The following is a 57671-nucleotide window of genomic DNA, read 5'->3' on the forward strand; positions in this document are numbered from 1 at the left end:
ACGTCCGCGACCCGCGGCACCCGAAGGTGAACCCGCAGCCGATCGAGCTGGCCCGCAACGACGGCAAGACCGACTACGTGCACGACGTCCAGGTGGACGGCGACGGCGTGGCCTGGGTGTCCGGGCGCGGCGGCGTGCGCGGCTACTGGACGAACGGCGTGCACCGCGACCCGCTGACGAACAAGGTCCGGCGCGCGACGGCGCACGAGCCGATCCCGTACGCCGGCGGCGGCATCGCCGAGACCGCGGCGCCGTCGCGGTTCATGCACAACAGCTTCCACCCGGCCGGCCACCGCATCGGTGACGGCGCCTGGCGCGGCCAGGACCTGATCTACGCGACGGAGGAGAACTTCGTCGACGGCTGCGCGGGTGACGGCGTCCTGACGATCTCGTCGCTGAAGGGCTCCTACCACGGCGAAGGCTGGCGTTCGACGCCCGAGCAGCCGTTCCGCCTGCAGAGCGTCGGCACCTGGGGCGTCAACGGCCAGGAGGGCAGCGACCCGGCGTCGGACGACTGCTCCGCGCACTACTTCGACGTCCGCGGCAAGGTCCTGGTGCAGTCGTTCTACGCGCAGGGCACGCGGTTCCTCGACGTCAGCGACCCGACGAACCCGCGTCAGATCGCCTACTACCGCCCGGGCGACGCGAGCGCGTGGGCGCCGTACTGGCACGGCAAGTACGTCTACGTGGCCGACAACGCCCGCGGCATCGACATCCTGCAGCTGACGAAGTAGCAAGTCCGTGAATGGCTCATTGACGGACTTGAAGTCCGTCAATGAGCCATTCACGGCTTTCAGGACCGGAGCCAGACCGCGGTGTCCGTGGGCAGGGAACCGGTCACCGGGCCGCTCGCCAGCAGGATCTCCGAGTGCGGCGGCAAGGGCACCGGGGACGCCGAGAAGTTCAGCGCGAACGTGAACTCCGGCCCGAGCCGGAACGCGAGCAGGCCGTCGTCCAGCGAGAGCCACTCGAGGGCCTCGGCCGGAAGCTCACGCCGGATCCGCAGGCCGTCGCGGTACAGCGACAGCATCGACGCCGGGTCCGCCGCCTCCGCTTCCGCCGTGTAGGCCTTCCATTCCGCCGGCTGCGGCAGCCAGGCGTCCCCCGAACCGAAGCCGAACGGCGGCTCGTCGCCCGACCACGGGATCGGGACGCGGCAGCCGTCGCGGCCCGGGTCGGCGCCGTTCGTGCGGGCCCACACCGGGTCCTGGCGCAGCTCGTCCGCGATGTCCAGGACCTCCCACAGCCCCAGCTCTTCGCCCTGGTAGACGTACAGGCCGCCGGGCAGCGCGAGCGTCAGCAGCGCCGCCGCCCGCGCCCGGCGCGTGCCCAGCTCCAGGTCCACCGGCAGCTCGTGCAGCCGGTTCGCGAAGCTGAACCCGGTGTCGCCCTGCCGGCCGTAGCGCGTGACGTGCCGCGTGACGTCGTGGTTCGACAGCACCCACGCGGCCGGCGCGCCGACCTCGTCGTGCGCCCGCAACGTCCGGGTGATGACGTCCCGGAAGCGCGACGCGTCCCACGGGCAGACCAGGAAGTCGAAGTTGAACGCCGAGTGCAGCTCGTCGCGGCGCAGGTAGCGCGCCGCGCGGGACATGTCCGGCAGCCACATCTCGCCGACCAGCACGCGCTCGCCGCCGTAGCTGTCGGCGATCTTGCGCCACGACCGGTAGATCTCGTGCAGGCCCTCCATGTCGGAGAACGGCGTCTCGTCACCCTCGTCGACGTCGGGCAGCCGCGGGTCCTTGACGAGCCCGTCGGCGACGTCGATGCGGAAGCCGTCGACCCCGCGGTCGAACCAGAACCGCAGGACGTCCTCGAACTCCTGGCGGATGTCCGGGTTCTCCCAGTTGAAGTCCGGCTGGCGCGAGCTGTAGAGGTGCAGGAACCACTCGCCGTCCGGCACGCGCGTCCACGCGGACCCGCCGAAGCGGGACTTCCAGTTGTTCGGCGGCTCGGCGCCGTCCGGGCCGCGGCCGGGCCGGAACCAGAACCGCTGCCGCTCCGGCGAACCCGGGCCCGCCGCGAGGGCCGCCTGGAACCACCGGTGCTCGTCGGAGCAGTGGTTGGGCACGATGTCGATGATCACCCGGATGCCGCGGGCGTGCGCCTCGGCGATCAGCTCCTCCGCCTCGGCGAGCGTGCCGAACAGCGGCTCGATGTCGCGGAAGTCGGCGACGTCGTAGCCGCCGTCGTCCATCGGCGACGGGTACCACGGCGTGAACCAGATCGCGTCGATCCCCAGGTCGGCCAGGTGGTCCAGCCGGGCGCGGACGCCGGCGAGGTCGCCCACGCCGTCGCCGTTGCCGTCCGCGAAGCTGCGGATGTAGACCTGGTAGATCGCCGCGCTCCGCCACCAGCCGGTCTTGTCGGTCACGAAAGTGCCCTCCTAGTCGTCGTGAAAACCCGGCTCAGCCCTTGATGCTGCCGGCGGTCAGCCCGGCGAGGATCTGCCGCTGGAACGCCAGGAACAGCGCCACCATCGGCAGGCTGGCCAGCACCATCCCGGCGACGAGCACGTTGAGCGGCATGTCGATCGCCACCCGTTGCAGCATCACCGAGAGCGTCTGCTTTTCGGTGTCCGGGAACACCAGCAGCGGCCAGATGAAGTCCTTCCACGCGGTGACCACCGCGAGGATCGACACCACGGCCAGGATCGGCCGCGAGATCGGCAGGATGATCCGCCAGAGCGTGCGCACCGGCCCGGCGCCGTCGATGCGCGCCGCTTCGATCAGCTCGTCCGGGATCTGGTCGAAGAACCGCTTCAGCAGGTAGATGTTGAACGCGTTCGCCGCCGCCGGGAGCCACACCGCGGTCGGCGAGTTGATCAGGTTGAGGTGCAGCAGCGGCAGGTCCGTCACCGTCACGTACGTCGGGACGAGCAGGGCCGTGGCCGGCAGCATCAGCGTGGCCAGCATGAGGCCGAGCACGACGTTGCCGAACTTCGGCCGCAGCTTCGACAGCGCGAACGCGGCCGGGACGTCGATGGCCAGCTGCGCCAGCCACGCGCCGCCGGCGACGACGAGCGTGTTGAGGAAGTACTTGCCCAGGCTCAGCTGGTCCCAGGCGTCGGCGAAGGTCTCCGGGTGCCACTCGTGCGGGACGAGCGTCGCCGGCGTCTGCGCCAGCTCCTGCGGGGACTTCATCGCGCCGGTGATCACCCAGTACAGCGGGAACATGAACGCCAGCACGAACACCGCGAGCGTGCACGCGAAGACGACGCCGTAGACGACCTTGCCGCGCGGGCTGCGCAGCGCGCCGGGGGAGACGAGGGTTCTCATGTCTGGTCCGCCTTCCGCGTCAGCCGCACGTACCACGCCGAGAACACGCCGAGCGCCACGAACAGCAGCAGGCTCATCGCGCTCGCGGAGCCGAAGTCGTTGTAGACGAAGGCGTAGCGGTAGAGCAGCAGGAGCACGGTGACCGTCGAGTCGTCCGGGCCGCCGCCGGTCATCACGTACGGCTCGGTGAACACCTGCATCGTCGCGACGATCTGCAGCAGCAGGAGTACCAGCAACACGAACCGCGTCTGCGGGAACGTCACGTGCCGCAGCCGCTTCCACAGCCCGGCGCCGTCGAGCTCCGCCGCTTCGTACAGCTCGCCGGGGATCGTGCCGAGCGCGGCCAGGTAGATCAGCGTGGTGCTGCCCATGTTGGCCCACGTCGAGACGAACACCAGCGACAGCATCGCGGTGCTCGACGAGTCGAGCCACTGGCCGCCGGGCAGGCCCACCGCGCCGAGTGCGGAGTTGAACAGGCCGGGACCCGGGTCGTAGAACCACTTCCACATCAACGCCGTGACTACCGGCGGCAGCATCACCGGCAGGTAGACGGCGAGCCGGAAGAACGCCTTGGCGTGCCGGATCTCGTTCAGCAGCACCGCGGTCAGGAAGGGGACGGCGAACCCGAAGACCAGCGCCAGCCCGGTGAACAGCAGTGTGTTGCGCCAGGCGACGCCGAACAGCGGGTCCGCGAAGAGCCGCTCGAAGTTGTCGAACCCGACCCACGTCGGCGCGTTGACGAAGTCGACCTGCTGGAAGCTCAGCAGCACGCCGCGCACGATCGGGTACCAGGAGAAGAGCGCGAACACCACGAGCGCGGCGCAGAGCAGGCCGTACGCGGTGAGGTTCTCCTTGAGTTTGCGGCGGAACTTCGTCTTGCGGCGTTCCCCGGGGGACGCGACCGGGCGCCTGGCCCGCGACGAGGACGTCGCGGGCCAGGCGAGCAGGCTACTTGACCTGGGCGAGGACACTGTTGACCTTCGAGGACGCGGACGACAGCTGCTGGTCGATGTTCGCGTTCTGGTCGGTGAGGACCGCCTGCATGACGCTGTCGAGCGCGGCGTAGATCTGCTGCGCGTTCGGCGGCTCGATGCTGCCCTTGATCTTGCTGGTGGTGTCCACGTAGGACTGGTAGTTCTTCGCGGGGACGTTGGCGTACTTGGCCTTCAGGGCCAGCTGCTGGTCACGCACCGCGCCCTGCCAGACGTCCGGGGTCGGCTCGGCGGGCAGGCCGACCGGCTGCTTGCCGTCGACGTACTGCTGGATGTGCTTCTCGAAGCGGTCCGGGTTGAGGTACTTCCACTGGATCCACTCGAGGCCGGCCTTGACCTTGTCCGGGGAGGCCTTCGGGTTGATCATGTAGCCCTCGCCGCCGAGCAGCGTGCCCTGGCCGCCGGGCATGCCGGCGATGCCGTAGTCCTCGTACTTGCCGTTGAACTGCTTGACGAGCACCGGCACGTTGTCCGGGGCGGCCATGTACATGCCTAGCTGGCCGGCGCCCATCATGCGCTGGACGTCCGTGGCTTCGAGGAGCTGCTTGGCGCCCATCGAGTTGTCGGTCCAGCGCATGTCGTGCAGGTACTGCAGGGCCTGCTTGCCCTTTTCGTTGTCGAAGTCGGCGGCCCACTTGTCGCCGTCCTTGCGGGCGATGTCGCCGCCCATCGAGTACATCCAGCCGGTCATGTGCCAGCCGCCCTGGTTGTTCTTGCTGTAGTCGGCGTACCCGACGACGCCGTTGCCCAGCGCGGCGATCTTCTTGGCGTCCGCGCGGACTTCGTCCCAGGTCGCCGGCGGCTTGTCCGGGTCGAGCCCGGCCTTCTGGAACAGCGGGCGGCTGTAAAGCAGGCCCATCGTGTAGTTCATCGTCGGCAGGCCGTAGAGCTTGCCGTTCGCGTCGCGGAAGTTGTCCAGCAGTTCCGGCTTGATGTCGTTGACGTGCGGGACGCTCTTGGCGGCTTCCGTGATGTCGGCGGCTTGGTGGCGCGCGATGATCTGCGCCGGGTCGGTGAAGTAGACGTAGTAGACGTCCTCGAGCTGCCCGCCGGCGAGCTTCGCCGAGAACGTCTTCGGGTCCATGAACCCCTCGTGGGGCTCGATCTGGATGTTCGGGTGGGAAGCCTCGAACTCCTTGACGTCGGCGTCGAACACGCTGCGCTCGAACGGCTGACTGGTCGGCGGCTGGCCGGTGACCGTGATCTTCACCTTGCCGCCGGTCTGGGCGGCGTTGTCCCCGTCGCCGCAGGCGGCCAGGGAGAGCGCGAGACCGCCTGCGGCGATCAGGCACAACGTGCGGCGGGACACGGTCCGGGACCAGGGACTGCTCATCTCAAGCCTCTTCTCGGGGTCGCGACGGCTGTCACGTGATTGCGGTCACTCTAAAGTGTGAGAGCAGATCGACGCAATAAGGCGACGAGAAGTTGCAAGTTACGAACAGGCCGCGTCCGGCTGGTGCCCGGCAGGGCAGGAGGGTGGCGCCGGAGAGCGGAAGCGACGGACCTGGGCGGGCGACACGCGTGCGTGGGTGGACGACACGCGTGATCAGGGGGTCGACTCGCGTGATGGGGAGTCGACACGTGATCAGGAGGTCGGCTCGCGTGATGGGGGAGTCGACACGGCCGGCGCGTGTCGTGCATCGGTGTGCGTGTCGTCCGGCTGAGCGACGGGTTTCGAACCCGCCGCTCAGTCCGCCGCCCGCGGGCACGCGAAAGAGCGCGACGGCCGGTGGCCGTCGCGCTCTGCGGGGGTGGGGTCAGGCGGTGCGGCGCGCGGTGGAGCCGCGGACCACCAGTTCCGGTGCGAACAGCAGCTCTTCCGCCGCCACCTCGCCGCCGTTGATGCGCTTGACCAGCAGCTCCACCACCGCCCGGCCCATCGCCTCGATCGGCTGGCGGGTGGTCGTCAGGGGCGGGTCGGTGCAGTTCATCAGGGCCGAGTCGTCGTAGCCGACCACCGAGATGTCCTCCGGCACCGACAGTCCCTGGCGACGTGCCGCGCGGACCGCGCCCAGGGCCAGCAGGTCGCTCGCGCACAGCACCGCCGTCGCGCCGCGGGGGTACAGGCGGGCCGCCGCTGCGTGGCCGCCCTCGATCGAGAACATCCCGTGTTCCACCAGCTCGTCCAGCACCGGCAGCCCGAGCTTCGCCGCGTACGACTGGAACGCCGCGAGCTTGCGCTGGGACGGCACGTGGTCGGTCGGCCCGAGCACCAGCCCGATCTTCTCGTGCCCGAGCGAGCTCAGGTGCCCGACGACCTGCTCGACCGCCACCGCGTCATCGCACGACACCTGCGGCAGCCCGAGGTGGTCGACCGCCGCGTTGATCAGCACCGTCGGGAGCCGTCGCTCGACGAGGTGGTGGTAGTGCGAGTGGACCGCGTCGGCCTGCGCGTACAGCCCGCCGGCGAACACCACGCCCGACACCTGCTGCTGCAGGAGCAGCTCGACGTACTCCGCCTCGGACACCCCGCCCGCGGTCCGCGTGCACAGCACCGGCGTGAACCCCTGCTGGGCGAGGGCGTTGCCCATGATCTCGGCCAGCGCGGGGAAGATGGGGTTCTGCAGCTCCGGCAACACCAGCCCGACCAGGCGGGCCCGCTCGCCGCGCAGCTGGGTGGGGCGTTCGTAGCCCATCACGTCCAGCGCGGTGAGCACGGCGGCCCGGGTGCTGGCGGACACCCCGGACCGGCCGTTGAGCACCCGGCTGACCGTGGCTTCGCTGACCCCGACCTGGCGGGCGACTTCGGCAAGACGACGCGTCATGAGTGAAACTTTACAGCAACTGGGCGCAAAAGCGTGACAAGCCCGGACCAGTCCCAGGGACCGGTCCGGGCTTGCCGGACGACCGAGCTACGAAGCCGCCACTTCGAACTCGGACACCTGACCGGCCGGCCAGCCGGTGTTGCCGGTGAACGTCAGCCGCACGAAACGCTGGGACGTCGCCGTGAAAGAAGCCGACGCCGTGTTGCCGGATGCCGGGTCGAACGCGTAGCCGCGCGAACCCGCCAGCGTCGTGTACGAACCGCCGTCGGTGCTGCCGGAGATCGTCACCGTCTGGGTGCGCGCACCCCACGCCGACGACGGCGGCAGCTTGAGCGTCACCTTGGTGATCGACGCCGCCGCGCCCAGGTCCACCGTCAGCGTCTGCGGGAACGCGTTGTTCGCGCTCTCCCAGTACGAGTTGGCGTCCCCGTCCACGGCGTTCGACGGCGGGAAGCCACCGACGGACGCCGACGCGCTGACCGGCTTGCCCTTCGCGAGGTTCGTGCCCGGCTGCGGCGGCTGCGGCGGGCCCGAGTTCGGCGCGGGCCACGTCGAGCAGTCGCCCCACGTACCGGTCCAGCCGCTGTTGCCCGACCCGCTGAAGGTCATGCGCGGGATCGACGTCGGGTACGGGCAGTTGTACGTCCCGGTCACGCCGACGCCGGACGCGGTCAGGTTGCTGATCGACACCGCCCCCTGCGTCTGCGACTGAGCCACGAACGTGCCGACGCCCTGCACCGAGACACCGTCGATCGTGATGCCCTGGATCTGCTTGCCGGCGCCGTTGCCGTCGATGAACTGGATCGCCTCGTACGGGCTCTGGATCGCGGTGAACCCGGTGACCCGGATCGTGACGCCGGTGATCGCCTGGTCACGCGCGTCGAACCACAGCGCGCCCACGCCGAACTGCCAGTTCGGGTCGAGCGCCCCGGCCCGCAGCGCCGTGTTGTTCGACAGCGTCACCGTGCCGCTCAGCGGCACCGAGTTGAACCGGTTGGCCACCAGGTAGCCGCCGCCGAGGGCGTTCGTGTCCTGCACGAGGTTGCCGCTCACGGTGTTGTTCGACCCGCCGTACAGCGCGATGCCGTTGGCCAGGTTCGGCTGGACGATCGTGTTGTTGACCAGCGAGTTGCCCGAGTCGGCCTGCCCGTTGGACCACAGCGCGAGGCCGTCGTCGCCGTTGTTGCGCAGGTAGTTGTTGCGCAACGTCGAGTTCGTGACGGCGCCGTCGAAGTTCACGCCGTCGGCCTGGGTGTCGAGGATGCGGTTGTTCTCGATGGTGACGTTCGACGACGCGCCGTTCATCAGCCACAGCCCGCACTTCGTGTCCTGGATCCACAGACCGCTGACGACCGAGCCGTTCCCGAGGACGCCGTGGAACGCGTTGTCCGGGCTGCCGTCGTTGCGTTCGGTCACGTCGCCGAACACCGCGAAGTCGTACAGCTTGATGTTCCCGGACGCGCTGCCGTTGTTGAAGATGTTGTTGCCGTGCAGCACGGTGTACCACTGACCCGCGCCGCGCACGGTCGTCTGGTCGATCTGCAGCGCCGACCCGATCTCGAACCGGCCGGACGGCACCCAGACCTCGCGACCCTGCGAGCGCGCTGCCGAGAGCGCGGTGCGGAACGCCTGCGAGTCGTCCGACGAGTCGTTCGCCGTGGCACCGTAGTCGGTCACCGAAAGCGAGTTGGCCGGCTGCGAACCCGCGCCGCCGACCTGCTCGAAGTCGGCGAGGTCGATGGTCGCCTGGCCGACGTCACCGGAGTCCGCCTGCACCCGGACCTTCGCCCCCGCCGACGCGTTCTGGCCGAACAGCAGCCGGGCGTCGTCGAAGAAGTGGTGCGTCTTCGCGCCCGGGATCCAGCCGGTGTCCACATAGGAATAGCGGGACGTCACCGAAAGCCCGCTGCCGAGCTTGGCCCCGTTGACGTACACCGAAAGCCGGCCCGACGAGCCGTCGGGCAGGTTGTAGTGGACGTTGATCGAGTTGGCCGCCGCGGGCAGCGTGAACTCGACGTACTGGCCGGTCCCGATCCGCACAGCCTGCCGCCCGGAGGCTTCCGAGGCGATGCTGGCCTGCGTGTAGTCGGGGCCGACGGCCGAGCCGTTCGTCGTCGAGCACTCGGCCTCGACCGTCCGGAACGGCACGCTCGCGCCGCCGGACGCCGTCGTCGGGCAGGTCGCCGCCGCGGCCGGCGTGCTGCCGGAAAGCACGGTCAAACCGGACGCGGCGAGAGCAGCGGCAAGCAAAGCCGCGCCGCGGAGAATGCGGGACATCGTCGTCACCTTTCTGGTCAGGAGGAGTAGGCCTCGAGTTCGGACAGCTGACCCGCGGGCCAGCCGGTGTTGCCGGTGAAGGTCAGCTGCAGCGTGCGCGCCGACGTCGCCGGGAAGGTGATGGTTGCGGTGTTGCCGGTCGCGGGGTCGAACGTGTAGCCCGCGGCGGCCTTGACGCCGTCGACCGAGATCGTCTGCGTGCGGGTGCCCCACGCCGACGACGGCGGCAGCTTCAGCACCAGCCGCGAGACGCTGACCGTGGCCCCGAAGTCGACGGTCAGCGACTGCGGGAACGCGTTGTTCGCGCTCTCCCAGTAGGAGTTCGCGTCCCCGTCGACGGCGTTGCCCGGCGGGAAGCCACCCTGGGACGCCGACGCCGTGATGCTCTTGTGCAGCGCCAGGTTCCCGGTCGGCTGAGTCGTGGTCGTGGTGGTCGGCGGCGTGGTGGGCGTCGTCGTGGTCCCGCCGTTGTCGGAGCCGTAGACCGGCGTCGGCCACGAGCCGCAGAACGTCGTCGACCAGCCCGAGTTGCCACCCTGGTCGGCCAGGCCGGCCATCGCGTCCGGGCCCATGCAGTTGTAGACGCCGGCCCGGCCGATGCCGCTCGCGACGACGTTCTTGACCGAACCCGTCGGCTTCGCCTGGATCTGCCACGCGAAGGTGCCCGCCCCGGTGATCCGGACGTTGGTGAAGTGGACGTCCGTGGTGGCGCTGTCGATGAACTGGATGGCCTCGTAGTTGTTGTCCTGCAGGTCGAGGTCGGTGACGTCGACGCGGCCGGTGATCGCCGAGTCGCGGCCGTCGAACCACAGCGCGCCGACGCCGAACTGCCAGTTCGAGTCGAGGACGCCGGTGCGGATCGCGGTGGTGCGCGCGACGGTCGTGGTGCCCGAGAGCGGGACCGCGCTGAACCGGTTGGCGATGTGGATGCCGCCGCCCTGGTCCTGGTTGTCGGCCACGACGTTGTCGGACACGGTGTTGTCGTGCCCGCCGTAGATCGCGATGTTGTTCGCGAGGATCGGCAGCAGCACGGTGTTGAAGGAGAACGTGTTGTGGTGGTCGGCGTCGTGCTCGGACCACATCGCGAGGCCGTCGTCGCCGGTGTTGCGCAGGAAGTTGTTGGTCACCGTGACGTTGCTGATGCCCTGGTGCAGGTTCAGCCCGTCGGCGGTCTGGTCGAGGATCCGGTTGCCGGACACGGTGAGCCCGTCGAACGGCCCGTCGAGCCACAACCCGACCTTCGTGTGCTGCAGCCACAGGTTCTGCACGACCGACCCACCGCCCAGCGCACCGCCGATGGCGTTCGACTGGTCGCAGTCGACGCGGGCGTCGACCTGGCCGATGATCGCGAAGTCGTAGAGCTTCACCGCGCTGCTGGTGCCCGGGATCGCGGCGTTGCCGGGATACGTCGAGGTGCCGCAGCTGGCCGGTTCGCCCTTGCCGAAGATCCCGGCGCGCGGGCCGGTCAGCACGGAGTACCACGGGCCGGCGCCGCGGATCGTCACCTGGTCGACGGTGACGTGGTGGCCGAGGGTGAAGGTCCCGGACGGGATCCAGACTTCCTTGCCCTGGCTGCGAGCCGCGGCGACCGCCGAGTCGAACGCCGAAGCGTCGTCGCTCGTGTCTCCCGCGGTCGCACCGTAGTCGGTGACGGACACCGAGTTCGCCGGCCGCGTGGCCGCCGCGCCGACCTGCTCGAAGTCGGCGAGATCCACCGTCGCCGGGACGTCGCCCGCGTCGACCTGCAGCTTGATCTTGGTGCCGGCCGGGTATGACGTGCCGAGCAGCGCGCGGGTCTCGTCGTAGAAGTGGTGCGCGTGGCCGTCACCCGGGTTGTTGGTGAACGGGTACGAGCCGTAGTACCAGGCCCACTTCGACGTCAGCGCGATGTCGCGGTTGTGGGCACCGCCGACGTAGAGCGAGATCGTCCCGTTCACGGAGTCCGGGACGCTGTACCGGAAGTCGATCGAGTTCGCCGGCGCGGTGAGGGTGAACTCGACGTACTGGCCCTGGCCGGACAGCGTCACGGCTTTGCGGCCGGATGCTTCGCCGGCGAGCGTGCCCGCGGCGCGGTTCGGGCCGATGACCGAACCGTTCGTCGCGGCGGTTTCGGCTTCCTGTTCGACGAAGGGCACGCTCGCGCCGCGACCGGCCGCGAGCGCCGAACTTCCCGCCGGGGCGGCGGCGATCGTGAGTCCGACGGCAGCGACCACGGCGGCGGCTGATGCGCCGTAGCGGATTTTGGGCGCGCTGAAGACAGAGCTGGGAGACATGGGCGGCACTGGCCTTTCCGCAGCAGGTGGGGACCTCTGTGATCCGGATCATACGAATCGCGGACAGGAAATCGCAATACTTGGACGAACTTACGCAAGTTTGCGACAGGAATTGACGACTGCGCCGGATGCCCGACGCTCGCTTACGCCCGGTGGAGCAACGCCGGCGCCGTCGGGGAGCGCTGATAGTTTTCGGGCATGAGCCAGCGACGTGCGGACGGCAGCGCCGGGGACGCGGACTACGGCGCGATCGGCGGGGTCTACACCGACTACCGCAAGCCGGATCCGCGCATCGGCCAGTACATCCTCGACGCACTGGGGGACGCGCGGACCGTGCTCAACGTCGGCGCGGGCGCCGGTGCCTACGAGCCCGCCGACCGCGAGGTGACCGCGGTCGAGCCGTCCGCGTCGATGCGCGCGCAGCGCCCGGCCGGCCTGCCGCCGGCGATCGACGCCGTGGCCGAGAAGCTCCCGTTCCCGGACCGGGCGTTCGAGGGCGCGATGAGCACGTTCAGCGTCCACCAGTGGAACGACCTGTGGACCGGGCTGAAGGAGATGCGCCGGGTCACCCGCGGCCCGATCGCCATCCTGACCTGCGACCCGGCCCTGCTGCGGCGGTTCTGGCTGCTCGACTACGCGCCCGAGGTGATCGAGACCGAAGCGCGGCGCTACCCCTCGGTCGACGACATCGCCGACGGGCTCGGCGGCCACACCTCGATCGTCCCGGTGCCCATCCCGATCGACTGCACGGACGGCTTCAACGAGGCCTACTACGCGCGCCCGGAACGCCTGCTCGACCCGGGCGCGCGGCTGTCGTGCTCGGCGTGGAGCTTCGTCGACGACCGCGTGCACCACCGCTTCGCCGCCGAGCTGCAGCACGACCTCGACGACGGCACCTGGGAACGCCGCTACGGGCGCCTGCGCGAGCAGCCGACGTTCGAGGGCTCGCTGGTCCTCGTCGTCTCGGACCCCACGCAGTGACGCCACCGCCGTTCGACCCGGAGCTGGCGCCGGTCGTCGAAACCCTGCGTGCCCTCCGCCCGCCGCTGGCGACGCTCGCCGACATCCCCGGCCGCCGTGAGCTGAACGCCGCCGAGCACCGGACCGTCGAAGAGCTGGCCGCCGCGTACCCGGAACACAAGGTGACCGAGGAGTACGCGGGGGACGTCCCGCTGCTGGTGCTGACACCGGCGTCGAGCGCGGGTGTCCTGTACTACGTCCACGGCGGCGGCACGATCGTCGGCAGCCACCTCGGCCAGGACGTGCCGAACCTGCTGGACTGGGCGGGCGGGCTCGGCCTGACGATCGTCTCGCCGGGCTACCGGCTGGCGCCCGAGCACCCGTACCCGGTGCCGGTCGAGGACTGCTACGCCGGTCTCTTGTGGACGGTCGAGCACTGCGCCGGCGCGGTCGTGGTCGGCGGCATCAGCGCGGGCGGCGGGCTCGCGGCGGCCACGGCGCTGCTCGCCCGCGACCGCGGCGGGCCGTCGCTCGCCGGGCAGCTGCTGATCTGCCCGATGCTCGACGACCGCAACGACACGCCCTCGGCCGTCGACCTCGACGGCCGCGGCTTGTGGGACCGCACGGCGAACAACGTCGGCTGGACGGCCTACCTGGGCGACCGCCGCGGCACGGACGACGTCCCGGCCTACGCGGCCGCGGCCCGCGCTTCCGATCTCGCGGGGTTGCCGCCGGCGTTCCTCGACGTCGGCACGGCGGAGACGTTCCGCGACGAGGTCGTCGCCTACGCGAGCCGGATCTGGCGGGCGGGCGGCGAAGCCGAGCTGCACGTCTGGCCCGGCGGCTTCCACGGCTTCGACTCGCTGGCCCCGCAGGCGCAGGTCAGCCGGGCCGCGCGCGCGGCCCGGCTGACCTGGTTGCTCAAGCGCCTGCCAGCAGTTCCTGCAGCTCGCTGACGGCCTTCGTGAGCTCGTCGGCGAAGCGGTACATCTCGGCCGAGACGTGCTTCGGCGTGCTGAGGTAGATGTTCCAGCGGTCCGGCAGCAGCACGTACGCGATGCCGATGCACTGCGGGCTCGTCGAGCCGAACCCGAAGTACTGGATGTTGACCGACGGCGCCGAGCTGGTGCTCAGGTAGTCGTCACGCATCTTCAGCCAGCCCGGTGAGCTGTAGAGCGCCGGCACCGAAGTGTCGCCGCGACGCTTCCCGATCAGCTGCAGCTCCCACAGGTGCTGCTCCGGCGCGTCCCCGGCCTGGCACTCCTTCGCCCGCGAGACGTGCTTCACGGCCGCCGTGCGGAACGCTTCGCGTTTCTCGTCGGCCGAAGCGTTCTCGTCGGTCAGGACGTCGGCGAAGCGCACGACCTCGGGCGTGACGACGCGCATGGCCTCGGTGCGGCCGTTCCGGAACTGCCGCGTCGCGATCGACTCGTACGTCGCTCCGGTCAGGCCCTTCGCACGGCGGTGCGCCAGCTGGTACGCCATCTGCGCGAAGGCGTCCGGCGACATCTTGAGCTCCTTCGCGCGGTTGGCGCCGAAGCCGAACGACACCGTCTGCGTCGCCGTCGCGTCCGCGTACGCCCTGAAGGCCGCTCCGGCCGCACGAGCGTCTTCGCGCAGGGCGTCGGTCAGCGTGAACTCGACGACTTCGTAGCCGGGAACGCCCTCGGCCGCTTCGCGCGGCTCCCGCGATCCGCTCAGCAGCGCGTCGGTGAAGCCGAGGATCGTGGTGCCGTCGAGTTCGCAGTGCTCGACGTTGATCCCCGCGGTGCCGTCCTCGAACACGATCAGCGACACGGCCTTGTCGTACCAGCGGTTGTCGCCGTACAGCAGGCGGTCGCTCGCTTCCTGGGCGTTCGACGGCGTGAAGTCGTCCAGGCACAGGCAGAACAGTGCCGTCTCGATGGTCTCGAGCGCTTCGGCGTTGCCGGCTTCGAGCAGTGCCTTGCGGCTGACCGCCCACTCCGCACGGGCCTTGGTGGTGAAGTGCCCGGCCGGGACGTCGGCGACGTGGCCGTCCTTGAGGATCGCGCGCAGGCCGTCCGCGATCTGCTCCGGCGAATGGGGCCGGCCGTCCGCGGCGATGACGTCCATCCGGAAGGGCGTGTCGCGGTGGAACACGACGATGTGCCGCTCGGGCGACGGGAACCGCGTGCGCGCGGTGTCCAGCAGCTCGCCCGGGATGCGTGTCGCCGAGAACAGGTACTGGTGCTGCACCATCGACTGCGGCTCGCCGCGCAGCAGCACCGGCGGCACCAGTTCGTCGTCGAGCTTCAGCTTGTAGTCCACGGCGGACGCGGTCAGCTCGGCCGCGCGCTCCACCTGACCCAGCGGGGAATCCTGGAACAGGAAGAAGAAGTTGGCGTTGAGCGCGATCCGGTCGCGGCGGCCGAGGTAGCGGTACGGCCAGAACGTGTCGAGCCAGCTGTGCACCCCCGGCGACCGGTCGTACTCCTCGAGCGCGGCCTGCAGCCCGTGCGCGGGACTGTCCGGCGCCAGGAACTGCGCGACGGTCGCTTCGGTCTCGGCCAGCTCGTCCGGCGTCAGCAGCGGCGCGCACCACTCGAGGAAGCGGCGGCCGCTGTCCTCCAGCGTGGGGACGGGGACGCGGGGGAGCCGGTCCTCGTTGCCGAAGGTGCGGGTGGACCATTCCGGACTGCTCACGGTCATCCTTCTTGCTCGGGAGTGGCGAGCGTGGCCGCGAGCTCGGCGGCCGCGCCTTCAGGACGGGAAACATACAGCTGCGCGTACAGCCAGCCGTCGGACTCCACACCGGTCGGGTCGACCCCGGCGGCGTCGAGGGTGTCGAGGATCTGTGTCCGCTCTTCGGCGGAGGCGAACCGCCGCTGCCGGAACACGCCCGGCACCTGCGCGGTCTCGTACCCGAGCCCGGCCAGGCTGTCGGCGACCGGGTCGTAGGAGAACATCCGCAGCACGAAGTGCGCCATCCACGGCCGCGAGCCGCGCGCGATCCGGGTGATCGTCTTCTCGGTGACGTAGCCGACGCAGCCGGTCGAGATCACCAGGTCGACGTCGTCGAGCAGTTTCCGCTGGGTGCCGTCCGGGTCGTCGCGTTCGAAGTCCGCGTGGATCGCCTCGTCGAGGAACCCGGCGGAAAGCGCGTACTCGAGCGCCGGCTCCGACGCGTCGAGGCCGAAGAACTTCACGCCGCCCGGGCCGGTGACGCGGGCCCGGGCGGCCTCGATCAGCTCCGCGTGACTCAGCGCCAGCACGTCCGGGGCGGTGTAGTGCGCGTAGAGCTCGTCCATCGTGGCGTCGCAGCGCCGGAGCGCGGCGTTGACGCCGTACGAGCACCCGACGTCGAGCACGGTCGGGGACTCGGCCGGGTGTTCGCCGATCAGCTTCGCGAAGTACGGCTTCGCCAGCTGCGGAATGTGGTAGTCCACGCGCCGCAACGTCCCGAAGAACGGGCGGGGGTCGGGTGCGGTGTAGATGTGGTCGAACGAGATCTTGCCGGTCGAGTCGAAAGGCACAGGCCAGGCTCCTGATCTAGTCGAGCAGCTCGTCGCCCCGGTCGGTGCGCCCGGCGAGGTGGACCGGCAGGACCCGGCCGAACAACTGCCTGGTCCGCTCCGCGCTGCCGACGACCCCCGGGCGCTCGCTGTAGGCGAAGATCGCGGAATGACGCGCGACCTCGCCTCTCACCGTACTGACCCGGTGCAAGGCGAAGCGCCCTTGGAACAGCTGAAGATCGCCCGGACGGAGGCCCAGCCGCTGGACCGAACGGGTTTTTTCGCCGGACAGCACGGCCCGGACGTCGGCGAAGTTCTCGGCCTCGGCGGAGCGGATGTTCGGGCAGTACTCGAAGGTGCCGCCGTCGTCCGCGGCCTGCGTCAGCATGCTGACGGTGTAGGAGTTCGTGTCGAAGTGCCACGGGTGCGCGCGGCCGGGCGCGATCACGTTCAGCGTCAGCCCGGACAGCGGGTCGGCGAGCTCGTGCAGCTCCGGCAGCCCGAAGCAGTCGGCGACGAACCGCTGGAACACCGGGCTGGTGTAGAGCCTGCTGATGAGCGACGACGCCGGGATGCGGTCGCGCGCGACGAAGGCGTTGCCGCGCTCCATGATCGTCCGGCCCGGGTGGTCTTCGGGCAGCGGCTCGTCGATCGCGGTGTTGTACGCGTTGACCTTTTCGATCTTCGTGTACGCGTGCGGTTCGAGCGCGGCGCATTCGTTCCGGAGGACGTCGCGCAGCTCGGGCCGGATGAAGTCGGCGAGCACGCTGCAGCCGACGTCGGCGAGGTCCGAGCGGGTGCGCTCGACCGTCTCCCGCCAGGCAGCGCTTCCCGGGTCGGTGAGGGGGTAGCGGTCGGTGTCGACCATTTCCGGCGCGGCCACGGAGGTGCTCATCGAAGTCCCTTCCGGCGGGTGAAGCTTCGGTGCTTGCCCTGGTCGTGAGGGAAAGAGTTAGCACATGTCCCCGGTGGTCAACCGTGGGTTTGTGAGCGGTGACACAAGGTCATCAGGTGCCGATTCCGGTGGCCCACGAGCTGACGGTGACGGAGTCCGTGGTGCCCAGATCGGTGTCCAGCGGCTGTTTCTGCGCGGGTTCGCCGGGAACCGGGACGACCGAGATCGCCGCGCCGGTGTGCTTGTCGCCGGTGGTCACCGTGGCCGACCACGCCAGCACGGCCACGACCTTCTCGCCGGGCTTCAGCGTGACGTCTTGCGGGCCGAGATCGCGCGCGAAGTAGGACGTCCCGTGCTCGACCTTCACCTCGACGACCGCGCCGGTGGCGTCGAGCAGCTTCAGGTCCGGGTAGCCGGTGACCTTGCGCGGCCCACTGTCCCGGTTGGTCAGCGTCAGGACGCTCGCGCGGTGCCCGAGCCCGGCTTCGACCTGGCCGACCGAAAGCGACAGTCCGGTCGACGGCGGTGGCGCGTAGGTCGGGCTCGGTGTCGTCGTGGGCACCGGCACGGGCGGTGGAGGCGGCGTAGTGCCGCAACCCGCGAGAAGCGCGACGAAGAGAAGTGGTGCGAAGCGGAAAACCCCCATGCGCCGGAAGAGTAGCGGGCGCCCCGGAGCCGGGCGCCCGCTACCGTCTTACGGCGTCAGCAGCGGCAGGAGCGGCTTGCGCACCGCCGTCGCGACGCCGTCCGAAGCCTCCGCCGCGGCGATGCGCTCGGCGGTCGGCCTGCCGTAGCCGGTCGTGCGCTGCACCAGCGGGCGGCCCAGCGGCTCGACCATCGCGCGCATGTCGCTGATCGTCTTGTACGACCCGTTGGACGCGCCGGCCATCCGGCTGATCGTCTCCTCCATCAGCGTGCCGCCGATGTCGTTGACGCCGCCCTGCAGCACCGCGCGGCTGCCTTCGGTGCCGAGCTTCACCCAGGAGCTCTGGATGTTGTCGATCATGCCGTGCAGCAGCAGCCGGGCCAGCGCGTGCACCGCCCGGTTCTCGTTCTGCGTCGCGCCCGGGCGGGCCAGGCCGGCGAGGTAGATCGGCGAGCTCTGGTGGATGAACGGCAGCAGCACGAACTCGCTGAACCCGCGCCGCCCGTGCTTCTCCAGGCCTTCGCGCTGCAGCCGCGCGAGCAGCTTCAGGTGCGCGACCCAGTGGGCCGGGGTGTCGACGTGGCCGTACATCATCGTGGACGTCGTCGGCAGCCCGATCTCGTGCGCGGTGGTGACGACCTTGATCCACTCCGACGTCGGCAGCTTGCCCTTGGTGAGCACCCAGCGGACGTCGTCGTCGAGGATCTCCGCGGCCGTGCCCGGCAGCGAGTCGACACCGGCTTCCTTGGCCTTGATGAGCCAGTCCTTCAGCGACAGGTTGGTGCGGGACGCGCCGTTCACGACCTCCATCGGGCTGTAGGAGTGCAGGTGGATCTCCGGCTGCCGGCGCTTGACCTCGGCCGCGAGGTCGAAGTACGCGGTGCCCGGCAGGTCCGGGTGGATGCCGCCCTGCATGCAGATCTCGGTCGCGCCCGCGGCCCACGCCTCGTCGACGCGGTCGCCGACCTGCTCCAGCGAGAGCGTGTACGCGTCGGCGTCGGTGCGACGCTGCGCGAAGGCGCAGAAGCGGCAACCCGTGTAGCAGACGTTGGTGAAGTTGATGTTCCGCGTGACGACGAAGGTGACGTCGTCGCCGACCGTCTCGCGCCGCAGGTCGTCGGCGAGCTTCGTGAACGCGTCCAGTTCCTTGCCCTCGGCGGACAGCAGCGCGAGCGCGGCGTCGTCGGACAGCCCGGCGGGGTCCTTTTCCGCACTGCGCAACGCTTCCAGGACGGTGGAGTCGAACTTCTGCGGCCCGGTCTTGATCCGGTCGCCGATCTCCTTCCAGTCCCCGTAGACCGAGTCGAAGTCGCTGCGGCGGTCTTCCGTCCGACCGGTGGTGTCGATCTCGGTGTGCAGGTCGGTGCGCCCGGACTCCTGCCAGCCGCCGTCCGGCTCCTGCCACGGGATGCCGACCGGCAGCGCGCCCTCGCGGGCCATCCCGGTCGCCGGGTCGACGAGCGCGGCGACGTGCCGGGTGATCCGCGGGTCCAGCCACGGCTCGCCGGCGTTGACGTACTCGGGGTAGATCGTGAGCCGTTCCTTGAGCTCGAAGCCGGCCTTCTCGGTGCGGCGCGCCAGCTCGTCGATCTGCGGCCACGCGCGTTCCGGGTTGACGTGGTCCGGGGTCAGCGGCGAGACACCGCCCCAGTCGTCGATGCCGGCCCGGATCATCAGGTCGTACTGGTTGCCGATCAGGTTCGGCGGCGCCTGGATGCGCATCTTCGGGCCGAGCACGAGCCGCGCCACGGCGATGTTCGCGGCCAGCTCCTCGAGATCGGCGTCCGGGGTCGCGCGCATCTTCGTGTCCGGCTTGGCCCGGAAGTTCTGCACGATGACTTCCTGGATGCCGCCGTAGGTCTTGGCGACCTTGCGGATCTCGAACAGCGCGTCCGCGCGCTCCTCGTGCGTCTCGCCGATGCCGATCAGCACGCCGGTGGTGAACGGGACGCTGCTGCGCCCGGCGTCTTCGAGGACGCGCAGCCGCACGGCCGGATCCTTGTCGGGGGACCCGTAGTGCGGGCCGCCCTTCTCGCTCCACAGCCGGGTCGCGGTCGTCTCCAGCATCATGCCCATCGACGGCGCGACCGGCTTGAGCCGCTGGAAGTCCTGCCAGGACAGGACCCCGGGGTTGAGGTGCGGCAGCAGGCCGGTCTCCTCCAGCACCCGGATCGCCATCGCGCGGACGTAGGAGAGCGTGTCGTCGTAGCCGTGCGCGTCCAGCCAGTCGCGGGCGGCCTTCCAGCGGTCCTCCGGCCGGTCGCCGAGGGTGAAGAGGGCTTCCTTGCAGCCCATCTCGGCACCCTTGCGGGCGATGTCGAGGACCTCGTCCGGGGACAGGAACGGCGATTCCAGCCGGCCCGGCACCGTGACGAACGTGCAGTAGCCGCAGCGGTCGCGGCACAGCCGGGTCAGGGGGATGAACACCTTGCGGCTGTAGGTGATGATGCCGGCGCGGCCGGCCTCGGCCAGGCCCGCGTCGCGGATGCGCGACGCGTACTCGGAAAGCTGGGTGAGGTTGTCCCCGCGGGCGTGCAGCAGGACGCTCGCTTCGGCTACGTCCAGTGTCTTCCCGTCACGCGCCCGGGCGAGCGCGCGGCGCATCGCGGAGGCGGTCGGGGTGGTGGCGTCGGGTTCGGGTCCCATTCCACCCACGCTAGGACCGTCCTCGCGGGACCAGCCAGTGTGTGTTGCGCACCCGGCTCACCCGATCGGTGCACGTGATCGTCGTCGCAGGTCAGCGCGCTCCACTGGTTGTCGATCACCGGCTCGGGGTGTATTACCTAAAGGGTGGCATCGGTGGTCGGCAAGAAGATCGGCGGACGGACGTACTACTACCTGGCGGAGTCCGGCCGGGTCGACGGCAAGCCGCGGGTGGTGACCCAGCGTTACCTCGGGACGGCCGAGGAGATCGCCCGCGCCGTCCCGGGCGGCGAACCCGCGTCGGCGTCGTACCGGACGTACGGCGACGTCGCCGCGGTGTGGGCGACCCTTTCGCGCCTCGACTTCGTCCGCCGCGTCGACGACGTCGCGGGTCCCCAGCGCGCGAAGCCGTCGCTGGGCCTGACGCTGGCGATCGCCGTGCTGCACCGGGCGACCGCCCCCGGCACTCCGCTCTCCGAGTGGTGGGCTTCGGGAGTGGCCGCGGACGTGGTGCGGCCCCGGGTGTCCACAGTGGAGGGATCGTGGCGGGCGCTGGAACGTCTCACCCCGGAACGCATCACGCGCATCGAGGACACGGTCGCCTCCGCCGTGCTGGCCACGCTCGACGACCACGCGGCGCTCGCCGTCGACGTCCCCCAGTTCGCCGCGTTCGCCCCGGCCGACTGCACGCTGCCCTCGGCGTGCCGGGGCGTGCTCGCCGGGGCGGGCCTGCGGGTGACCCGCGACGGCGCGATCCCGCTGGCGTCGAGGGTGTACCGCCGCGACGACGGCACGGCGCCGACGTTCGCTTCGCTGACCGCGGAGCTGGGCCCCGCGACGCTCGTCTTCCACTCCGGCCAGGCGGCCCAGCTCGACTTGGGCTCCCGCAGCGGGTTCGTCGGCTCGCTGCCGCTGACCGACCACCCCGAGCTGCTGACCCAGCCCGCGTCCGCGCGCAAGCGCGTCGACCCCGAGCGGTTCGCCGGCCTCACCGCCCTGGACACGCACGCGGTCGTCGACGGCGTCCGGCGGCGGGTGATCCTGACGCACTCGGCGACGCTGCACGCGGCGCAGTCCCGCGCGTTCGCCGACGAGCTGGCCACCGCGACCCGCGAGCTGGACGGCCTGGCCGGGGCGCTCGCGGCGGGCACCCACCGCGGCGACCGCGCCCAGGTTCACGCCGAGCTCGGCCGGGTGACGCGCGGCCGGCGCATCGAGCGCGTGCTGACCGCCGTGCTGAGCGGGAACCGGCCGGGGGAGATCCGGCTGGAACGGCGGATCGATTCTTCGGCTTTGGCCCGGCTGGACGAAGAGTTCTTCGGCAAGCAGGTGCTGGTCACCGACCGGGACTGGCCGATCGGGGACGTCGTCACGGCCTACCGGGCGCGGACCCACCTGGAGTCGACGTTCCGCTGGCTCACCGGCCCCGCCGTCCCCGGGCCGACCCCGCGCTGGGAGTGGACGCGGCAGCGGATCGCCGCGCACGGGCTGGTCTCGGTGCTCGCCGCGACCGTCACGCACCTGATGCGGCGCGAGGCCGACCGGGCCGGGATGAACCTGTCCGTGCGGGAGCTGCTCGACCAGCTGGCCGGCATCGGCGAGCTGGTGCTGCGCTACCCCTCCACCGGCGGCCGGCCGCGGACGAAGCGCCTGCCGACCGAGCGGGACCCGGCGCAGCAGGCGCTCTACGACCTGTTTCAGCTCTCGCGGTAGATCTGCAGCGCCGAGAAGCTCTGGACCACCGGCATCAGCTCGATGACGTTGATGTTCACGTGCTTCGGCTGGTTCGCGGCCCAGAAGACGGACTCGGCGACGTCGTCGGCGGTCAGCGGCGTCGTGCCCTGGTAGACCTTGTCCGCCTTGTCCTGGTCGCCGTCGAAGCGGACCTTCGAGAAGTCGGTGCCGCCGACCATGCCGGGCTCGACGTTGGTCACGCGGACGCCGGTGCCGTGCAGGTCGCTGCGCAGGTTGAGGCTGAACTGGTGGACGAACGCCTTGGTCGCGCCGTAGACGTTGCCGCCGGGGTAGGGGTAGGTGCCGGCGATCGAGCCGATGTTGATGACGTGGCCGCGGCCGCGCTCGACCATGCCGGGCAGCAGCGCGCGCGTCACGTGCGCGAGGCCGCGGACGTTGGTCGCGATCATCTCGTCCCAGTCCGCCAGGTCCGCCTTGTGCGCGGGCTCGAGGCCCTTCGCCAGGCCGGCGTTGTTGACCAGGACGTCCACCTGCTGCCAGTCCTGCGGCAGGTTTTCGACGGCGCTCTTCACCGCGTCGGGGTCGCTGACGTCGAGGGTCACCGGGAGGACGGCGTCGCCGAGCTCGGCGGCCAGCTTCTCGAGCTTGTCCGCACTGCGCGCGACGGCGATCACGCGGGCGCCCTCGGCGACGAACCGGCGCGCGATGGCGTCACCGAAGCCGGCGCTGGCGCCGGTCACGAACACGGTCTGCTGCTGGGTCATGAGGTGAACCTTATTCTGGTCAGGAAGGTGCTCAGCGCCTCGTTGAACTCGGTCTCGCGCTCCAGGTTAGGCAAGTGGCCCGCGCCCGCGACGACCACCAGGGCCGAACCGGCGATCTTCCGGTGGATGAGCTCGGCGTCGGCGACCGGGGTGAACTCGTCCTCGCTGCCGACGACCACCAGGGTGGGGACGGCGATCTTCGTCAGCCCCTCGGTGTAGTCGGGGCGTTCGGCACGTCCTCTGAGCGCGGCCGCGGCTCCTTCTCGAGGGGCGTTGCGCATCATCTTGCGGACGTGCGCTTCGACGTCCGGCCTGGTCGCGCGGGTCTGCTTCGAGATCATCTTGGGGAGGAGCTCGTCGGCGTAGCCGTGCATGCCCTCCTCGGTGATCCTCGCGGCGGTGTCGATGCGGGCCTGCTTCGCCGGCGGGGTGTCGAGGCCGGGGAAGGTGTCGGCCAGGACGAGGGCTTCCACGCGGCCCGGGTGGTCCTGGACCAGCTGCATGGCGATCTGGCCGCCCATGGAGAGACCGCCGAGGACGAAGCGGTGCATTCCCAGGTGGTCGGCCAGCTCGACGAGGTCGTTCGCGAAGACGTCGAGGCCGGTCTTGGTGCCGGTGCTCTCGGAGGTGCCGTAGCCGCGGAGGTCGGGGGTGACGACGCGGTGGCCCCGGGCCACGAGGTGCTCGGCCTGGGGCCGCCACATCGAGCGGTCGAAGGGGTGGCCGTGGACGAGGAGGACCGGACGGCCGTTCTCCGGGCCGAGGTCGTCGTACGCGAGGGTCATGCGGCCGACGCTAGGCGGAGCTTTGTCGCGGTGCAATACGGTGCAATGTACTCGGAGCAATGTTCTTTCCCGGCTCTTCCCCTGGCGCTCCGGCGCCCGCGGGTGCACACTGGGCCTCGGACGGGCTCCGTCATGGGGTCTGACCTGCGCTGATCTTGTTAAAGGACCCCCCTGTTTCGGGCCCTTTCGGGGCATGTAAAGTTCTCCAGGTCGCCAGGGAAACCGGGTGGCCGCCGGGACACGAACCAAGCTCTCGCTCGAAGCGATTGAGTGGGTGTCCCACCAAAAACTGCTAGGAATACTCGCTTCGGGTAAGGCCGCTTGACGGCGGTGCGACTCGGGGTGTGTTGCTTGAGAACTCAACAGTGTGCTAGTGAACTAAGCCAGTAGAGCTTATATGAAACCTCGTATGAGGTTCCTTTGAGAAAATCTAGATTGAGAAATAGTCTCGATCAAACTATTCATTGTTGGAGAGTTTGATCCTGGCTCAGGACGAACGCTGGCGGCGTGCTTAACACATGCAAGTCGAACGCTGAACCACTTTCGGGTGGGGATGAGTGGCGAACGGGTGAGTAACACGTGGGTAATCTGCCCTGCACTCTGGGATAAGCCTTGGAAACGAGGTCTAATACCGGATATCACAACGCTTCGCATGAAGTGTTGTTGAAAGTTCCGGCGGTGCAGGATGAACCCGCGGCCTATCAGCTTGTTGGTGGGGTAATGGCCTACCAAGGCGACGACGGGTAGCCGGCCTGAGAGGGTGACCGGCCACACTGGGACTGAGACACGGCCCAGACTCCTACGGGAGGCAGCAGTGGGGAATATTGCACAATGGGCGCAAGCCTGATGCAGCGACGCCGCGTGAGGGATGACGGCCTTCGGGTTGTAAACCTCTTTCGCCAGGGACGAAGCGCAAGTGACGGTACCTGGATAAGAAGCACCGGCTAACTACGTGCCAGCAGCCGCGGTAATACGTAGGGTGCAAGCGTTGTCCGGATTTATTGGGCGTAAAGAGCTCGTAGGCGGTTTGTCGCGTCGGCCGTGAAATCTCCACGCTTAACGTGGAGCGTGCGGTCGATACGGGCAGACTTGAGTTCGGTAGGGGAGACTGGAATTCCTGGTGTAGCGGTGAAATGCGCAGATATCAGGAGGAACACCGGTGGCGAAGGCGGGTCTCTGGGCCGATACTGACGCTGAGGAGCGAAAGCGTGGGGAGCGAACAGGATTAGATACCCTGGTAGTCCACGCTGTAAACGTTGGGCGCTAGGTGTGGGCGACATTCCACGTTGTCCGTGCCGTAGCTAACGCATTAAGCGCCCCGCCTGGGGAGTACGGCCGCAAGGCTAAAACTCAAAGGAATTGACGGGGGCCCGCACAAGCGGCGGAGCATGTGGATTAATTCGATGCAACGCGAAGAACCTTACCTGGGCTTGACATGCGCCAGACATCCCCAGAGATGGGGCTTCCCTTGTGGTTGGTGTACAGGTGGTGCATGGCTGTCGTCAGCTCGTGTCGTGAGATGTTGGGTTAAGTCCCGCAACGAGCGCAACCCTTATCCTACGTTGCCAGCGCGTTATGGCGGGGACTCGTGGGAGACTGCCGGGGTCAACTCGGAGGAAGGTGGGGATGACGTCAAGTCATCATGCCCCTTATGTCCAGGGCTTCACACATGCTACAATGGCTGGTACAGAGGGCTGCGATACCGCGAGGTGGAGCGAATCCCTTAAAGCCGGTCTCAGTTCGGATCGCAGTCTGCAACTCGACTGCGTGAAGTCGGAGTCGCTAGTAATCGCAGATCAGCAACGCTGCGGTGAATACGTTCCCGGGCCTTGTACACACCGCCCGTCACGTCATGAAAGTCGGTAACACCCGAAGCCCATGGCCCAACCCGCAAGGGAGGGAGTGGTCGAAGGTGGGACTGGCGATTGGGACGAAGTCGTAACAAGGTAGCCGTACCGGAAGGTGCGGCTGGATCACCTCCTTTCTAAGGAGCACAACACATCCACTCGGCCGGGATTCCCGGAACTACCGTGGTGGGGTGGCTGGAACTCAAGTGCCGAATGTGTGCTTGTTCCGGTTGCTCAAGGAATTGTGGAACTACTGGTTATGGCTTGTTCTGGTTGGCAATGCCTCGTCTAGTACTGACCGCTTGCGGTCGTGGAACGAAGGGCCGGCGCCTGGAGGGCAAGTTGTTCATGAAGCACACTGTTGGGTCCTGAGGCAACACGCCTCAGGGCTAGAGCATAGCCCTGGAACGTTGTTTGTTTCTGGTGTGGTGTTTGAGAACTGTAGAGTGGATGCGAGCATCTTTGTGGTCAAGTTGTTAAGGGCACATGGTGGATGTCTTGGCTTCAGGAGCCGATGAAGGACGTAGGAGGCTGCGATAAGCCTCGGGGAGCTGTCAACCGAGCTGTGATCCGAGGATTTCCGAATGGGGAAACCCAGCACCAGTGATGTGGTGTTACCCGCACCTGAATATATAGGGTGTGTGGAGGGAACGCGGGGAAGTGAAACATCTCAGTACCCGTAGGAAGAGAAAACAACCGTGATTCCGTGAGTAGTGGCGAGCGAAAGCGGAAGAGGCTAAACCGTGTATATGTCAAGCTGTCAGGCGTTGTATGTGCGGTGTTGTGGGACCCAGCGTCGAGGATCTGACAGTCCTCGGAATGGTCACGTATGTTAGTGGAACCGCTTGGGATGGCGGGCCGGAGTGGGTGAGAGCCCCGTACGCGAAAACATGTCGTTGATTGTTTGTTTGGTGTTCCCGAGTAGCAGCGAGCTCGTGGAATTTGCTGTGAATCTGCCGGGACCACCCGGTAAGCCTAAATACTTCCTGAAGACCGATAGCGGACGAGTACCGTGAGGGAAAGATGAAAAGTACCCCGGGAGGGGAGTGAAAGAGTACCTGAAACCGTGTGCCTACAAGCCGTCAGAGCCTTTGGGTGATGGCGTGCCTTTTGAAGAATGAGCCTGCGAGTTAGTGCTGCGTGGCGAGGTTAACCCGTGTGGGGTAGCCGTAGCGAAAGCGAGTCTGAATAGGGCGATTGAGTCGCGTGGTCTAGACCCGAAGCGGAGTGATCTACCCATGGCCAGGGTGAAGCGACGGTAAGACGTCGTGGAGGCCCGAACCCACTTAGGTTGAAAACTGAGGGGATGAGCTGTGGGTAGGGGTGAAAGGCCAATCAAACTCCGTGATAGCTGGTTCTCCCCGAAATGCATTTAGGTGCAGCGTCACATGTTTCACCACGGGGGTAGAGCTACTGGATGGTCTAGGGGCCTTACCGGGTTACCGAAATCAACCAAACTCCGAATACCGTGGTGTGAGAGTGTGGCAGTGAGACGGCGGGGGATAAGCTTCGTCGTCGAGAGGGAAACAGCCCAGAACACCAGCTAAGGCCCCTAAGTGTGTGCTCAGTGGGAAAGGATGTGGGATTGCCCAGACAACCAGGAGGTTGGCTTAGAAGCAGCCACCCTTGAAAGAGTGCGTAATAGCTCACTGGTCAAGTGGTCCTGCGCCGACAATGTAGCGGGGCTTAAGCACACCGCCGAAGCTGTGTCATTCATGCAATACATCGGCTTGAGGCCTTGAGTCTCTTGTCTAGTGGTGTGGATGGGTAGGGGAGCGTCCTGCATCCAGGGAAGCGGCGGCGGAAGCCAGTCGTGGAGGGTGTGGGAGTGAGAATGCAGGCATGAGTAGCGAATGCAGAGTGAGAAACTCTGCCGCCGGATGACCAAGGGTTCCTGGGCCAGGCTAATCCGCCCAGGGTAAGTCGGGACCTAAGGCGAGGCCGACAGGCGTAGTCGATGGACAACGGGTTGATATTCCCGTACCCGAGCATGTGCGCCCATGACGAGGCGTTTGATACTAACCACCCGAAGCGTGCCGGCGAAGCCTTCGGGCCTAGTTGGCATTGTGGAGCGTGGGACCTGATTTCGTAGTAGTCAAGCGATGGGGTGACGCAGGAAGGTAGCTCCGCCAGTGAGTGGTAGTACTGGTGTAAGCGTGTAGGCCGGAACATAGGCAAATCCGTGTTCCATGAGGCTGAGACGTGATGCGTAGCCGTTTGAGGCGAAGTAGAGTGATCCTATGCTGCCGAGAAAAGCCTCTAGTGAGTGCATGCACGGCCCGTACCCCAAACCAACACAGGTGGTCAGGTAGAGAATACCAAGGCGATCGGGTGAACTGTGGTTAAGGAACTCGGCAAAATGCCCCCGTAACTTCGGGAGAAGGGGGGCCAAACACCTTGAAGTCCCTTGCGGACTAGGGGTGGGTGGCCGCAGAGACCAGCGGAAAGCGACTGTTTACTAAAAACACAGGTCCATGCGAAGTCGCAAGACGATGTATATGGACTGACGCCTGCCCGGTGCTGGAACGTTAAGAGGACCGGTTAGCCTTTTGGGGCGAAGCTGAGAATTTAAGCGCCAGTAAACGGCGGTGGTAACTATAACCATCCTAAGGTAGCGAAATTCCTTGTCGGGTAAGTTCCGACCTGCACGAATGGCGTAACGACTTTCCGGCTGTCTCAACCACAGGCCCGGCGAAATTGCACTACGAGTAAAGATGCTCGTTACGCGCGGCAGGACGGAAAGACCCCGGGACCTTTACTATAGTTTGGTATTGGTTTTCGGTTCGGCTTGTGTAGGATAGGTGGGAGACTGTGAAGCGGTGACGCTAGTTACTGTGGAGTCGTTGTTGAAATACCACTCTGGTCGAATTGGGAATCTGAACCTCGGGCCATGATCTGGTTCAGGGACAGTGCCTGATGGGTAGTTTAACTGGGGCGGTTGCCTCCTAAAGAGTAACGGAGGCGCCCAAAGGTTCCCTCAGCCTGGTTGGCAATCAGGTGTTGAGTGCAAGTGCACAAGGGAGCTTGACTGTGAGACAGACATGTCGAGCAGGGACGAAAGTCGGGACTAGTGATCCGGCACCTCCTGGTGGAAGGGGTGTCGCTCAACGGATAAAAGGTACCCCGGGGATAACAGGCTGATCTTGCCCAAGAGTCCATATCGACGGCATGGTTTGGCACCTCGATGTCGGCTCGTCGCATCCTGGGGCCGGAGTAGGTCCCAAGGGTTGGGCTGTTCGCCCATTAAAGCGGCACGCGAGCTGGGTTTAGAACGTCGTGAGACAGTTCGGTCCCTATCCGCCGCGCGCGTAGGATACTTGAGGAAGGCTGTCCCTAGTACGAGAGGACCGGGACGGACGAACCTCTGGTGTGCCAGTTGTTCCGCCAGGGGCATGGCTGGTTGGCCACGTTCGGAAGGGATAACCGCTGAAGGCATCTAAGCGGGAAGCCTGTTCCAAGATGAGGTATCCCACCCTTTGTGGGTTAAGGCTCCCAAGAGACCATTGGGTTGATAGGCCAGAAATGGAAGCACAGTGATGTGTTGTCGAGTTGACTGGTACTAATAGGCCGAGGACTTGTCTACGAAGGTGTTACGCATCCACTCTACGGTTCTGAAACACCACACGGCCCTCGTGTTTGTGGGGGGTGTGGTTGTTTCGTAGTGTTTCGGTGGTTTTAGCGTCAGGGAAACGCCCGGTCCCATTCCGAACCCGGAAGCTAAGCCTGACAGCGCCGATGGTACTGCAACCGAAGGGTTGTGGGAGAGTAGGACACCGCCGAACTTATGTTGGGGAAGGCCCCGGTTGAGAACTTTGGTTCTCCCGGGGCCTTTTCTCATGCCCGCATCCACTCCCCCCGACCTGCCCGGGTGCGCGAGTTCCGGCTCCAATCACGCGAGTTCCGGCTCTGATCACGCGGTTACGTCCCGGATCAAGCGAATGCCGGCCTGGATCACATCAGGCCCGGCCCGGATTACGCGAGCCCCGGCCCGGCCGGCGATGTGATGCCCCTCCAGTCACGCGAGATGCCTCTCCAGGCACGCCTAAAGCCCCGCGATCACGCCAGCCGCTCCTCGCGGTACCCGCCGCCGGCGTGCTCAGGCGCGGGACTCGCGTGATTGAAGCCGGTACTCGCGTGATTGAGGGCGGAACTCGTGTGACTAGGGGGCATCACACGTGACTGGAGGGGCATCACGTGTGTTTGGAGGGGCATCGCACGTGACTGGAGGGGCATCACGTGCGTTTGGGGGTCGTCCGGGAGATGGAGAAGGGGGCCAGGAGCGGAGCTCCTGGCCCCCTTTCGGAGCAAGACGAGAGTTACTTCAGGGCCGAGCCGGCCTGCCAGTCGGCCCAGGACTTGGACCAGTCGCCGTACAGGTCCCACACCGGGAGCTGCGGCCCTCCGGAGTTCGTCACCTCGACGACGTCACCGAGGCCCATGTTCTGGAAGAACCACTGGGCGTTCGCGCCGTTCAGGTTGATGCACCCGTGCGACACGTTCGAACTGCCCTGCTGCCCGACGCTGTTCGGGTTCTCGTGGACGAACTCGCCGTCGTTGGAGATCCGCTCCGAGAACTTCTCGTTCGACCGGTACGCCTTCGGGTCCGGCGGGCAGACGCCGTACGTGCACGAGTCCATCGTGTAGTTCGCCTGCTTGTCCGAAATGATGTGCGCGCCCAGGTGGGTCGGCGTCGCGTCCTTGCCCATCGAGATCGGCATGGACTTCACCATGGCGCCGTTGTGGAAGATCTGCATCTGCTCGGTGTTCCCGTCCGCCTTCGCGATCCAGGAATCGTGCACCTTGTACGACTCCGTGCGGTCCTCCGCACCGAAGACACCGTTGCCGAAGTCGACGCCGTAGATCTTCGCCGTCACCTTCAGCGTCGTGCCGGCCTTCCAGTACTCCTTCGGCCGGTAGTGGACGTTCGAGTCGTCGATCCAGTACCAGCCGCCGTCCTGTTTCGGCGTCGACTCCACCGTCAGGGCCTTCTCCACCGCCGCCTTGTTCTTCACGGCGATCTTCCCGAAGCTGAACACGATCGGCTGCCCGACGCCGACGCCCGTGCTCGCCACCGCGGACGGCGCCGGGATCAGGTTGGCGTTCGCCTGCTTCTTCGGCGCGATCGTGCTGATCTGGTTGTCCTGCTCGACCGGCTTCCCGTCGGCGCCCTGGGCGTGCGCGACGATCTTGTACGTCGCTCCGTAGCCGAGCGGCTCGGTCGACGTCCAGCTGGCCCCGTCGGCGGCGAGCTTGCCGCCGACCTTGGTCCCCTTGGCGGTGTTGGTCACCGTGACGTCGAGGAGCTTCCCGTTGGCGGCCTTGACGACGACGGGCGTCGCCGGGCTCACCCCCGTGCCGCCCGCGGGCTCGAACGACACCGCGACCGGGGTCGCCGAAGCCGACGCGGAACCGGACGCCGGCGCCCCACCCCCGGGTGAGCCGCCGTCGTCACCGGACGAGCAGGCGGAAAGCAGCAGTGCTCCGGCGAGGATTCCGGCCACCGAAAGTAAAATCTTCTTGGGGAGCATATTGTCTCTTTTTGGGGAATTGGGATCGGCGGGCATTCGTCATCAAAACTACGCGATAGCGATGACGTTCTTCCCGGCGGATCGGTGCATCGGCGTGACGCGAATCACGTGACGACGAGGCCCGGTGCCCCGTAAAGTCCCGGCCCGCTCACCGAGATCCCGTCGAGGAACTCCCGCGCGGCCGAGTATGCCTCCTCCGCCAGTGCTTCGGTGTGCCCGAAATCGAGCGGGTTCACACGTGCCGGCGCCGGCCCCGGCAGGTACACCACCGGCACCTGCGCGGCCGCCACCGGCGCTTCCAGCACCGCCTGGTTCCGCATGCTGATCATCGCGGTGAACATCATCACCTCGGCGAACGTCCGCGGCGCTTCCGGCATCTTCCCGGGGAACGCGCAGTCCAGCACCACCAGCGACTTCGCGCCCATCGTCAGCGCCTGCCGCATCGGCACGTTCGCGACGAGCCCGCCGTCGTAGAGCAGTCGCCCCTCGTACTCCACAGGCGGGAAGATCCCCGGGATCGCGCAGCTGGCCAGCAGCGGCGGCAGGATTGGCCCGGAGCGGATCAGCAGCGGCTCGGCGGTGTCGACCTGGGTCGTGACGACGCCGAGCGGCAGCGCCAGGTCCTCGAAGCGGGTCTCGGCGCCGAGGTGGTCGGCGATGATCGCCGTCAGGCCGCTGTTGGGGAACAGGTGCGTCTTGCTCTGCGTCAGCGTGCGGACGCGGCTCAGCACGCCGCCGGGGAACGCCTCGGCGCGCGTCATGTGGGCCCAGATGTCGTGCAGGCGCATCAAGACGTCGTCACCGGGCAGTGCGAGCACCGCCGCGTTGAGCGAGCCGACCGACGTGCCCGCCACCAGGTCCGGCGTGAGGCCGGCCTCGGTGAGCGCGCGCAGCATGCCGACCTGCATGGCGCCGAGGCTGCCGCCCCCGCCGAGGACGAACCCGACCGGCCGGGGGAGATCCGCGAGACTCATACCGCCGAATGTAGTAAGCCCGGATCTCGCAGGTCATGCGGCACCGGGTGCGCGACGGCCGGGTGCCGGCGCCCGGCTTGGCCGCGACCTCGTGGACTCCGGGCGCACCGGCCCGGGTTCAGGGGACTCGCTCGGGCTCGCGAGCCGGTTCGGCGGCCGACGCTTTCCGCTTCTTCAAGCGCAGCAAGAAGAACAGTCCCACCGCGGCGAGCACGCCCACCGCGATCAGGCCTCCCGTGTTGAGGACTCCCTCGATCCGCTTGGCCGCTTCGCCCAGGGCCGCGCCGATGCTGATGTGCGCCAGCGACCAGCAGAACGCGCCCGCCGCCGCGGCCGGCAGGAACTTGCGGAACGGCAGTCCGGACGTCCCCGCCGCGGCCGGGGTCAGCGTCCGGATCACCGGCAGGAACCGGGCGAAGAACACCGCCCACGCGCCCCGGCGCTCCAGGACCGCGGTCGCCTTGTCCCACGCGTCGAGGCCGTACTTGCGGATCAGTTTCGTCTCGCGCAGCCGTGGGCCGAAACGGCGGCCGATCAGGTAGCCGAGCGCGTCGCCGGCCGTCGCGCACACTGTCACCACCAGCCACAGGACCACGAAGCGCGCGACCGTGTTCGCCGTCGTCGCGGCGATGAGCAGGCCGGACTCGCCGGGGGCCAGGAACCCCAGCCCGATCGTGCATTCGGCGAACACCAGGCCGCCGGTCGCCGCGACGAGCCCCGGTTCCGGGAGTCCTTGCAACCAGTCGAGCAGGTCCGAAACCAGGGCCATGCCACCCACATTACCGATCCTTTAAGGATGGTGGGGTGACGTGCGTCACCGGGCCAGCAGCGACGCGGCTTCTTGCGCGGCCGGGCCCTGGTCGGCGAGGTGCTGCAGGTTCTCGGGCAGCTCCTCACCACGGTAGCCCTTGGTCTGCGCGTAGAGCCGTCCCGCGCGGTACGACGACCGCACCAACGGACCCGCCATCACACCCGCGAAGCCCATCGCCTCGGCAGCCTTCGAATGCTCGACGAACTCCTCCGGCTTCACCCACCGATCCACCGGGTGATGCCGCGGTGACGGCCGCAGATACTGCGTGATCGTCAAAATCTCGCACCCCGCGTCGACCAGATCCTGCATCGCCGGAGCCACCTCGTCCGGCGTCTCCCCCATGCCCAGGATCAGGTTCGACTTCGTCACAAGCCCGGCCTCACGCGCCTTGGTAATGACTTCCAGGGACCGCGCGTACCGGAAACCGGGACGGATCCGCTTGAAAATCCGCGGCACCGTCTCCACGTTGTGCGCCAGCACCTCCGGCCGCGACCCGAACACCTCCGCCAGCTGCGCCGGATCAGCGTTGAAGTCCGGAATCAGCAACTCCACACCGGTACCCGGGTTCAGAGCGTGGATCTGACGCACGGTCTCCGCGTACAGCCACGCGCCACCGTCGTCCAGGTCGTCACGCGCGACACCGGTCACCGTCGAGTACCGCAACCCCATCGCCTGCACCGACTCCGCGACCTTCCGCGGCTCCGTGCGATCCAAGGCAGCCGGCTTACCCGTGTCGATCTGACAGAAATCACACCGACGCGTGCACTGATCCCCACCGATCAGGAACGTGGCCTCCCGGTCTTCCCAGCACTCGTAAATGTTGGGACAACCAGCCTCTTCACACACCGTGTGCAGACCCTCGCGGCGCACGAGACCCTTGAGTTCGGTGAACTCCGGCCCCATCCGCACCCGCGTCTTGATCCACGGCGGCTTCTTCTCGATCGGCGTCTCACTGTTGCGGACTTCCAGACGCAGCAGCTTCCGGCCTTCAGGCGCAGCACTCACGGCGTCAACCGTACGCCCGTCCTGGCTACGCGGGGTCGGGGGTGACGCCCGTCAGCTTCGCCGTCAGGTCCCACAGCGCGACCCCCAGCGGCTCGCTGCGCGCGGCGGTCAGCGTCCGCACCTCGGCCGGGTATCCGCGCAGGTTGCCGACGCCGCGCGGGCCGAAATAGGCGCCGCCCTCGACGCCGTCCGCCGTGGCCGCGTACAGCTGCGGGAGGGCGCCGATCCGGGTGCCCTGGGCGAACAGGACCTCGCCGACGCGATGGCCGCCGGCGATCAAGGACCGGACCACCGGGTTCGAGTACGACCGCGCCATGCCGCTGCCGAGCCCGGTCGCGGTGTACCCGGGGTGCGCGGCGACGCTCAGGATGTCCGAGCCCGCCGCGCGCAGGCGGCGGTCCAGCTCGATCGCGAACACCTGGTCGGCGAGCTTCGACTGGCCGTACGCGGTGGCCGCGTTGTAGCGGCGGTGCTCGAAGTTCGGGTCGTCGAGGTGGATGCGCGCGCCGGTGGCGGCGAGGCTCGACAGGGTGACGACGCGGGCGTGCCGCCCGCCGCGCAGGGCGGGCATCAGCAGCCAGGTCAGTGCCGCGTGGCCGAGGTAGTTGGTGCCGAACTGCAGCTCGAAGCCGTCGGCGGTGCGGCCGCGGGCGGTCGCCATGACGCCGGCGTTGTTGACCAGGACGTCCAGTGCGTCGCCGGTCAGCTCGCGGGCCGACGCGGCGGCCGCGCGCACCGAGGCGAGCTCGCTCAGGTCCAGTGGGATGAGCTCGGGCTCGGCGCCCGCGGCGGCCGTGCGGACCTTGTCCAGTGCCTTCGCCCCGCGTTCGGCGGAGCGGCAGGCGAGGAGCACGCGGGCCCCCTTGCCCGCGAGCACTTCGGCGGTGCGCAGCCCGAGCCCCGAGTTCGCCCCCGTGACCAGGACGGTCCGGCCGGTCTGGTCGGCTATGTCGGCGTCGGTCCAGCGCTCCGTCATGTGCTTACTAAACCCTGTTCACGCACTGGGCGCGAGCAGGCGCCGCAGATGTCCCATGACGGGGCTGCGGCGGGCGGGCTCCTCGCGGCTCGTGCGCAGCAGCGCCTCGAGCGCGTGACCCACCTTGACGATCTCTTCGCCCGGCTCGCGCGGGTCGGCCAGCCCGGCCGTGACGGCGAGCATCCGCAGCTCGCCCTCGTGCATCCGGCGCAGCGACGCGTGCCGTTCGAGGCCGCCGTCGAGCACCGCGCGCAGCGTCTCGTGCTCTTCGACGACGGCGCGCCAGGCGCGCGTGACGGCGTCGACGTGGTCGCCGAGGCCGTCGGCGTCGTCCGGGTCGGTGACCTCGGCACGCAGCCGTCCGGCCAGCACCTGCGTCCACTTGTACTGCAGGGCCTGCAGGACGTTCTCCTCGGTGCCGAAGTGCTCTTCGGCACCGGGGACCTCGTCGAGCGGCAGCGGCGCGCCCGGGTTCCGGGCGGCCAGGCGAACCATGGCGTCGAGGATTTCCTGACGTCGGTAGAAGTCTGTCCAGCTCATCGTGGGCTCCCCTTCCGTGGCCCGGGTCATACCGCGGGTCTGCGGCATACTCCCGGTACGGACCTGACACGGCGAACATACCATGAGTACGGAGAGATCCTCCGGGCGTAAAGTTGTGAAGGTGGCGACAATGAGGTCCAGACGGCTCGACTACTCCGAGTCGACGCGGTCGGCGCTGGTCGACAGCGCGGTGGAACTGTTCACCAAACGCGGTTATGCGGGTACCTCGCTCGACGAGATCGCCAAACGTGCGCGCGTGACGAAGGGCGCGCTTTACCACCACTTCAGCGGCAAGCAGGCGCTGTTCGAGGCCGCGTTCGACCAGGTCGAGAGCCTCGTCTACGACCGGCTCGACAAGATCATGACCGGCGAGGGCACGCCGTGGGAGCGGGCCCTCGGCGGGCTCAACGCGTTCATCCGCGCCTGCCTCGACCCCGCCTACCAGCGGATCGCCATCCACGAGGCGCCGGTCGTCATGGGCTGGGAGCGCTGGCGCGAGGCCGAGGAGCGGTGCAGCTTCGGGCTCGTCCGGTCCGGCCTGCAGTCGCTGATCGACGCGGGCGAGGTCGAGCCGGTGCCGGTCGAGGTCACCGCGCGGCTGCTGTTCGGCGCGCTGTCGAGCGCGGCGACCGAGATCGCCAGCTCGCCGGACCCGAAGAAGGTCGGCGCCGAGATCGAGGACGTCATCGTCCGCATGCTGGTACGGCTGCGGCGCACGGAGCCGGACGTCTCTATAGGCTGACTTTCGTGGACTTGAGGATCTTCACCGAGCCCCAGCAGGGGGCCAGCTACGACGACCTGCTGCGCGTCGCCAAGGCGACCGAAGCCGCCGGCTACGACGCCTTCTTCCGCAGCGACCACTACCTGAAGATGGGCTCGGCCGACGGCCTGCCCGGCCCGACCGACGCCTGGATCACCCTGGCCGGCCTGGCCCGCGAGACCAGCCGGATCCGGCTCGGCACGCTCGTCACCGCGGCGACGTTCCGGCACCCGGGACCGCTGGCCATCTCGGTCGCCCAGGTCGACCAGATGTCGGGCGGGCGGGTCGAGTTCGGCCTCGGCTCCGGCTGGTACGACGCCGAGCACGAGGCGTACGGCCTGACGCTGCCGCCGATGAAGGAGCGCTTCGACCGCTACGCCGAGCAGCTCGAGATCATCACCGGGCTGTGGAAGACGCCGGCAGGCTCGACGTACTCCTTCACGGGCGAGTACTACACCTTGTCGGAGTCCCCGGGCCTGCCGAAGCCGGCGCAGTCCCCGGCCCCGCCGGTGATCGTCGGCGGCCAGGGCAAGAAGCGCACGCCGGCGCTGGCGGCCCGGTTCGCGGACGAGTTCAACCTGCCGTTCACCGACGCCGACACGGCGGCCGCGCAGTTCGCCCGCGTCGACGCGGCGGCGCAGGAGATCGGCCGCGACCCCAAGGAGATCCTGCGTTCGGTGGCGCTGACCGTCGCCGTCGGCCGCTCCGAGGAGGAGGTTGCGCGCCGGGCTTCGGGAATCGGGCGCGACGTCACCGAGCTGCGCGCGAACGGCCTGGCCGGGACGCCCGCCGAGGTCGTCGACCGGATCGGGCAGTGGCGGGAGAAGACCGGGATCACCCGCGTCTACCTGCAGCTGCTGGACCTGTCGGACCTGGACCAGATCGACCTGATCGCGGCTGAAGTCGCACCCCAGCTGGACTGACCCCGAAAGCCGTGAAGGCCTCCTTACCGGCCATAAGAGCCGGGAAGGAGGCCTTCACGGCTTTCAGTTCTGGAGCGCGAAGGTGACGCCCGCCGCCTTCGGGGCCTCCGGACGCGGGAGCCAGCGGTCCTCGCTCACCGGGAGCTCGCCTTCGAGCGCCGCCAGGACGGCGTCACGCGCCAGCGGGAGCACCGCTTCGACGCTGACGTCCCGCTGCAGCTCGTACGACAGCGACGTCACGCCCGCGTCGCGGATCCCGCACGGCACGATCGTGTCGAACGCCGAGAGGTCCGCGTTGCAGTTGAGCTCGAAGCCGTGCATCGTCACGCCGCGCTGGACGCGGATGCCGATCGCCGCGATCTTGCGCTCGATACCGCGGTCGTCGGCCGGGATCCACACGCCGCTGCGGCCCTCGACGCGGCCGCTGTGCACGCCCAGCTGGTCGCACACGTGGATCAGCGCCTCCTCGAGCCGCCGCACGTAGTGCACGACGTCGATCGGGTCGCCGAGCTTGACGATCGGGTAGCCGACCAGCTGGCCGGGGCCGTGCCAGGTGATCTTGCCGCCGCGGTCGACGTCGATCACCGGCGTGCCGTCGGCCGGGCGGTCGGCGGGTTCCGTGCGCTTGCCCGCGGTGTACACCGACGGGTGCTGCAGCAGGAACATGGTGTCCGGCGCGGTGCCGTCGGCGCGAGCGGTGAGCCGGCTCCGCTGGAGCTCCCAGGCTTCGGTGTACTCGATCGTGCCGAGCTCCCGGACGTCGACGGGCTCGGTGGTGGCGCGGCAGGAGGTGCGGGAAGAACTCACCCGTCGAGGCTACGCCCGTCACCCTGGGGGAGCAGCCGCAAGGCGCAGGCTGAGAGCAGCCCGACACCCGCCACCGCGAGCACCGCTCCGATCGTGTCGGTGACCCAGTGCACGCCCAGCACGACGCGGCACGCGGCGCACAGCACGGTGGCCACGACGACCGCCACCGCGACCCGGCGAACCAGCCGCGGCCACAGCCACGCGCACAGCAGGAGCAGCACGAATCCCGTGCTCGCCACCGAAACGACGTGCCCGCTCGGGTAGCTCAGGTCCGGGTAGTCGCGCGGGCGCTCCCGCAGGAAGACCGGCTTGAACACCAGGCTGGTCAGCCGGCACAGCACCAGCACGACGGCGAGCCGCACGAACAGCCCGAGGTGCTCGCGACGCCGCAGCGCCAGCGCGAGCAGCGCGGCGCCGAGCACGAAGGGGAGCACCGGCCCGAGGACGTCGCTCCCGGCCTGCGCCACCCGGCCGAGCGGCTCCGCGTACACGCCGTGCAGCGCGTTCGCGACTTCGACGTCGAGGGTCAGCGGCTGCCGGGCCACGCTCAAGCCGAGTACGACGAACGCGGCCGAGAGCACCGCGCCGACGACGAGCCAGCGCTGCAGCGGAACGCTCATGCCGCGGCTAGCGCGCTGTCCAGGGTCCGGTGCCGGAACTCGTAGCCGGACCGCTCCAGCGCGGCCGGCACAGCTCGCTGCCCGAACAGCGCCATCTCCTCGCCGGCCTGGCCGAGCACGGTCTTGAGCGCGATCCCGGGCACCCACCACGGCGCGGGGCGGTGCAGGGCCCGCCCGGCCGCCCGGGTGAACTCGGCGTTGGTCACCGGGGCCGGGCCGGTGAGGTTGACCGGGCCGGACAGGTCGTCGTGCGTGAGGGCGTGGACGATCGCGCCGACTTCGTCTTCGAGGGCGATCCACGGCATGTACTGACGGCCGTCGCCGAGCCGCCCGCCCAGACACAGCTGGAAGAGCGGGCGGAGCGTGCCGTACAGCCCGCCCTTGGCCGAGAGCACCAGCCCGGTCCGGATGTTCACGACGCGCGCGTCGCCCGCGCCCGCGGTCGCCGCTTCCCAGGCTTCGCAGAGCTCGGCGAGGAAACCGCGGCCGCGCGGCCCGGATTCGTCCACAATGGACTCGTGCGTGTGTCCGTAGTACCCGACGGCGGAGGCGTTGACGAGCACGCCGACGCCGTGTTCGGCGACGGCTTCGGCGAGCACCTCGGTCGGCTCGACCCGGCTGTCGGTGAGCTCCTGCTTGCGCATCGCGCTCCACCGCCCGGGGAAGAGCGGCTTGCCCCCGAGGTTCACGACGGCGTCCACGCCTTCGAAGGCGCCGTTGGCGATGGTGCCGGACGGCGGGTCCCAGCGGAGCTCTCCACCTTCGCGCGCCTCGCGCCGCACCAGCCGGCGGACCTCGTGGCCCTCGCGCCGCAGGCGGTCGACCAGCGCCGACCCGATCAAGCCGCTCGCTCCGGCGATCAGTACTCGCATGGTCCGATCGTTGCTCATCCCGGTCCGCCGCGCACACCGAGGTCCGGCCGCGAAGAAACCCCGGAAAGCCGTGAAGGCCTCCTTACCGGCTCAAGTGGCCGGTTCGGAGGCCTTCACGGCTTTTGCGTGGCTCAGAGACCGAGCTCGTCCTCGAAGTTGCCCTCTTCCAGGCGCTGCTTGATCGTCGTCAGGAAGCGGCCCGCGTCGGCCCCGTCCACCAGGCGGTGGTCGTAGGTCAGCGGCAGGTACACCATCGACCGGACGGCGATCGTGTCGTTGCCGTCGGCGTCGGCGACGACCACCGGGCGCTTGACGACCGCGCCCGTGCCGAGCATCCCCGACTGCGGCTGCACGATGATCGGCGTGTCGAACAGCGCGCCGTTCGAGCCGATGTTCGTGATCGTGAACGTGCCGCCGGACAGCTCGTCGGGCTTGATCTGGTTGGCCCGCGCGCGGCCCGCCAGGTCGGCGATCCGGTGCGCGAGACCGGCCAGGCTCAGCTCACCCGCGTCGTGGATCACGACCGAGAGCAGCCCGCGCTCGGTGTCCACCGCGATGCCCAGGTGCACGGCGCCGTGGTAGGTGATCTCCTTCGTGTCCTCGTTGTAGGACGCGTTGACGTTCGGGTGCTGCTTGAGCGCCTCGACCGTGGCCTTCGCGAAGAACGGCAGGAACGTCAGGTTGACGCCCTCGCGCTCCTTGAAGGCCGCCTTCGCGCGCTGGCGCAGCTTGGCGATCTTCGTGACGTCGACCTCGTGGACCTGCGTGAGCTGCGCGGACTCCTGCAGCGACTCGCGGGTCTTGGTGGCCGTGATCTGGCGGATCCGGCTGGCCTTCTGCACGGTGCCGCGCAGGGCCTGGATCTCCGGGGAGACCGGGGCGGCCGGGCGCGGGGCCGACGGAGCGGAAGCGGCGGCCGGAGCCGACGGCGCCGCGGCGGGGGCCGGGGCCTGCTGCTGCTTCTGCTTCTCCTCGGCCGCGGCCAGGACGTCCTGCTTGCGGATCCGGCCGCCGACGCCGCTGCCGGTCAGCGACGCGAGGTCGATGCCGTGCTCCGACGCGAGCTTGCGGACCAGCGGCGTGACGTACGGGCCGTCCGCCGAGCTCTCCTTCGCCGCGGCCGGCTCGGCCTTCGGTTCCGGCTTGGGCTCGGGCTTCGGTTCCGGCTTGGACTCCTGGACCGGCTCGGGCTTCGGCTCCGGCTCGGGTTCCGGCTTCGGCTCGGGCTTGGACTCCTGGACCGGCTCCGGCTTCGACTCGGCCTTCGGCGCGGCGCCGGCGTCCCCGATCACGGCCAGGACGCCGCCGACCTCGACGGTCTCGTCCTCGCCCGCGCGGATCTCCAGCACCGTGCCGGCGACCGGCGACGGCACCTCGGTGTCGACCTTGTCGGTGGAGATCTCGAGCAGCGGCTCGTCGACCTCGACCGAGTCGCCGACCTGCTTGAGCCAGCGCGTGACGGTGCCCTCGGTGACGCTCTCGCCCAGCTCGGGCAGCTTCACCTCGGTGCCTTCGCCACCGGCGGCCGGCGCGGTGTCCGGCTTGCTCGGCGCGTTGTCCTGGGCCTGCGGCTCGGGCCGGGACTCCGGCTCGGGCTCCGGCTCGGGCTTCTGCTCTTCCTGCGCCGGGGCGGCGGACTCGGGCGCGCCGCCGGACCCGTCGTCGATGACGGCGAGCTCGCCGCCGACCTCGACGGTCTCGTCCTCCTGGGCGCTGATCTTCACGACCTTGCCCGCCACCGGGGAGGGAACCTCGGTGTCGACCTTGTCGGTCGAGATCTCGAGCAACGGCTCGTCGACCTCGACGGTGTCGCCCTCCTGCTTAAGCCACCGGGTGACGGTGCCTTCGGTGACGCTCTCCCCGAGCTCCGGCAATGTGACGGAGTAGGCCATCGTTCGCTGACTCCTCTTCCAAGTTCTGCGTGGTCTGGATTCTGCTGGTGGGACGTCAGCTGTGCACGTGCAGCGGCTTCCCCGCGAGGGCGAGGAACGCTTCACCGAGGGCCTCGGTCTGGGTGGGGTGCGCGTGGATGAGCGGCGCGACGTCTTCGGGGAAGGCCTCCCAGCTGTAGATCAGCTGCGCTTCGCCGATCAGCTCGCCGACGCGGTCGCCGACCATGTGGACCCCGACGACCGGGCCGTCCGGGGCCTTGACCAGCTTGACCCCGCCGGAGGTCTTGAGGATCTGGCTCTTGCCGTTGCCGCCGAGGTCGTAGGTGAACGTCGTGACGTCGGCGCCGTACTTGTCCTTCGCCTGCGACTCGGTCAGCCCGACCGACGCGACCTCCGGGTGGGAGTAGGTGACCCGCGGGATGCCGCTCTCGTCGATCACGCGCGGGTTCTGCCCGGCGATCTCCTCGGCGACGAAGATGCCCTGCTGGAAGCCGCGGTGCGCGAGCTGCAGGCCGGGGACGATGTCGCCGACGGCGTAGACGTTCGGCAGGTTGGTGCGCAGCCGCTCGTCGGTGAGGACGAAGCCGCGCTCGATCTTGACGCCGGCCTCCTCGTAGCCGTGGCCCGCCGAGTTCGGCCCGCGGCCGACGGCGACCAGCAGCAGGTCGGCCTCGATGGTCTCGCCGGACTCCAGCGAGACGCTCACGCCGTTGTCGTCCTGCTTCGCGCCGGTGAACTTCACGCCGGTCTTGAAGGCGATCTTGCGGCGGCGGAAAGCGCGCTCGAGCTGCTTGGACGCGAACTCGTCCTCGTTCGGGACGAGCCGCGGCAGCGCTTCCACGATGGTGACGTCGACGCCGAAGGAGGCCCAGACGCTGGCGAACTCGACGCCGATGACGCCGCCGCCCAGCACGACGACCTTCTTGGGCACGTAGTCCAGGGCCAGGGCCTGCTCGCTGGCGATGACCCGGCCGCCGAGCTCCAGGCCGGGCAGCGTGCGCGAGTAGGAACCGGTGGCGAGGATGACGTTCTTGCCGGTGTAGCGGGTGCCGTCCACCTCGACGGTCGTGCCGCCGACGAACGTGCCGCTGCCCTCGACGAGGTTCACCTTGTGGGCCTTGGCCAGGCCCTGGAGGCCCTTGTACAGCCGGGCGACGATCCCGTCCTTGTACTTGTTGACCCCGGCGATGTCGATGCCCTCGAAGACGGCCTTGACGCCGACCGCCTCGGCTTCGCGGGTTTCGTCGGCGACCTCGGCTGCGTGCAGCAGGGCCTTGGTCGGGATGCAGCCCCGGTGGAGGCAGGTCCCGCCGAGCTTGTCCTTCTCGATCAACGTGACGGAAAGGCCCAGCTCGGCCGCGCGGAACGCCGCGGCGTAGCCGCCCGATCCGCCTCCCAGGATCACGAGGTCGGCGGAGGTGTCGGTCACTTCAATAACTCCTCGGCAAGCAGTGGGGTGGTGCTCTGTCGTCGCCCCTGCCCGGTATAACCGCGCGCGCGACACCCGCCATCTTGTCACTACGCCGGACGGGGCTGCGAGCTAGCCGGGTGTGCGACACCGACCACACGCGGACATCGGGATAATGAGTGGGGAATGTCTCGGGAGGGAAGGTGGTCGCGGTGGGGTTGTTCGACTCGCTGCGCAGGCGCGCCAAGGGTGGCCAGAAGGCCGGTACGCTGCGGAAAGCCAGTTCCGAAGACACCCATCACCTCGACGAGTGGGCGGCCTCGCGCCGGGGTGTCGAGGCCTTCGTCGAGCCGAAGACGAACGTCACCGAGACCACTGTGGTGTTGATCGCCCACGACGGTGAGTGGACCCGCCGCCGGATCGGCAGCCTGGAAGCGGCCCAGCAGTTCGGCCACCGCCGCTCGATCCCCGTCTACGAGGTCGCCCGGGTCGGCTATCCGAAGCGCATGCGCGAGTACACCGAGCGGAAGAAGCGCGGCCAGGTCTAGAGCTCGATCCGGCCGACCACCTCGCCGTTGAAGGTCTGCCCGGTGGGGCGGAAGCCCAGCTTGAGGTAGAAGCCCTCCGGACCGCCCTCGGCCGGGATCCACAGCACGGTGGCGGTCTTTTCGCCGCGTCGCCGCGCCTCTTCGAGGACCGTCTCGACGGCGAACCGGCCGAGGCCGCGGCCCTGGACTCCGGCGCCGACGTTGAGCCGCCAGATCCCGCAGCGGAAGAAGTCGAGCTTCGCCTCCGGGGCGAAGCCGGCCATGACGAAGGCGACCGGTTCCCCGTCGTCGAGGATCAGCCTCGGCCAGGCGATCTCGGGCTGGGTGTAGGCCTCGGCGAGCGAGACGGCGACCGGCGCGACGAAGTCCCTCTGGTGGGGCTCGACGGCCAGCTGGCACGCGGCGGCGACGTTGTCCGGGGTGATCTTCTCCGCGGTGAGGGTGGTCACCGGGACCAAGCTAGCCTGCTTGGGCGAGCAAAGTGGCGTGCTGGACCAGCGCCGCGCGGAACGACGGGTGGACCGTCGTGCCGAGCACCGGGTCGACCTCGACCACGTGGGACGCCGAGAGCAGCAGCACCGCCGGTTCGGCCAGGATCACCACGCCGTTCTCGGCCCGCAGCTCGGCCGTGCCCAGCAACCGCGGGAAGACGACGTCCGCGGGCAGGCCGTCACAGGTGCGCAGGAACTCGCGGAAGTCCTGCGGCAGGCCGACGCCCAGCCGCAGCTCCGCCGAGCGGATCGCCGCCTCCGACGCCGGCGGCGGGAGGGGGGATCGGCCGCGCAGGAGCGTCGTTTCCCCCGAGCCGCGCAGCCGCATGATCTCCGCGATCAGCTCGGGCCAGCTGCCGAGGTCACGCGGGTACCGCTCGTGCAGGGCCGCGACCAGCGCCCCCGCGCAGCTCGGCGCCCAGTCGCGCAGGCCGAGCGGGTCCGCGCCCGCGACCAGCGCAGGGGCCAGCGCGCGCGTCGCCGCCAGCGTCGCGACGTCCGGCCGCGGCCCGGCCAGCGACGCCCACCGCGCGAGGTCGCCCTCGGCGAGTGCCGCGCGGACGCGGTCGGGGCGGGACGGCGCGACCTGCTTGACCACCTCGGCGGCCAGTCCCGGCGGCAGCACGCCGTCGAGGTCGGAGACCGGCTTGGTCAAGAACGCCGTGTGGGCTCGCTCCTCCGCGTCGAGGTCGAGCGGCACCAAGCCCTCGGCCCACTCCGGACGGCCGCCGCGGGCTTCGGACAGCATGGCCCACGCGCGGGCGCGCACCGGGGCCGCCGCCAGGGCGTCCGCCGGGCGTTCCGTGCGCGCCAGCCACTGCCCGGCCAGCCGGTCGGCCTCGTCGAGGGCGCCGGTGACGGCGAGCAGCAGCGCGGCGTACCCGACCTGGTCGTCGACGCCCGGTTCGGCGGCGGTCAGGACGTCGCGGACCGCCGTCTCGAGGTACTCACCGGCGTCCACGCCCCGACCCTGGCACAGGCGTCAGCCGAGGGCCTGCTTGGCCCCCGGGTGCAGCGGGACCGGATCGGTCTGCGTGGCCAGCTGCTTGGTGATCTCCTTCGCCGCCGGATGGACCTTCGCCAGCTCCGCCTGCTTGTCGAAGAGCAGCTTGGCGATCGCGCACGCGTTGCCGGCCGGGAAGTCCTCGCGCACCAGCAGCAGGTTGGGCACCACGACCGTCGGCACGTCCGCGGGCTGGGCGTACGTCGAGGCCGGGATGACGGCGCGGTCGTAGACGTCGTTGACCTGCTTGAGCTTCGGCAGCAGCGGCGTGATGTCGAGGAACTTCACCTTGTCCTTCAACGCCGTGGTGATGTCCGTGATCTGCGCGGTCGGCAGCCCGCCGGACCAGACGAGCCCGTCGAGCGTGCCCGACTTCATGCCGTCGGCGGTCTTGGCGAGGTCGAGCCGCTGCGCCTGGACGTCGGTGTCCGGCTTGAGGCCGGCGGCCTGCAGCAGGCGGTTCGCGATCACCTCGGTACCGGACTTCGGCGAGCCCGTCGAGATCCGCTTGCCCTTCATGTCGGCGACCGAGTTGATGCCCGAATCGGTGCGCACCAGGACCTGCGTCGAGTTCGGGTAGATCCGGGCCAGGGCCTGGATCTTCTGCGGCTTGCCGTCGAAGGATCCCTCGCCGCGCACGGCGTCCGCAGCGGTGTCGGCCAGGGAGAACGCGACGTCGTAGTTGCCGGCGACCAGCTGCTGGATGTTCTGCACCGACGCGCCGGTTTCCGCCGCCGTCGCGCGCAGCTTGGTGCTGTTGCTGATCAGCTGGGCCAAGCCGCCGCCCAGCACGTAGTAGACGCCGCCGCTGTTGCCGGTGGCGATGGTGATCCGGCCTTCGCCGGCCTCACAGGTCTGCCCGCCACCCTGGGCGGGCTGGTCGGTCTGCTGTTTCCCGCCGCAGCCCGTGACGGCCAGAGCGAGTACCGCGGCAGCGGCCAGTGCGCGTTTCATGCTGTCCTCCTCTTGATCACGGCGTGGGCGAGCACGGCTACGACACCGAACGCGACGCCGGCCGCGATCGGCACCGGCTCCAGGTAGAGCAGGCACAGGGCCGCGGGCACGAACAGCAGCCGCACGGGCAGGCTGACCGGCCCGAACAGCCAGCCCCCGGTCACCACCGCCAGCGCGGCGACGGCCACCGCGGACACCGCCGCCACCCACAGCACGGTGAGCACATCGGACTGCAGCAGCAGCGCGGCGCCGTTGTCGGTGAGCACGAAGGCGATCGGCACCAGGAACGCGGGAAGCGTGTACTTCCAGCACTGCCACATGGTGCCGAGCACCGACCCGCCGGTGATCGCCGCCGAGGCGACGGCGGCGAGCGCGGTCGGCGGCGTGACCTCCGAAAGCACGGCGTAGTAGAAGATGAACATCGCGCGCTCGGCGTCGGCGACCCCGAGCGTCTCCAGCGCCGGGCCGATCACCACCCACGCGATGATGAAGCTGGCGGTGACCGGCACCGCGAGCCCGAGCACGCCGACGGCGATCGCCGAGAGCAGCACGGTCAGGATCAGGACCACCGTGCCGTTGTCGGTGAGCGCGCCGGCCAGTTCCACCAGCGCGTCGGCGAGTTCGAGGCCGAGCCCGGTCTTGGTGATGGTCGAGGTGATCACGCCGGCCGCCGCGCACACCGCGATCACCGGCAGCGCTCCGCGGACCCCGGCCGAGAGCGCGTCGACCATGTCCTTGGCCCAGCCTTTGACGTCGCGGCGGCGGGCGATCAGCGCGAAGAGCGCGGCGACGCCGGTGGCGTAGACCACCGCGGCGAACGGCGGGATGTCCAGGGCCAGGAACACGACGATGATCGCCAGCGACAGGAAGTGGTAGCCGCCGCGCAGCAGGAGCTTCCAGGGATCGCCGTGCGGGACGTCGACCGGCTCGGCCTCGAAGCGCCGCGCGTCGGCCTCCATCGCGAACACGATGCCGAGGTAGTAGAGCAGCGTCGGGACGGTCGCCCAGATCAGCACGGTCAGGTACGACGTCTGCAGGTACTCGGCGATGATGAACGCCGCGGCGCCGAGCGTCGGCGGCGAGAGGATCGCGCCGATGCCGGACGCGGCGAGCAGCCCGCCCGCGTTCTCCCTGGGGTAGCCGGCTTTCTTGAGGATCGGCCAGGTGATCGAGCCGAGGCTGACCGCCGTCGCGGTGCCCGAACCCGAGACCGTGCCGAGCAGGAAGCCCGACAGCACGGTGGTCCGGCCCGGCGCCGTCCGCGACTTCCGGAAGGCGGCGAAGGAGATGTCCACGAAGAACCGGCCGGCGCCGGAGGCGTTGAGCACGGCGCCGTAGAGGGTGAACAGCACGATGTAGCTGGCCGCGACGTCGAGCGGGGTGCCGTAGAAGCCGCTGGCGTCGTTGTAGAGCGCGTTGACGATCTGGCTGAAGTCGATCCCGGCGTGGGCGATGCCCCAGTTCTGCGGGAGGTAGCCGCCGTAGTAGGCGTAGGCGAGGAAGAGCAGGCAGACGATCGGCAGCACCAGCCCGGTCGTGCGGCGGGTGGCCTCGAGGACCAGCACGAGCAGCAGCGCGCCGGCGACGACGTCCAGCGGGGACAGGATGCCCTGCCGGTTCAGGAAGTCGTCGTAGCCGACGAGCACTGGGTAGAGGCCGACGGCGAGGGCCACGGCGGCCAGGGCCCAGTCCGTCCAGCCGGGGTCGTCGCGGCCGCGCAGCCGCGGGCGGTAGCAGAGGAAGACCAGCGGGAGCGTCACGCCGAGGAAGAGCACGAGGTAGAACTGGTTGCCCTTGGCGAAGGGGAAGAACACCTGCTTGAGCACGAGGATCGCGACGGCGAGGGCGACGAAGTAGACGACGCGGTCGGGAACGCGGGAGAGGGCGCGGGCCGGCCGTTCTTCGTCGTGCTCGGCGGCGATCGCGGCGGGAGTGTCCTCTTCGACCGGCCCGGTGGTCACCCGGCCACGGTACGGTGTCGCGGATCACACCGAAAGCGGCAAAGGGATCACCGGCCCCGAAGCGACGTGAATGACTCATTCATGTCGTCAGACGACATGAATGAGTCATTCACGTCATGGCACGTCAGCCGTTGGCGGCGATGTCCGCCAGCACCGCGGCGATCGTCCGCACCGGGACGCCGGTGCCGCCCTTGCCGGTGTAGCCCCACGGGGCACCCGTGTTGAACGACGGGCCCGCGATGTCGATGTGGACCCAATCGAGACCGTCGGCGACGAACTCGCGCAGGAAGATGCCCGCCGCGAGCATGCCGCCCCAGCGGTGGCCCGTGACGTTGGCCAGGTCGGCCAGGCGCGAGTCGAGGTCGGCGCGCAGCTCCTCCGGCAGCGGCATCGCCCAGCCGTTCTCGCCGGTGGCCTGCATGACCGCGGCGACGCGGTCGCGGAAGTCGTCCGAGCCCATCACGCCGGCGGTGCGGTTGCCGAGCGCGACGACCTGGGCGCCGGTCAGCGTCGAGGTCTCGATCAGGTAGTCCGGGTTCTCCTCGGCGGCGCGCACCATGGCGTCCACCAGCACCAACCGGCCTTCGGCGTCGGTGTTGAGGACCTCGACGGTCTTGCCGCCGTACATGGTCAGCACGTCCCCCGGGCGGTACGACGTCCCCGACGGCAGGTTCTCCGCCAGCGGGATGTGCGCGACGACCTCCAGGGGGTACTTCAGCTTCGCCGCCAGCACCACCGAAGCGAGCACGCCGGCCGCGCCGGACATGTCCGAGGTCATGTGGTCCATGTTCGCGGCGGGCTTGAGCGAGATGCCGCCCGAGTCGAACGTGATGCCCTTGCCGACCAGCGCGACCTTCTTGGCGGCCTTGGCCGGCTTGTAGGCGATGCGCACCAGGCGCGGCTGGCGGGCGGAGCCGCCGCCGACGCCGAGGATGCCGCCGAAGCCCTTGCGCTTCAGGGCCTTCTCGTCGAGGACCTCGAACTCGAGGCCGTTGTCCTCGGCCAGCTTCTTCGCGCGGTCGGCGAAGGAGGCCGGGTAGAGGTCGTTCGGCGGGGTGTTGATCAGGTCGCGGGCGGTGAGGACGGCCTCGGCGATGCTGGTCGCGGCCTTGAGCGTCGCCTTGTGCTCGCGGGCGGTCCCGGCCGCCGGGCTGGCGAAGTCGACCTTCGCGACCGGGGCGTCACCCTTCTCGGAGCGGTAGGCGGTGAAGACGTAGGAGCCGAGGACCGTGCCCTCGACGGCGGCCTGCAGGTCGAGCTCCGACAGCGTCACGAACGCGCGGTCGGTGCCGGCCAGCGCGCGGCCGGCGGCCCCCGCGGCGCGGCGGACCTGCTCGGGGGTGACGGCGTCGCCCTCCTTGCCCAGGCCGACGGCGAGCACGACGCCCGCCGGGAGCTTGCCCAGCGTCGGGATCTTGACGACCTCTTCGGCCTTGCCGCTGGCGCCGAGGGTGGCGAGGAGCCCGGCGAGCCGGCCGTCGAAGGCGGCGTCCACGGCGGCGGCGCCCGCGGCGAGCAGCGGGCCGTCCTCGCCGGCCACGGTACCGATGACGATCACGTCGGCGCGCGTCTTGGCCAGTGCCTCCCCGGTGTTGTCGGACAGGGCGAGCTTAGGCACGGTCACTTCTGGCTCCTCGCGCGTTCACGGTGGTACCGGGCGCCGGCCCGGTCGGGATCGTGAGCCATGCTAATGACGACCGGACCACGGGTGAACAGAGGGAGAGGGAGGGCCGCGTGCGGCTGGGCGGTGGGCTGCTGGTGGCGCTGGCGGCCGGAGCGGCGGGCGCGGGCTGGTGGCTGCTGGCGGGCCTGGTGCTGGCGGCGATCGCGGCGGGCGTGACGGCCCGGGTGCCGGAACCGGGGGATGCGCTGGTCGACCGGGTCGTGGTGGCCGTGACGCGGCTGGCCGAGGTGACCGTCTACGCGATCGCGTTCGGCGCCTACGTCTTCCCCGCGCACCGCGAACTCGCCGCCGCGGCGTTCGCCGTCGTGGTGACCGGCGCCGGGTTCGCCGGGCTGAAGATCCCGACGATCGTCGTACGGATCGTGGGTGGGCTGCTGCTCGTGGCGGGGCTCGTCCTGGTCGCGGTGTGCGTGGCCGTGCCGCCCGTGTCGACGGCCGGGGGCGGGCTCCGGACGCCGGACTTCGCGGGCGTGCTCGTCGCCGCGGTGGTGACGCTGCCGTTCCTGCGGCCCACCGGCCGCGAGAGCACGGGCTGGCGCGTGCTGCTGCTCGGCGCGGTCGCGGTGCTGACCGCCTTCGCCGCGCTGTACCAACTGGGCGCCGTCCGGCTCGGGCTCTCCCTGACATCGGTGCGCGACCTGCTTTCCGCCGCCGACGCGGACTCGCTGCAGTCGCTGCTCACCGTCGTCGCCGTGGTCGCGACCGTGGTGCCGGCGCTCGCCGCCGGCACCGAGGTCCGCGAGCGGGCCGGCCTGCGAGGCCTGGCGGGGATCGCCGCCGCCGCGGTGGCCGCGTACTTCCTGCCGGTGCTGCCCGTACTCGTCGTCGCGGGGTTGGTGACCGTGACCGAGCTGCTACTGGGCGTGCGCGCGCGCCGGTACAGTGGGTTGCGTGAGTGATCGACGCTGGCGGCCGGGGGAGACCGTGGTCGAACGGTTCCACCGCCCGGACGGCTCGATCGGCCAGGTCCACCCGCTGCGCGCGCTCGCCGACGACGGCCGCGTCCTGCTCGCCTGGATCCCGGCGGGAACCCCGATCGTGGGCAGCCGGCTGGCGGATGGCCGGCACATGGCGGACGCGCCCCTGGACCAGCGGTTCCGCATCCCGCGCGTGCCGGTGCCGGACTTCTGGCACCACACGTCCACGCTGCGGCGCATCGCCGACGACGAGTGGTCGTCGGTGTGGTGGTTCTTCGACGCCGCGGGCCGGTTCACGAACTGGTACGTCAACCTCGAGGTCCCGCTCGGCCGGACCCCGGCCGGGGTCGACCGCATCGACGGCGTGCTCGACGTCGTCGTCGACCGGGACGGCACCTGGCGCTGGGACGACGAGGACGAGGCCGAGGTCGCGATCGACGCCGGCCGCCTGACGCAGGAGCAGCTCGACCGGCTGCGCGCGGAAGGCGAGCGGATCGGCGCGCTGGCCGAGCGCGGCGCCTACCCGTTCGACGGGACCGGCACCGACTTCCGCCCGGATCCGGACTGGCCGGCGCCGGAACTGCCCGCGGGGCTGCTCGAGGGGCTCAGCCCGCGGTCAGGAGGAGGAGCAGCGCCAGCACCGCGTTGACCACCGCGAGGATGACGACCGACTTCGTCGGGATCACCTGCGGGAAGACCTTGCCGTGGATGTGCCGCCACCACACGACGGCGAACACCCCGCCGACCAGGCCGAGGAACCCGCCGAAGCCGCTGCTGAGGACGGCCCAGCCGACCATGCCGAGCAGGCCGACGCCGAAGGTCAGCAGCACCGCGGTGACGAACGTCTTGACGTCGGCCCCGCCGGTCTTGGGCCGGGGCACCGGCTCCGTGGAGTGGTAGGTCACGCCGTCATACTAGAGCGGTCACGGCGCGGGCGCGGGGCACCCGGAACAGTGGGACATCCGACTAACGCGCCTCCGACCAAGCGGTATCGTCTAGCCATGACCACCTCGACGCAGTTCGCCCATGTCCCGCACCCGAGTCCTGCGAGCGCGGACCGTGTCGCGGAGGTACTCGAGACGCCCGGTTTCGGGCTGTACTTCACCGACCACATGGTGACCGTCAAGTGGTCGAAGAGCGAAGGCTGGCACGACGCCCAGGTCGGCCCCTACGCCCCGTTCACGCTCGACCCGGCGACCTCGGTGCTGCACTACGGCCAGGCCATCTTCGAGGGCCTCAAGGCCTACCGCCAGCCGGACGGCTCGATCGCGTCGTTCCGCCCGGACGCCAACGCCGCGCGGTTCCGGCAGTCGGCCGAGCGGCTCGCGATGCCGCAGCTGCCCGAGGAGGTCTTCGTCGAGTCGCTGCGGGAGCTCGTCGCGGTCGACAGCCGGTGGGTGCCCACCCGCCAGGGTGATTCGCTCTACCTGCGGCCGTTCATGATCTCGACGTCCACCGGCCTCGGCGTCAACAGCCCGGCCGCCGACTACGTGTACACGGTCATCGCGTCCCCGGCCGGCTCGTACTTCTCCGGTGGCGTGAAGCCGGTGAGCGTCTGGCTGTCGACGGAGTACGTTCGCGCGGCGCCCGGCGGCACCGGCGCGGCGAAGTGCGCCGGCAACTACGCGGCGTCGTTCGTCGCGCAGGCGCAGGCCGTGGAGAAGGGCTGCGACCAGGTGGTGTGGCTCGACGCGGTGGAGCGGCGCTGGGTCGAGGAGATGGGCGGGATGAACCTGTTCTTCGTCTTCGGCTCCGGCGAGAACGCCCGGGTGGTCACGCCCGAGCTGACCGGTTCGCTGCTGCCCGGCGTCACCCGCAAGTCGTTGCTGCAGCTGGCTTCGCGGCTCGGCTACAAGATCGAAGAGCGCCGCATCTCCACCGAGGAGTGGGAGAAGGCGTCGGCTTCGGGTGAGCTGACCGAGACGTTCGCCTGCGGCACGGCGGCAGTGATCACCCCGGTCGGGCACGTCAAGCACGCGAACGGCGAGTTCACGATCGCCGACGGGCAGCCGGGTGAGCTGACGATGAAGCTGCGCGAAGAGCTGACGGGGATCCAGGAGGGCACCCGGCCCGACGTGGACCACTGGATGGTCAAGCTCGCCTGAGCGTTCGGCCAAAAGCCGTGAATGGCACATTGAGGGACTTCAAGTCCCTCAATGTGCCATTCACGGCCTTTCGGGGTCAGGTGGCGGTGGCCGGGATGACCGGGCCGGAGACGCCGGCCTGCTCGTGGGTCGCCGTCTCCGCGAGGACCCGGGCGGCCATCATCAGCAGCGGCAACGCCGTCACCGCGCCGGTGCCTTCGCCGAGGCGGACGTCCAGCTCCAGCAGCGGGCCGAGGTCCAGGTGCTCCAGCGCGAGCGAGTGGGCGGGTTCGGCGGTCCGCTGCCCGGCCACCCACCACCGGCGCGCACCCGGCGCGAGGTCCTCGGCGACGAGCGCCGCGGCGCACGCGACGAGCCCGTCCAGCACCACCGGCGTCCGGCGGGCCGCGGCCTGCGCCAGGAACCCGGCCATCGCCGCGATGTCCGCGCCCGCCGTGGTGCGCAGCAGGGCGACCGGGTCGGCCAGGACCGCGCGGGCCCGGCGCAGCGCGTCGCGCACCGCCGCCGCCTTGCGCATCCACGCCTCGTCGTCGATGCCGGAGCCGCGGCCGACCACCGCGACCGGCTCGGTGCCGGTCAGCGCCGCCACCAGCACCGACGCCGGCGTGCTGTTGCCGATCCCGAGGTCGCCCGGGATGAGCAGGTCCGCGCCGCCGTCGACCTCCGCGTCGGCGATCGCGACGCCGGCGCGGACGGCCGCCTTGACCTCGTCGGCGGTCAGCGCGTCCTCGACGTCGATGGACCCGGAGCCGCGGCGGACCTTGTACTCGCCGATCGAGCGCGTCGCGGGCGCTTCGGTGTCCACGGCCATGTCGACCACGCGGACGCTCGCGCCCGCGGCGGCGGCCAGCACGTTGATCGCGGCGCCGCCGGTCAGCATCGTGCCCAGCAGCTGCGCGGTGACCTCCGCGGGATAGGCCGAGACGCCCTTCGCGGCGATGCCGTGGTCGCCGGCGAAGACGATCACGCGCGGCCGGGTGAACGGCCGCGGCGGCGACTGGCCCTGACAGGCCGCGATCCAGACACCCAGCTCCTCGAGCCTGCCCAGCGACCCCGCCGGCTTGACCAGCTTGTCGTGCAGGGCGATCGCGGCGGACCGGGCGTGGTCGTCGGGCGGGGTGATTTCGGGGAACTCGATGTTTTCCGGCTCCACACCAGGCCCTTTCTCGTCCACGGCAACGCTGTGGCCAACCTACCGGTGCGGCGGCCCCGGTAGTCTCGCGGCTCGTGGAGACGACGGCGGCCGCGGTGGTGCTGGCCAGCGGCGCGGGCACCCGCGTCGGCGCGAAGCTGAACAAGGTCTACCTGCCCCTGGCGGGCCGGCGGGTGGTCGCCTGGTCGCTGGACGCCTTCAAGGGCGTCCCGGGCATCGGGGTGCTGGTGCTGGTCATCCGGCCGCAGGACCGGGAGCTCGCCGAAGAGGTGGCCGACGGTGACGTCGAGATCGTGCACGGCGGGGACACGCGCCAGGCGTCCGAACTCAACGCGCTGCGCCACCTCGCCCCGAGAATCGCAGGCGGCCGGGTCGACGCCGTGCTGCTGCACGACGCGGCCCGGCCGCTGGTCCACCCCGAGTTGGTCGGTGCGGTGTTGGCCCGGACACGCGAGGACGGGGGGGCTGTGCCGGGCCTGGCCGCGGACGACGTCGTCGGGGTGGATGCCGGGCACCTGGTCGCCCAGGTGCCCGGCGCGATCCGCGTCCAGACGCCTCAGGGCTTCCGGGCCGGACCGCTGCTCGAGGCCTACGAACAGGCTGAGCGCGAAGGCTTCGTGGGAACGGACACTTCGTCGTGCATGGAGCGGTTCTCCTCCCTGCCGATCCGCTGGGTCCCGGGGGCTCCCGAGAACCTCAAGATCACCTATCCCCACGACCTGGTGGTCGCGGAGCGGCTGCTCGCCCGCTAGGCGCACGCGGGCGGGCCGCCACCGTCGTCCCCTTCGGCCTCGGTGGTGCTCGTCGGCCGGATCGTCACGTCGCGGCGCAGCTCCAGCGGGATGTGGCACCCCGGCTGTGGTCGCAGTGCCTGCAGCGGTGCGCCCGGGGTGCCGGGCTCCGCGAGGGTGAGCACCGCCCGCAGCGTCCAGACCGGGGTGGCGTGGTACTGCCAGGTCACCACCCGCGGGCTGAACACGTCGGTGCCCGGGAACGTCGGTACGCGGTAGGCGCTGGCGCGGTGCTCGTCCCGGAGGATGATGACGTCCGCGCAGGTCGGCCACGTGTGTACCGCGGCGTAGATCTCCGGGGCCTCGCGGCCGCCGAACAGGTGCAATACCCACTTGCGGCGCCGGAGTTCCTCGAGGAGCTGCTCGAGGCCCGGGCCGTTGGAGCCGCTGTGTGCTGTGGGCGGGGACACACTTTCGAGGGTAACTTGCGTACTAGAGCGCAGTCCAGCGACTGTACTAGTACACCTGGGTGGTTCTGAACAGGCCTTTGTGGGAGACACCCCGGCGTGCTAGAACACTTGTGCGTGTTGTCCCCGTGAGGAGCCGCCTTGCCCACCCTCGACCGTCCTGAGCCGCCATACCTGCAGATCGCGGGCCGGATCCGGGAAGACATCCTGTCCGGCCGGCTGCAGGAGGGCGACGCGGTGCCGTCCGCCCGCGAGATCGCGCGGACGTGGGCCGTCGCCATGGCGACGGCCACCAAGGTCCTGGCCCAGCTCCGCTCGCAGGGGCTGGTCCGCCCGGTGCGCGGTGTCGGCACGGTCGTCGACCGCGGCGGCCTGCACCGCACGGCCCGCGACCGCACCGCCGCGTCGGTGCGGACGGGCCGGATCTACCCGCCCGGCCACTACGCCGTGATCCGCTCGGCCGGCCTCGAGCCGGCGTCCGAACGCGCCGCGGCCGCGCTGGGCTTGGAGGAGGGCGCCCCGGCGATCCGCCGCCGGCGTACCACCTACGGACCGGACTCGCGGCCGCTGTCGACGTCGACGTCGTGGTTCGACGGCGCGCTGTCGGCCAAGGCGCCGGCGCTGCTGGTGCCCGAGCGGATCGTCGAAGGCACCTCGGCCCACGCGGCCGCACGGCTCGGCACGAAGATCGCGACGACGCAGGAACGGCACGCGGCCGGCCGCGCGGACGGCGAGGAGGCGGCCGAGCTGGGGCTGCCCGCCGGGTCGCCGGTGCTGCTGGGCCGGAGCACCTTCGTGGCGGCCGACGGGACGGTCGTCGAGTACGGTGAGTCCGCCGCCTTGCCCGACCACTGGGTTTTCTACGAGTACACGACTGAGGACGGCGAATGAAGCACATCCACGCGGGCAAGGTCCGTGACCTGTACGAGCTCGACGGCGGGGACATCCTGCTCGTCGCGTCCGACCGGGTCTCGGTCTACGACGTCTCGCTGCCGACGCCGATCCCGGACAAGGGTGCGCTGCTCAACCAGCTGTCCGCGTGGTGGTTCGAGCGGATGTCCGGCGTGGTCCCGAACCACGTCGTGTCGACGACCGACGTCCCGGAAGAGTTCGCCGGGCGCGCGATGCGCTGCAAGCCGCTGAAGATGGTCCAGGTCGAGTGCATCGCGCGCGGCTACCTCGCCGGCCTCGGCCTGCGCGAGTACCAGCGCGACGGGAAGATCTCCGGCGTCGCGCTGCCGCCGGGCCTGGTCGAGGGCGACAAGCTGCCGGAGCCGATCTTCACGCCGACGACGAAGATCTCCGACACCGGGCACGACGAGTTCATGACCTTCGACGAGGTGCTGAACGAGATCGGGGAAGACACCGCGAAGCGGCTTCGCGAGCTGACGCTGGAGATCTACACGAAAGGCGCCGAACATGCCGCCGCACAGGGCGTGATCATCGCGGACACGAAGCTGGAGTTCGGCTTCGACGCCGACGGCACCCTGACCCTCGGCGACGAGGTCCTGACGTCGGACTCGTCGCGGTTCTGGCCTGCCGACGAGTGGGAGCCGGGCCGCCCGCAGCACGCGTTCGACAAGCAGTTCGTCCGCGACTGGTCGCTGACGACCGGCTGGGACAAGACCCCGCCCGGGCCGGAGATCCCGCCGGAGATCGTCGAGCAGACGCGCCGGCGCTACACGGAGGTCTACGAGCGGATCACGGGGAAGACCTGGGTCCGCGGTTAGCCACGACCGAACGAGGGGCCAAACGCCGTGAAGGCCTCCTTACCGGCCGTATGAGCCGGTAAGGAGGCCTTCACGGCTTTCCGGGGTCAGGGGCTCTTCGTCAGGCTCGCGTCGCGCTCGACGACGTCACCCAGGACCTCGTCGATGGCGGTCAGCAGGTCGGCGTCGAGCTTCTTGCCGGCGGCCTTGACGTTCTCGTGCACCTGCTCCGGACGCGAGGCGCCGATGATCGCCGAGGCGACGTTCGGGTTCTGCAGCACCCACGCGACGGCCAGCTGCGCAAGCGTCAGGTCGGCCTGCTTCGCGAGCGGCTCCAGCTCGGCGACGCGCTTGAGGACGTTCTCGTCGAGGAAGCGGGCGACCATGTTGGCGCCGCCCTTCTCGTCGGTGGCTCGCGAACCGGCGGGGTAGTCCTGGCCGGGCTTGTACTTGCCGGTGAGCACGCCCTGCGCGATCGGCGACCAGACGATCTGGCTCAGGCCCTCGCGCTCGGAAGCGGGGATGACCTGGTCCTCGATGACGCGCCAGAGCATGTTGTACTGCGGCTGGTTGGAGACGAAGGGGATCTTCAGCTCGCGGGCGAGGGCGGCGCCGCGGCTGATCTGCTCGGCGGTCCACTCGGAGACGCCGACGTAGAGCACCTTGCCCTGGCGGACGAGGTCGGCGAAGGCGAGCATGGTCTCTTCGAGCGGGACGGTCCGGTCGAACCGGTGCGCCTGGTAGAGGTCGAGGTAGTCGGTGCCGAGCCGGTCGAGCGAGGCGTGGGCCGACTCCATGATGTGCTTGCGGGACAGGCCCTTGTCATTGGGGCCCTTGGGGCCGGTGGGCCAGAAGACCTTGGTGAAGATCTCCAGGCTCTCGCGCCGCTGGCCCTTCAGGCCGCGCCCGAGCACGGACTCGGCGGCGGTGTTGGCGTAGGCGTCGGCGGTGTCGAAGGTGGTGATGCCGGCGTCGAGGGCGGCCTTGATGCAGGCGTGCGCCTGGTCCTCCTCGACCTGGGAACCGTGGGTGAGCCAGTTCCCGTACGAGATCTCACTGACGTTGAGGCCGCTGCGGCCGAGACGACGAAACTCCATGGACGCCAGCCTAGGCGGTAATCGTTTGCTTTGCTAACGACCCTGGAGTGACTCCAGCATCACTTGGGCTGTTCGTCCTTCTTTTCGGCTGGTGGCCGGCTTCGATCTCGAAGAACGGCATCTTGAGCCGGAACGCTCGCCGTCCTCGCGTTTCGCGAGGTGGAGCCGGTAGGGGAGCCAGGCGCCGAGGAAGACGACGACGAGGATGGCGGCGATCGCCCAGGGCTGGCCGCAGACATCCCGGCGACGCGGGAGAGACCGACTTCGGACACGCGCGGGCCTTACTGCCGGCAAGCCCGGGACTTCGAACCAGCTGGCTGGGCGCGACGCGGTAGGAGGCCCGGCTCTCGCCGGCGCGTGCCGTTGGCGTCCGGTCTCGGGTGGTCTGTCGGCAATCAGACCAGACCAGACGAGACGCCGACCGGCCGGCGCGAACGACCGA

At 69.5% G+C, this 57671-nt stretch carries 47 protein-coding genes and 3 rRNA genes (1 of these 50 cut by a window edge); 16 read left to right on the top strand and 34 right to left on the bottom strand.

Features of this window, described 5'->3' with window-relative positions; translation table 11 throughout:
- Positions 1 to 734 carry the 3' portion of an LVIVD repeat-containing protein gene (locus QRX60_RS24425; RefSeq protein ID WP_286003101.1) on the top strand. Its footprint begins 601 nt before the window's first position, so 734 of the gene's 1335 nt are visible here — the last part of the coding sequence; its start codon lies off the left edge, out of view; its stop codon occupies positions 732 to 734.
- A gap of 59 nt (positions 735 to 793) precedes the next feature.
- Here the strand turns inward: QRX60_RS24425 and QRX60_RS24430 are convergent, their stop codons facing one another.
- The 7 genes from QRX60_RS24430 to QRX60_RS24460 all read right to left on the bottom strand — a co-directional run bounded on the left by QRX60_RS24430 (position 794) and on the right by QRX60_RS24460 (position 11585).
- Entirely contained in the window at positions 794 to 2374 is a 1581-nt protein-coding gene (locus tag QRX60_RS24430) for a glycoside hydrolase family 13 protein (protein ID WP_286003102.1), read from the bottom strand.
- A gap of 34 nt (positions 2375 to 2408) precedes the next feature.
- Positions 2409 to 3278, bottom strand: a complete 870-nt coding sequence (locus QRX60_RS24435; protein WP_286003103.1) for a carbohydrate ABC transporter permease — start codon at positions 3276 to 3278, stop codon at positions 2409 to 2411.
- Positions 3275 to 4249: a carbohydrate ABC transporter permease gene (locus QRX60_RS24440; RefSeq protein WP_286003104.1), complete on the bottom strand. Its 975-nt coding sequence runs from the start codon at positions 4247 to 4249 to the stop codon at positions 3275 to 3277. Before QRX60_RS24440 ends, QRX60_RS24435 begins: the two co-directional genes overlap by 4 nt.
- Complete coding sequence (locus QRX60_RS24445) at positions 4227 to 5603, bottom strand: ABC transporter substrate-binding protein (protein WP_286003105.1); 1377 nt, start codon at positions 5601 to 5603, stop codon at positions 4227 to 4229. The genes QRX60_RS24440 and QRX60_RS24445 overlap by 23 nt, the downstream gene beginning before the upstream one ends.
- A gap of 424 nt (positions 5604 to 6027) precedes the next feature.
- The gene (locus QRX60_RS24450) at positions 6028 to 7035 is read right to left on the bottom strand and encodes a LacI family DNA-binding transcriptional regulator (RefSeq protein ID WP_286003106.1); all 1008 of its coding nucleotides are present in this window, start codon (positions 7033 to 7035) and stop codon (positions 6028 to 6030) included.
- Between the two features lie 87 nt (positions 7036 to 7122).
- Entirely contained in the window at positions 7123 to 9312 is a 2190-nt protein-coding gene (locus QRX60_RS24455; protein WP_286003107.1) for a discoidin domain-containing protein, read from the bottom strand.
- A gap of 17 nt (positions 9313 to 9329) precedes the next feature.
- Entirely contained in the window at positions 9330 to 11585 is a 2256-nt protein-coding gene (locus tag QRX60_RS24460) for a discoidin domain-containing protein (protein WP_286003108.1), read from the bottom strand.
- A gap of 198 nt (positions 11586 to 11783) precedes the next feature.
- On the opposite strand from QRX60_RS24460, the gene QRX60_RS24465 reads away from it, so the two are divergent.
- Together QRX60_RS24465 and QRX60_RS24470 are read left to right on the top strand one after the other, a co-directional pair.
- Entirely contained in the window at positions 11784 to 12566 is a 783-nt protein-coding gene (locus QRX60_RS24465; RefSeq protein WP_286003109.1) for a class I SAM-dependent methyltransferase, read from the top strand.
- A complete protein-coding gene (locus QRX60_RS24470) occupies positions 12563 to 13501 on the top strand; it encodes an alpha/beta hydrolase fold domain-containing protein (protein WP_286003110.1) in 939 nt (312 codons plus the stop codon). Before QRX60_RS24465 ends, QRX60_RS24470 begins: the two co-directional genes overlap by 4 nt.
- On the opposite strand, the gene QRX60_RS24475 is transcribed toward QRX60_RS24470, so the two are convergent.
- The 5 genes from QRX60_RS24475 to QRX60_RS24495 all read right to left on the bottom strand — a co-directional run bounded on the left by QRX60_RS24475 (position 13467) and on the right by QRX60_RS24495 (position 20205).
- A complete protein-coding gene (locus tag QRX60_RS24475) occupies positions 13467 to 15215 on the bottom strand; it encodes a choline/carnitine O-acyltransferase (protein ID WP_286003111.1) in 1749 nt (582 codons plus the stop codon). The two genes, QRX60_RS24470 and QRX60_RS24475, sit on opposite strands and share 35 nt — an antisense overlap.
- Positions 15212 to 16039, bottom strand: a complete 828-nt coding sequence (locus QRX60_RS24480; RefSeq protein WP_286003112.1) for a class I SAM-dependent methyltransferase — start codon at positions 16037 to 16039, stop codon at positions 15212 to 15214. The genes QRX60_RS24475 and QRX60_RS24480 overlap by 4 nt, the downstream gene beginning before the upstream one ends.
- A 16-nt stretch (positions 16040 to 16055) precedes the next feature.
- Complete coding sequence (locus QRX60_RS24485) at positions 16056 to 16913, bottom strand: HalD/BesD family halogenase (protein ID WP_286003113.1); 858 nt, start codon at positions 16911 to 16913, stop codon at positions 16056 to 16058.
- Between the two features lie 112 nt (positions 16914 to 17025).
- Complete coding sequence (locus tag QRX60_RS24490; protein WP_286003114.1) at positions 17026 to 17475, bottom strand: DUF4232 domain-containing protein; 450 nt, start codon at positions 17473 to 17475, stop codon at positions 17026 to 17028.
- A gap of 132 nt (positions 17476 to 17607) precedes the next feature.
- Positions 17608 to 20205 carry a bifunctional FO biosynthesis protein CofGH gene (locus QRX60_RS24495; protein ID WP_286003115.1) on the bottom strand — a complete coding sequence of 866 codons (2598 nt, stop codon included), beginning with the start codon at positions 20203 to 20205 and terminating at the stop codon, positions 17608 to 17610.
- A 153-nt stretch (positions 20206 to 20358) separates the two neighbouring features.
- On the opposite strand from QRX60_RS24495, the gene QRX60_RS24500 reads away from it, so the two are divergent.
- A complete protein-coding gene (locus tag QRX60_RS24500; RefSeq protein WP_286003116.1) occupies positions 20359 to 21915 on the top strand; it encodes an IS1634 family transposase in 1557 nt (518 codons plus the stop codon).
- Here the strand turns inward: QRX60_RS24500 and QRX60_RS24505 are convergent.
- Entirely contained in the window at positions 21900 to 22661 is a 762-nt protein-coding gene (locus QRX60_RS24505; RefSeq protein WP_286003117.1) for an SDR family oxidoreductase, read from the bottom strand. The two genes, QRX60_RS24500 and QRX60_RS24505, sit on opposite strands and share 16 nt — an antisense overlap.
- Positions 22658 to 23446 (bottom strand): alpha/beta fold hydrolase, encoded by a 789-nt coding sequence (locus QRX60_RS24510; RefSeq protein WP_286003118.1) that lies wholly within the window; start codon positions 23444 to 23446, stop codon positions 22658 to 22660. The genes QRX60_RS24505 and QRX60_RS24510 overlap by 4 nt, the downstream gene beginning before the upstream one ends.
- A 464-nt stretch (positions 23447 to 23910) precedes the next feature.
- On the opposite strand from QRX60_RS24510, the gene QRX60_RS24515 reads away from it, so the two are divergent.
- From QRX60_RS24515 to rrf, 3 genes are all read left to right on the top strand, one after another.
- A 16S ribosomal RNA gene (locus QRX60_RS24515) occupies positions 23911 to 25430 on the top strand.
- A 329-nt stretch (positions 25431 to 25759) separates the two neighbouring features.
- Positions 25760 to 28876, top strand: a 23S ribosomal RNA gene (locus QRX60_RS24520).
- A gap of 82 nt (positions 28877 to 28958) precedes the next feature.
- Positions 28959 to 29075 (top strand): 5S ribosomal RNA (gene rrf / locus QRX60_RS24525).
- The 16S, 23S and 5S rRNA genes sit together here, the layout of an rRNA operon.
- 534 nt (positions 29076 to 29609) lie before the next feature.
- On the opposite strand, the gene QRX60_RS24530 is transcribed toward rrf, so the two are convergent.
- The 6 genes from QRX60_RS24530 to QRX60_RS24555 all read right to left on the bottom strand — a co-directional run bounded on the left by QRX60_RS24530 (position 29610) and on the right by QRX60_RS24555 (position 35127).
- Positions 29610 to 30821, bottom strand: coding sequence for a L,D-transpeptidase (locus QRX60_RS24530; protein ID WP_286003119.1), 1212 nt, complete (start codon positions 30819 to 30821; stop codon positions 29610 to 29612).
- Positions 30822 to 30925: 104 nt separating this feature from the next.
- Positions 30926 to 31795, bottom strand: coding sequence for a patatin-like phospholipase family protein (locus tag QRX60_RS24535; RefSeq protein WP_286003120.1), 870 nt, complete (start codon positions 31793 to 31795; stop codon positions 30926 to 30928).
- A 118-nt stretch (positions 31796 to 31913) separates the two neighbouring features.
- Positions 31914 to 32564 carry a DedA family protein gene (locus QRX60_RS24540; RefSeq protein WP_286003121.1) on the bottom strand — a complete coding sequence of 217 codons (651 nt, stop codon included), beginning with the start codon at positions 32562 to 32564 and terminating at the stop codon, positions 31914 to 31916.
- Positions 32565 to 32609: 45 nt separating this feature from the next.
- Positions 32610 to 33611, bottom strand: a complete 1002-nt coding sequence (gene lipA / locus QRX60_RS24545) for a lipoyl synthase (protein ID WP_286003122.1) — start codon at positions 33609 to 33611, stop codon at positions 32610 to 32612.
- A gap of 25 nt (positions 33612 to 33636) precedes the next feature.
- Positions 33637 to 34587 carry an oxidoreductase gene (locus tag QRX60_RS24550; RefSeq protein ID WP_286003123.1) on the bottom strand — a complete coding sequence of 317 codons (951 nt, stop codon included), beginning with the start codon at positions 34585 to 34587 and terminating at the stop codon, positions 33637 to 33639.
- Positions 34588 to 34605: 18 nt separating this feature from the next.
- Positions 34606 to 35127 carry a hypothetical protein gene (locus tag QRX60_RS24555; RefSeq protein ID WP_286003124.1) on the bottom strand — a complete coding sequence of 174 codons (522 nt, stop codon included), beginning with the start codon at positions 35125 to 35127 and terminating at the stop codon, positions 34606 to 34608.
- Between the two features lie 130 nt (positions 35128 to 35257).
- On the opposite strand from QRX60_RS24555, the gene QRX60_RS24560 reads away from it, so the two are divergent.
- Together QRX60_RS24560 and QRX60_RS24565 are read left to right on the top strand one after the other, a co-directional pair.
- A complete protein-coding gene (locus QRX60_RS24560) occupies positions 35258 to 35869 on the top strand; it encodes a TetR/AcrR family transcriptional regulator (RefSeq protein WP_003095816.1) in 612 nt (203 codons plus the stop codon).
- A 5-nt stretch (positions 35870 to 35874) separates the two neighbouring features.
- Positions 35875 to 36810, top strand: coding sequence for an LLM class F420-dependent oxidoreductase (locus tag QRX60_RS24565; RefSeq protein ID WP_286003125.1), 936 nt, complete (start codon positions 35875 to 35877; stop codon positions 36808 to 36810).
- A 63-nt stretch (positions 36811 to 36873) separates the two neighbouring features.
- On the opposite strand, the gene lipB is transcribed toward QRX60_RS24565, so the two are convergent.
- The 5 genes from lipB to lpdA form a co-directional block, all read right to left on the bottom strand.
- The gene (lipB, locus tag QRX60_RS24570; protein WP_286003126.1) at positions 36874 to 37617 is read right to left on the bottom strand and encodes a lipoyl(octanoyl) transferase LipB; all 744 of its coding nucleotides are present in this window, start codon (positions 37615 to 37617) and stop codon (positions 36874 to 36876) included.
- Entirely contained in the window at positions 37614 to 38237 is a 624-nt protein-coding gene (locus QRX60_RS24575) for a phosphatase PAP2 family protein (protein WP_286003127.1), read from the bottom strand. The genes lipB and QRX60_RS24575 overlap by 4 nt, the downstream gene beginning before the upstream one ends.
- Entirely contained in the window at positions 38234 to 39109 is an 876-nt protein-coding gene (locus QRX60_RS24580; RefSeq protein WP_286003128.1) for a TIGR01777 family oxidoreductase, read from the bottom strand. The genes QRX60_RS24575 and QRX60_RS24580 overlap by 4 nt, the downstream gene beginning before the upstream one ends.
- A 131-nt stretch (positions 39110 to 39240) precedes the next feature.
- Complete coding sequence (gene sucB / locus QRX60_RS24585; RefSeq protein ID WP_286003129.1) at positions 39241 to 41001, bottom strand: 2-oxoglutarate dehydrogenase, E2 component, dihydrolipoamide succinyltransferase; 1761 nt, start codon at positions 40999 to 41001, stop codon at positions 39241 to 39243.
- 55 nt (positions 41002 to 41056) lie between these two features.
- Positions 41057 to 42430, bottom strand: coding sequence for a dihydrolipoyl dehydrogenase (lpdA, locus tag QRX60_RS24590; RefSeq protein WP_286003130.1), 1374 nt, complete (start codon positions 42428 to 42430; stop codon positions 41057 to 41059).
- A gap of 182 nt (positions 42431 to 42612) precedes the next feature.
- On the opposite strand from lpdA, the gene QRX60_RS24595 reads away from it, so the two are divergent.
- Entirely contained in the window at positions 42613 to 42957 is a 345-nt protein-coding gene (locus tag QRX60_RS24595) for an oxidoreductase (protein ID WP_155541890.1), read from the top strand.
- Here the strand turns inward: QRX60_RS24595 and QRX60_RS24600 are convergent.
- From QRX60_RS24600 to QRX60_RS24620, 5 genes are all read right to left on the bottom strand, one after another.
- On the bottom strand, positions 42954 to 43406 hold the full coding sequence (locus tag QRX60_RS24600) for a GNAT family N-acetyltransferase (RefSeq protein ID WP_286003131.1): 453 nt from the start codon (positions 43404 to 43406) through the stop codon (positions 42954 to 42956). The two genes, QRX60_RS24595 and QRX60_RS24600, sit on opposite strands and share 4 nt — an antisense overlap.
- A gap of 10 nt (positions 43407 to 43416) precedes the next feature.
- Positions 43417 to 44409 carry an SMI1/KNR4 family protein gene (locus tag QRX60_RS24605; RefSeq protein ID WP_286003132.1) on the bottom strand — a complete coding sequence of 331 codons (993 nt, stop codon included), beginning with the start codon at positions 44407 to 44409 and terminating at the stop codon, positions 43417 to 43419.
- A 21-nt stretch (positions 44410 to 44430) separates the two neighbouring features.
- Complete coding sequence (locus tag QRX60_RS24610) at positions 44431 to 45405, bottom strand: TAXI family TRAP transporter solute-binding subunit (protein ID WP_286003133.1); 975 nt, start codon at positions 45403 to 45405, stop codon at positions 44431 to 44433.
- Positions 45402 to 47366 carry a TRAP transporter permease gene (locus tag QRX60_RS24615; RefSeq protein ID WP_286003134.1) on the bottom strand — a complete coding sequence of 655 codons (1965 nt, stop codon included), beginning with the start codon at positions 47364 to 47366 and terminating at the stop codon, positions 45402 to 45404. Before QRX60_RS24615 ends, QRX60_RS24610 begins: the two co-directional genes overlap by 4 nt.
- 124 nt (positions 47367 to 47490) lie before the next feature.
- Positions 47491 to 48990 carry a leucyl aminopeptidase gene (locus QRX60_RS24620; RefSeq protein ID WP_286003135.1) on the bottom strand — a complete coding sequence of 500 codons (1500 nt, stop codon included), beginning with the start codon at positions 48988 to 48990 and terminating at the stop codon, positions 47491 to 47493.
- Between the two features lie 110 nt (positions 48991 to 49100).
- Between QRX60_RS24620 and QRX60_RS24625 the strand changes: the two genes are divergently transcribed.
- A complete protein-coding gene (locus QRX60_RS24625) occupies positions 49101 to 49949 on the top strand; it encodes a hypothetical protein (RefSeq protein ID WP_286003136.1) in 849 nt (282 codons plus the stop codon).
- Complete coding sequence (locus QRX60_RS24630; RefSeq protein WP_286003137.1) at positions 49942 to 50616, top strand: DUF402 domain-containing protein; 675 nt, start codon at positions 49942 to 49944, stop codon at positions 50614 to 50616. The genes QRX60_RS24625 and QRX60_RS24630 overlap by 8 nt, the downstream gene beginning before the upstream one ends.
- Here the strand turns inward: QRX60_RS24630 and QRX60_RS24635 are convergent.
- Complete coding sequence (locus QRX60_RS24635; protein ID WP_286003138.1) at positions 50573 to 50872, bottom strand: hypothetical protein; 300 nt, start codon at positions 50870 to 50872, stop codon at positions 50573 to 50575. The genes QRX60_RS24630 and QRX60_RS24635 overlap by 44 nt on opposite strands.
- 96 nt (positions 50873 to 50968) lie before the next feature.
- Between QRX60_RS24635 and QRX60_RS24640 the strand changes: the two genes are divergently transcribed.
- Positions 50969 to 52072: a branched-chain amino acid aminotransferase gene (locus QRX60_RS24640; RefSeq protein WP_286003139.1), complete on the top strand. Its 1104-nt coding sequence runs from the start codon at positions 50969 to 50971 to the stop codon at positions 52070 to 52072.
- A 76-nt stretch (positions 52073 to 52148) separates the two neighbouring features.
- On the opposite strand, the gene cobT is transcribed toward QRX60_RS24640, so the two are convergent.
- Positions 52149 to 53225: a nicotinate-nucleotide--dimethylbenzimidazole phosphoribosyltransferase gene (gene cobT, locus QRX60_RS24645; protein WP_286003140.1), complete on the bottom strand. Its 1077-nt coding sequence runs from the start codon at positions 53223 to 53225 to the stop codon at positions 52149 to 52151.
- Positions 53226 to 53299: 74 nt separating this feature from the next.
- On the opposite strand from cobT, the gene QRX60_RS24650 reads away from it, so the two are divergent.
- Positions 53300 to 53977 (top strand): IspD/TarI family cytidylyltransferase, encoded by a 678-nt coding sequence (locus QRX60_RS24650; RefSeq protein WP_286003141.1) that lies wholly within the window; start codon positions 53300 to 53302, stop codon positions 53975 to 53977.
- Here the strand turns inward: QRX60_RS24650 and QRX60_RS24655 are convergent.
- The gene (locus tag QRX60_RS24655; RefSeq protein ID WP_286003142.1) at positions 53974 to 54426 is read right to left on the bottom strand and encodes a hypothetical protein; all 453 of its coding nucleotides are present in this window, start codon (positions 54424 to 54426) and stop codon (positions 53974 to 53976) included. The two genes, QRX60_RS24650 and QRX60_RS24655, sit on opposite strands and share 4 nt — an antisense overlap.
- A 138-nt stretch (positions 54427 to 54564) precedes the next feature.
- Between QRX60_RS24655 and QRX60_RS24660 the strand changes: the two genes are divergently transcribed.
- Together QRX60_RS24660 and QRX60_RS24665 are read left to right on the top strand one after the other, a co-directional pair.
- Entirely contained in the window at positions 54565 to 55314 is a 750-nt protein-coding gene (locus tag QRX60_RS24660) for a GntR family transcriptional regulator (RefSeq protein ID WP_286003143.1), read from the top strand.
- On the top strand, positions 55311 to 56153 hold the full coding sequence (locus tag QRX60_RS24665; protein ID WP_286003144.1) for a phosphoribosylaminoimidazolesuccinocarboxamide synthase: 843 nt from the start codon (positions 55311 to 55313) through the stop codon (positions 56151 to 56153). The genes QRX60_RS24660 and QRX60_RS24665 overlap by 4 nt, the downstream gene beginning before the upstream one ends.
- Positions 56154 to 56239: 86 nt before the next feature.
- Here the strand turns inward: QRX60_RS24665 and QRX60_RS24670 are convergent, their stop codons facing one another.
- A complete protein-coding gene (locus QRX60_RS24670) occupies positions 56240 to 57229 on the bottom strand; it encodes an aldo/keto reductase family protein (RefSeq protein ID WP_286003145.1) in 990 nt (329 codons plus the stop codon).
- Between the last annotated feature and the right edge of the window lie 442 nt (positions 57230 to 57671).

The organism is Amycolatopsis mongoliensis, from assembly GCF_030285665.1.
GTDB lineage: Bacteria > Actinomycetota > Actinomycetes > Mycobacteriales > Pseudonocardiaceae > Amycolatopsis > Amycolatopsis mongoliensis.

Excerpts from the sequence above, each read along its gene's own strand:
- QRX60_RS24435 (WP_286003103.1), bottom strand. The coding sequence starts at position 3,278 with ATGAGAACCCTCGTCTCCCCCGGCGCGCTGCGCAGCCCGCGCGGCAAG.
- QRX60_RS24445 (WP_286003105.1), bottom strand. The coding sequence starts at position 5,603 with ATGAGCAGTCCCTGGTCCCGGACCGTGTCCCGCCGCACGTTGTGCCTG.
- QRX60_RS24450 (WP_286003106.1), bottom strand. The coding sequence starts at position 7,035 with ATGACGCGTCGTCTTGCCGAAGTCGCCCGCCAGGTCGGGGTCAGCGAA.
- QRX60_RS24455 (WP_286003107.1), bottom strand. The coding sequence starts at position 9,312 with ATGTCCCGCATTCTCCGCGGCGCGGCTTTGCTTGCCGCTGCTCTCGCC.
- QRX60_RS24460 (WP_286003108.1), bottom strand. The coding sequence starts at position 11,585 with ATGTCTCCCAGCTCTGTCTTCAGCGCGCCCAAAATCCGCTACGGCGCA.
- QRX60_RS24465 (WP_286003109.1), top strand. The coding sequence starts at position 11,784 with ATGAGCCAGCGACGTGCGGACGGCAGCGCCGGGGACGCGGACTACGGC.
- QRX60_RS24475 (WP_286003111.1), bottom strand. The coding sequence starts at position 15,215 with ATGACCGTGAGCAGTCCGGAATGGTCCACCCGCACCTTCGGCAACGAG.
- QRX60_RS24485 (WP_286003113.1), bottom strand. The coding sequence starts at position 16,913 with ATGAGCACCTCCGTGGCCGCGCCGGAAATGGTCGACACCGACCGCTAC.
- QRX60_RS24495 (WP_286003115.1), bottom strand. The coding sequence starts at position 20,205 with ATGGGACCCGAACCCGACGCCACCACCCCGACCGCCTCCGCGATGCGC.
- QRX60_RS24505 (WP_286003117.1), bottom strand. The coding sequence starts at position 22,661 with ATGACCCAGCAGCAGACCGTGTTCGTGACCGGCGCCAGCGCCGGCTTC.
- QRX60_RS24510 (WP_286003118.1), bottom strand. The coding sequence starts at position 23,446 with ATGACCCTCGCGTACGACGACCTCGGCCCGGAGAACGGCCGTCCGGTC.
- QRX60_RS24530 (WP_286003119.1), bottom strand. The coding sequence starts at position 30,821 with ATGCTCCCCAAGAAGATTTTACTTTCGGTGGCCGGAATCCTCGCCGGA.
- QRX60_RS24535 (WP_286003120.1), bottom strand. The coding sequence starts at position 31,795 with ATGAGTCTCGCGGATCTCCCCCGGCCGGTCGGGTTCGTCCTCGGCGGG.
- QRX60_RS24540 (WP_286003121.1), bottom strand. The coding sequence starts at position 32,564 with ATGGCCCTGGTTTCGGACCTGCTCGACTGGTTGCAAGGACTCCCGGAA.
- QRX60_RS24550 (WP_286003123.1), bottom strand. The coding sequence starts at position 34,587 with ATGACGGAGCGCTGGACCGACGCCGACATAGCCGACCAGACCGGCCGG.
- QRX60_RS24555 (WP_286003124.1), bottom strand. The coding sequence starts at position 35,127 with ATGAGCTGGACAGACTTCTACCGACGTCAGGAAATCCTCGACGCCATG.
- QRX60_RS24560 (WP_003095816.1), top strand. The coding sequence starts at position 35,258 with ATGAGGTCCAGACGGCTCGACTACTCCGAGTCGACGCGGTCGGCGCTG.
- QRX60_RS24575 (WP_286003127.1), bottom strand. The coding sequence starts at position 38,237 with ATGAGCGTTCCGCTGCAGCGCTGGCTCGTCGTCGGCGCGGTGCTCTCG.
- QRX60_RS24580 (WP_286003128.1), bottom strand. The coding sequence starts at position 39,109 with ATGCGAGTACTGATCGCCGGAGCGAGCGGCTTGATCGGGTCGGCGCTG.
- sucB (WP_286003129.1), bottom strand. The coding sequence starts at position 41,001 with ATGGCCTACTCCGTCACATTGCCGGAGCTCGGGGAGAGCGTCACCGAA.
- QRX60_RS24610 (WP_286003133.1), bottom strand. The coding sequence starts at position 45,405 with ATGAAACGCGCACTGGCCGCTGCCGCGGTACTCGCTCTGGCCGTCACG.
- QRX60_RS24640 (WP_286003139.1), top strand. The coding sequence starts at position 50,969 with ATGACCACCTCGACGCAGTTCGCCCATGTCCCGCACCCGAGTCCTGCG.
- QRX60_RS24665 (WP_286003144.1), top strand. The coding sequence starts at position 55,311 with ATGAAGCACATCCACGCGGGCAAGGTCCGTGACCTGTACGAGCTCGAC.
- QRX60_RS24670 (WP_286003145.1), bottom strand. The coding sequence starts at position 57,229 with ATGGAGTTTCGTCGTCTCGGCCGCAGCGGCCTCAACGTCAGTGAGATC.